Here is a 57,671-nt window from a genome sequence, read left to right on the forward strand (position 1 = left end):
CTGCTATATGATAAGGAGATTATACAGACCCCTGAGCTCACGCTTCCTCATCCCCTTATGCTCCAACGTGAATTTGTGATGAAGCCTTTGCTGGAGATAGCAAGAGAAATCGAACATCCTGGGATTGGGAAAACATTTGGAGAACTGTACGAAGAAATGTGCGGGAAAATATGTTAAATACATCTTCACTTCATCGTTATTCCAAGGAATATGCGTATCTTTGCGCCCGAACTAAAAAGTGGAAAGATTTGAGTAGCTTGCAACCACGGAAAAAAATGCTAAAACACATTTCATCAGATTCTCCCGCATCTTGCGATTCCTACTCTTGTCCGTACACGGCATTTATTAATCCTTTTAATTTATAAAACAGAAATGGGATATTTATTCACATCCGAATCGGTGTCAGAAGGACACCCCGACAAAGTGGCGGATCAGATTTCCGACGCTGTGCTTGACAAACTGTTGGCTTATGACCCCAGTTCGAAAGTAGCTTGCGAAACATTGGTTACTACCGGACAGGTAGTGCTGGCAGGAGAAGTGAAAACCAAGGCTTACATCGACCTTCAACGGGTGGCGCGCGAAGTGATTAACCGCATCGGTTATACCAAGAGCGAATACATGTTCGAAGGCAATTCGTGCGGAGTGTTTTCCGCTATTCACGAGCAAAGTCCGGATATTAACCGCGGTGTAGAGCGCGAAGACCCGATGAACCAAGGTGCGGGCGACCAAGGCATGATGTTCGGTTATGCTACAAACGAGACCGAGAACTATATGCCGCTATCGCTTGATTTGGCACATAAGTTATTGATGGTATTGGCAGAAATCCGCCGGGAAGGCAAGGTGATGACCTATCTGCGCCCGGATGCCAAAAGTCAGGTAACTATTGAATATGATGACAACCGGCGTCCGGTTCGCATTGACACGATTGTGATTTCTACCCAACACGATGAATTCATTTTGCCCGAAGACGACTCGAAAGAGGCTCAGTTGAAGGCAGATGAAGCGATGGTTAAACAGATTTACGAGGATGTAATTCATATTTTGATGCCTCGTGTAATTGCCGGAATCCATAACCCGGATGTTTTGAAACTGTTCAATGATAAAATCCACTATCATGTCAATCCGACCGGCAAGTTCGTTATCGGAGGTCCTCATGGAGATACCGGTCTGACGGGACGTAAGATTATTGTAGATACGTATGGAGGCGCAGGCGCTCATGGCGGAGGTGCATTTTCGGGGAAAGACCCCAGCAAGGTAGACCGTAGTGCCGCATACGCCGCACGCCATATTGCCAAGAATCTGGTAGCAGCCGGTGTGGCTGATGAGATATTGGTACAGGTATCGTATGCGATAGGTGTGGCACGTCCGATTAATATATATGTCAATACGTACGGAAAAAGCCATGTAACCATGAGCGATGGGGAAATCGCCAAGAAAATTGATGAAATTTTCGACATGCGTCCGCGTGCCATTGAAGAACGGTTGAAGCTTCGTTATCCGATTTATAGTGAAACGGCTGCCTATGGACACATGGGGCGTGAACCGAAGGTTGTGACCAAGCATTTCGAATCGCTTTACGAAGGCAACAAAGATGTGGAAGTGGAGCTTTTCACATGGGAAAAACTGGACTATGTGGATAAAGTGAAAGCGGCTTTCGGGTTGAAGTAAAATAATTATAATGGAAACGCAGATTTTCGCAGATTAACGCAGAAAGAATTTTTTAATTTATCTGTGAAAATCTGTGTTAATCTGCGTTTCATGAATCACTTGACATTATGAGTGAAATAAAGAATATCTGTGTATATTGCGCATCCAGCCCGCAAATTGCTCCGGTTTATTTTGAAGCTGCCGAAAGGCTGGGATATCTTTTGGCGGAAAAAGGGATAAACTTGATTGACGGGGCAGGTAAGGTAGGGTTGATGGGGTGCCTTAACAATACAGTCCTTGCCGCAGGCGGTACGGTAACGGGCGTTATTCCCCGGTTTATGGTAGAGCGGGGCTGGCATCATTCCGGTTTGACACAGTTGATGGAGACTGAAACGATGCACGAGCGCAAGGAGTTGATGGCAAAGATGTCGGATGCAGTCATTGCGCTTCCGGGTGGATGCGGCACCATGGAAGAATTGCTGGAAATCATTACCTGGAAGCAATTGGGAATTTACGATAAACCGATTGTGATATTGAATACATGCGGTTTTTATAATCCCTTGATTGAGATGCTGGAAAAAGCGATTGGCCAACATTTCATGCGTCGGGAACACGAAGCTTTGTGGGAAATAGCTTTTACTCCCGATGAGGCCGTAAATTTGTGCTGTACAATTCCGCTTTGGAACAAAGAAATCCGTAAATTTGCAGAAGTGTAACAGTTCTTTTTATTCACCACGGAGGACACAGAGTTTTTTATTCTTCTGTTTCTTCGGGGGGAGACATTATTAATTTATACAGACTTATGAACGAGACTTGTCCCGTCGGATTCGAATACATCGTAGAAAAGGTATACGAGCAGGAGTTGCTGCTCGACAGTGCTTTGGCAAGAAGCATGCAGACGGCTTCCGGTGCCGGTATGCGGGGCGAGCCTTTGCCCTATCAGTTTCGTTCCGAATGGTCGGTCACATGTTTGCTTTTACTCTGTTTCCTTCTTTTCTCATACGCGTTGAAAAACGGAAGGAAATATATCTTTCAACACCTCAAAAGCCTGTTCCAACATAAAGAACGCAACAGCTTGTTTGACGATACTTCCGGTTCGAGCAATGGAGCTGTGATTATATTGCCCTTGCTTTCCTGTATTTTTTATGGGCTTTTTTTCTATTGCTATTCGGTGGAGAAGTTTCCTGCATTGTTTTATGTTACCCCTCATGAAGCGATGATAGGCATCTATATATTGATTGCTTTTTTTTATTTGTTGCTGAAGTGGGGAAGCTATACTTTCGTCAATTGGATATTCTTCGAAAAAGAAGGAAGCCGTGCGTGGATTCAGGCTTATTTTGATACGTTAAGCGGTCAATGCTTTTTACTTTTCCCGGTTATTTTGCTTATTATCTATTACAATCTTTGGTTTCATATTGGCAGTATTTTTATACTATTTATTCTGATTTTCGCTAAAATATTGTTATATTATAAGGGCTTTCTAAACTTTTTCAGTCAAAGTTATGGTTTTCTTCATTTTATTCTGTACTTTTGTGCCCTCGAAATGGTACCCCTTCTGCTATTGGCAAAAGGAATCCTCTATATAAACCAGATTGTGATTTTAAATTTTTAGTGCCTTGAAGATTAAAAAAAGTCCTCGTTTCTCAGCCTAAACCTACATCAGAAAAGTCACCTTATTTTGACATTGCTGAGAAGTATGGAGTGAAAATAGATTTTCGCCCCTTTATAAAAGTTGAGAGTTTGTCGGCAAAGGAATTTAGACAACAGAAGATTTCTATTCTGGATCATACTGCCGTTGTGTTTACTTCGCGCCACGCTATTGATCACTTCTTTAATTTGTGTACAGAGCTTCGCGTAACGGTTCCGGAAACCATGAAATATTTCTGTACGTCGGAAACCATTGCTTTGTATATTCAGAAATATGTGCAATATCGTAAGCGGAAAGTATTCTTCGGCGCTACAGGCAAGTTTGTGGATTTGTTGCCTGCCATCATTAAGCACGGTACGGAAAAGTATTTGATACCGATGTCGGATGTACATAATGATGAAGTGAAGGATTTGTTGGACAAGCATCACATCCAGCATACCGAAGCGGTGATGTACCGTACGGTGAGCAATGATTTCACGCCGGAAGAGAAGTTCGATTACGATATGCTGATTTTCTTCAGCCCGGCGGGAATCCAATCATTGATGAAGAACTTCCCCAAGTTCGAACAGAAGGATATCGCCATCGGAAGTTTCGGTCCGACTACGGCAAAGGCGGTAAAAGATGCAGGATTGCGTCTGGATTTGGAAGCTCCTACGGTAGCCGCTCCTTCGATGCCTGCCGCATTGGATATGTTTATCCGCGAACATAATAAATAAGATTCATCGGTATAATCGGTATATATTGAAACGCAGATTAACGCAGGTTGGCGCGGATAATATAAGTCTGTGAAAAACTGCATTAATCTGCGTTTCTTTACTATTCAAACTATGGAAGAACCGGTAAAAAACACTTTCCCGAAAAAGGAACATTTAAGCAGTTTGCTATTGATTGGCAAATTGTTTGCAGGAGGCAGCAAGTCATTGGCTGTTTTCCCTTTGCGTGCTGTTTATATGCCGGTGGAAAATGCAGGCCTTCCTGCGGTCTCTGTCTTGATTAGTGTCTCTAAAAAGCGTTTCAAGCGTGCGGTAAAGCGCAATCGGGTGAAACGGCAAATCAGGGAAGCCTACCGTAAAAACAAGTCTCTGCTGACAGATGCTTTAGAAGCAAAAGGCAAGAAACTTGCGATCGCTTTCATTTGGCTCGATGATGAGCTTCATGCTTCTCCGGAAGTAGAGGAAAAAGTGAAAAAATTGCTCCAGCTGATAGCGGAGCGTGTCGGATGAAGCATGAAAAAGATACTTTCGTTTTTGCTTTTACTTCCCATTTATTTTTATCGGAACTGCATTTCTCCCTTTACGCCTCCATCGTGCCGGTTTACACCCACATGTTCGGAATATGCCGTTCAGGCAATAAAGAAACACGGTCCGTTCAAAGGGCTTTACCTTGCCATACGCCGCCTGTTGCGGTGCCATCCGTGGGGAGGTTCGGGATACGATCCTGTTCCTTAGTTATTCACCACAGAGGATTCTTCATTTATTATGATGTGTTTTGATGTCCATACTCATCACTTATCTGCATCTCCTTCCGAAGCTATATTCAATGCCGATAGCAAGTATATTCCCTTACCCGATGAAGCTATGTGGCTTTCGGTGGGGATACATCCGTGGCATCTTACTTCCGAGAATTATCCGATGCAGCTCCGGTGGATAGAATCTGTGTTGGGAAAAGACAAGCGGGTGATTGCTTTGGGAGAAGCGGGGCTTGATAAGTGTTGCCATGCGCCTTTTTCCTTGCAAGAGGAAGCTTTCCGCATGATAGTTTCTCTTTCCGAACACTACCGCCTGCCTCTGGTTATCCATGCCGTAAAGGTTTATAATGAATTGATTGCCTTGAAAAAAGAAATTCATCCTTCCCAGCCTTGGATTGTCCACGGCTTTCGGGGGAAAAAGGAACTGGCGCAGAGTCTCGTAAGGCAAGGGTTTTACCTCTCTTTCGGCGAACATTATCACGCGGATGCATTGCGGTATATGCCTGAAGGAACCTTCTTGCTGGAAACCGATGAGAGCCGTGTGCCTATCTGTACCTTATACCATAGGGCGGCAGAGATACGTGGAATCCATCCGGATTTATTGGCGGATAATGTCAGCCGGACGGTTAACTCGCTCTTTTTTAACCGGTAAAAATTGGTTATTCAGATAAAGTGTCGTACTTTTGCCGTTGACTTTAATATAATGTTAAACTAAGAATCTCATTCGATGAATTTTGTAGAAGAATTAAAATGGCGCGGAATGGTGCATAACATGATGCCGGGCACAGAAGAATTGTTGGAAAAAGAAATGGTAACGGCTTACTTGGGTATCGACCCTACTGCCGACTCCTTGCATATCGGACACTTGTGTGGTGTAATGATGTTGCGGCATTTCCAGCGTTGCGGACACAAGCCTTTGGCTTTGGTGGGCGGAGCTACAGGTATGATTGGCGACCCTTCCGGCAAATCGCAGGAGCGGAATCTGCTGGATGAAGAAACCTTGCGCCATAACCAAGAGTGCATCAAGAAGCAGTTGGGCAAATTTCTCGACTTCGAGTCGGATGCCCCGAACCGTGCAGAACTGGTGAACAATTACGATTGGATGAAAGACTTTACTTTCCTTGACTTCGCCCGTACCGTAGGCAAGCACATCACCGTCAACTATATGATGGCGAAAGATTCTGTACAGAAACGCTTGAACGGCGAAGCACGCGACGGACTTTCATTTACCGAGTTCACCTATCAGTTGCTCCAGGGATATGACTTTTTGCATTTATATGAAACCCGCGGATGCAAGCTCCAATTAGGCGGAAGCGATCAGTGGGGGAACATCACTACGGGTGCCGAATTGATTCGCCGTACCAATGGGGGAGAAGTGTTCGCCCTTACCTGTCCGCTGGTGACGAAAGCCGACGGCACGAAGTTCGGCAAGACCGAAAGCGGAAACGTATGGTTGGATGCACGTTATACCTCTCCTTATAAATTCTACCAGTTCTGGCTGAACGTGAGCGATGAAGATGCCGAACGCTACATCAAGATATTCACTTCGCTTACGAAAGAAGAAATCGATGCGTTGATTGCCGAACACAAGGAAGCTCCACACTTGCGTGTGCTCCAGAAACGTTTGGCACGAGAAGTTACCGTCATGGTACACTCTGAGGAAGATTATAATGCAGCGGTAGAAGCATCGGGCATTCTTTTCGGAAACGCCACTTCTGATGCCTTGAAGCGTCTGGACGAAGACACGTTGCTTTCCGTATTCGAAGGTGTGCCTCAGTTTGAGGTGGCTAAGAGCGAAATAGAAGCCGGCATCAAGGCTGTAGACTTGTTTGTGGAGAAAGCCGCTATTTTCCCCTCGAAAGGCGAGATGCGTAAGATGACGCAAGGCGGAGGCGTATCGCTGAACAAGGAAAAGCTTACCGCATTCGACCAAGTGATTACCGCCGATGATTTGCTGGATGAGAAATACTTGCTCGTTCAGCGCGGCAAGAAGAATTATTATTTGATTATCGCGAAGTAAGTATAAAGCTATTCACCACAGATTACACGGATTTTAAAGTTATAGTCAATCAGAAATGAGCGAAAAATCCGTTAATCTTTTATATTGAACACAGAGACGCAGAGACACGGAGAAATTGACAATAAAAAAAACTCTGTGCCTTTGTGTCTCCGTGTTCAATTCTATTCATAATCAGTTGGGTTTGGCTATTATTTTTACAAAGATAGCGTATTTTGATTTCCTTTTCTTGAAAAATTCCGTAATTTAGCGCACGAAATGAAAAATAAAGGAATTATGAAGATAAATGTTTGTAAAAGACTGATGTTTGCCGTATGCTTTGCTGCAGGCGTGGCGGTTTACGGACAAGACGCAACGGGACATGTCAATCCGTTCCTGAGCGAGTTCAACACGCCTTACGGGGTTCCGCCGTTCGAACAGATTACGGTTGCGGATTACCGTGAAGGGTTCCTGAAAGGGATGGAAGAGCAGAAACAGGAAATCGATGCCATAGTAAACCAGCGCTCGATGCCCGATTTCGAAAATACCATTGTGGCGCTCGACCGTAGCGGAGTGATGCTGAACCGGGTAGCCTATGTATTCTTTGGGCAGAGCGGATGCAATACGAACGCCGAGATGCAGGCGTTGGAGCAGGAAATGGCTCCGTTGCTTTCGGCTCATAGCGATGACATTTCGCTGAACAAACGCTTGTTCCAGCGGGTGAAGGAAGTATATGAGAACCGTACGAAATTCAATCTCGATAAGGAACAGGCTAAGTTATTAGAGGAAACGTATAAAAGCTTTGTACGGAGCGGAGCCAACCTGAGCGATGCCGACCAGCAGAAGCTTCGGGCGTTGAACGAGAAGATTTCGACGCTTCAGATTACGTTCGAGCAAAACATGCTGAAAGAAACCAACGCTTTCAAGCTGGTCATTACAGACGAGAAAGACTTGAGCGGGCTGCCAGCCAGCCTGATAGCACAGGCCGCCGAGACCGCTAAGGGCATGGGTGAAGAAGGCAAATGGGTGTTTACCTTGCATAACCCCAGCATCATGCCTTTCTTGCAATATGCCGATAACCGTGCGTTGCGCGAGCGTATTTATAAGGCTTATATCAATCGGGGAAATAACGGGAACGATGCCGACAACAAGCAAGTGGTGCGCGACCTGATTACGGCACGTCTGGAAAAAGCCAAGCTGATGGGCTATGAAGACTATGCCTCGATGGTGTTGGAAGACCGTATGGCGAAGAACGAAAAGAACGTGTACGACCTGCTTAACCAGCTTTGGACACCTGCTCTTGCCAAGGCGAAGGAAGAGTTGGCTGATATCAAGGCGGAAATCAAGCGCGAGGGCAACGATTTTGAGCCGGAAGGCTGGGACTGGCGTTATTACTTCGAAAAAGCGAAAAAGCATAAATACGACATGGACGAGAACGAAATCCGTCCGTATCTGGAACTGAACAACGTGCGCGACGGTGCTTTCTATATGGCAAAACGCTTGTATGGCATTACGTTCCGTCCCTTGGAATACATGCCGAAGCCGCATCCCGAAGCGCAGGTGTTCGAGTGTATCGACAAGGACGGAAAGCCCTTGGGCATCCTTTATTTCGATTTCTTCCCACGTGCCAGCAAGAGCGGAGGCGCATGGTGCGGCGAATACCGTCCCCAGTCGTATGATGAGAACGGCAACAAGGTGGTGCCTGTAGTTACGATTGTATGCAATTTCACCAAGCCGTCGGCAGGTGAGCCTGCCCTTTTGAGCCCGGATGAAGCGACTACGCTTTTCCATGAGTTCGGACACGGGCTGCATTCGCTCTTTTGCGATGTGCACTATACAGGCGTGAGCGGTGTGCCCCGCGATTTCGTGGAGCTTCCTTCTCAAATCGATGAGCATTTCACCTTCGAGCCGGAAATGTTGCAGGTGTATGCGAAACATTACAAGACAGGCGAGGTCATGCCGACCGAACTGGTAGAGAAATACGACAAGAGCAGTAAGTACGGACAAGGTTTCGCTACGGTGGAATACCTTGCTGCATCGCTTCTGGATATGGATTTCCATACGCTGAAGTCGGTGCCTGCCGATATGGACGTGATGGAGTTCGAAGCCAAGACCTTGGGCGACCGTGGTTTGCTGAAGCAGATACCGTCGCGTTACCGCACTACCTATTTCGCGCATACCATGGGCGGGGGTTATACCGCCGGATATTATAGCTACATCTGGGCGGAAGTGCTCGATTGTGATGCGTTCGGAGCATACGTAGAGAGCGGAAACCTGTTCGACCCCGAAGTGGCAAGCAAGTTCCGCAAGTATGTCCTCACGCCGGGCGGCATTGATGACGCGATGGATATGTACGTCAATTTCCGCGGAAAAGGTCCCGATATCAAGTGGTTGCTCGAGAAACGTGGCTTGGATACTCCTGCGCCTTTGAAACAAGATAAGGAATAAACATAGTTAATTAACAATTAAAAGTGAATAGTTAATAACGGCAATCAGAGACATCCACCGTTATTAACTATTCATTGTTCATTATTAATTATTCATTATTCACTCTTAATTATCTTCGACATGCCGGACATTTCGTTTTCGTTTATCTACACCTCTTACTATAAAAAGGCGTTCAGCTTTGCCAAGTCGTACGTCCACGATGAGGCGGTAGCAGAGGATATTGCTTCCGAGGCGCTGATAGCCTTGTGGGAGAAAATGGAGATAACGTCCGTTGAGGAGATTGCTCCCCTTTTATTTACTATTTTGAAGCACAAGGCGCTCGACTGGCTGAAGCACGAGCAGGTGAGGATGACAGCTTTCGAGACGTTTGCCGATTGGCAGAGCCGCGAGCTTTCCCTTCGCATCTCGAGCCTCGAAGCGTGTTCGCCCGACGGTATTTTTTCGAATGAAATCGGGCGTATCGTGCGTCAGACGCTCTATCAACTTCCCGAACAGACCCGCCAGGCATTTGTCTTGAGCCGCTTTAAGGACAAGTCGAACCGTGAGATAGCCGAAGCGTTGGGCATCTCGGTCAAGGGCGTGGAGTATCACATCTCGAAAGCATTGAAAACGCTTCGCGTAGCGTTGAAGGATTACCTTCCCTTGCTTTGCTTTTTCTACCCGCATTTGCGATTCTGACAATAGGGCAGGAACGGGCATGCAACCGCTTTCTTTCTCATCCTTATATAAGTTTCAAGGTAGTTTCAGCATGCTGAAACTATAGTTTTCCCTTGCTGAAACTAAAGTTTTAACAGAGGAAAACCGTTCATGAAGCAGGTTGCCTTGCCTTATGCAGCCTGTATGTAATAGAATAAGGTTGGTTAGCGAAAGACAATGCATCTTGTAGAGACGTCACATTGTGGCGTCTCCCTGCAGATGTCACGCTGGATTTGCAATCCAGCGTAATCAGTTTTGCGGATTTGTAATCCGCATTATCTGCAACGGTTTCGGATTGCAAATCCGATTCTTCGATTACGCCGGATTACAAATCCGGCATGACAGGAAAGTAAAAATCTGTGTCTGTCTGTGTCCTTTTATTCTGCTGCAAACTAAAAAAAACGATTTTTCTTGCCTTTCCGTTTAGGGTAATGCCTCGCTCGGTCGTTATACCTACAAAAGCCGATACTAAAAGATGAATACCGATTTATTACAACGATACATAGCCGGAGACGTAACGGAAGCCGAACGAAAGCAAGTGCTGGAGTGGATTGAAGAAAGTCCCGAACACTTGCAGGCGTACAGGGCGCAACGCAAGCTGTACGATATCACTTTGTGGCGTACGGACATTTCTCTGGACGAACCTGCTCCCGCAAAACGTTTCTCATGGAAGAAGCCGGTCGTGGAAATGCTGAAGATAGCGGCAATCTTTGCCTTGGTTTTCGTGGGCAGCTATTATGTGTGGAATAAGCCGGAGAAGCCCGATGCGCTCCAGTCTGTCTATGTGCCCGCAGGACAACGGGCTGAACTGGTGCTGGCGGACGGTACGAAAGTATGGCTCAATTCGCGGAGCCGCCTGACGTTCCCCGGTTCGTTCGGCGAGGATACCCGCAAGGTGAAACTGGACGGTGAAGGTTATTTTGCGGTCAAGTCGGATGCGGAACATCCGTTTATCGTAGAGACGAACCGTTACGATGTGCGTGCGTTGGGTACCGAGTTTAATGTGATAGCCTATCCGAACGACAGCATTTGGGAAACCTCGCTCTTGAAAGGCAAAATCGATGTACTGGCGCAAGGCGTTCATGTCGGATTGGAACCTGATACCCGGTTGAGCCTGCAAGGCGATAAGCTGGTGAAGGGAAGCATCAGGGAAATGGACTATTTCCGCTGGAGGGAAGGGCTGATTTGCTTTCACGACATTTCCCTGAAGGATATGATGGAGAAACTGGAATTGTATTACGGAGTAAACATCGAGGTGAACAACCGCAACATCCTCCGCAATCATTATACCGGCAAGTTCCGCACCGGAGACGGAATCGAGCACGTGCTTCGTGTCTTGAGGCTGAGCAACCGCTTCACGTATACGAAGGACGACGAGACCAATACGATTACAATCAATTAACCAGAATAAAAACCTTTAATGAAGAACGCCTATGGAATAATGCAGACCTGAAGAAAAAGGGACAGTGCTGCCACACCGTCCCTCGCCAAAAAAGAGAACATAAACTTTAAGTAGAAACCTAAAATTTAATGCGCAAATTTATGAAAAATAATTTGTATCAGGAATTTATTGTACCATTTAAACATTCATTCCGAGTTATGAGAAACGCTTTTTTAGCCTTATTTCTATTCGTGGGCACAACGTATGCCACCGAATCTTATTCCCAGAACATGCGGGTGACGGTAGTGTCATCCGGTATCTCTACGGCTCAAGTGCTGAGTGAGATAGAAGAACAGACTGATTACCTGTTTGTGTACGATGTCAATGAGGTCGACCTCGACCGCAACGTGAATGTCCGTGCCGAGAACCGTCCGGTATCGGAAGTTCTTGACGAAGTGTTCGAAGGCACAGATGTCGATTATGCCATGGAAGGCAAGAACATCATGCTGATGAAACGGAGCAAGAAGGAAGCCCTTGTTTCCGTGCAACAAACGTCCGGAAACACCATCAAAGGTGTGGTAACGGACGCGAACGGTGAGCCTATCATCGGTGCCAACATCATGGTAAAAGGCACTACAACCGGTACCATTACCGACTTCGACGGACGCTTTACCCTCGATGTCCCCGAAAATGCAACGCTTCAAGTCTCCTATATCGGTTTTGTGAGTCAGAATGTGAAGGTGGGTGCGAAAAAGGAAATAATGATTCGGCTGGAAGAAGATGCACAAGCATTGGACGAAGTGGTGGTGATTGGATATGGAACGGTAAAACGTAGGGATTTAACAGGAGCTGTTGCATCTGTAAAGGGTACTGAAATACAGAAAAATCCGGTATCAAATGTTGCTCAAGCTTTACAAGGTAAATTGCCAGGGGTAAATGTTGTTTCTCAAGATGGTCGTCCTGGTGCTACAATTTCTGTTCGCGTACGTGGAGGTGGTTCAATTACTCAGTCTAATGAACCGCTTTATGTAGTAGACGGATTTCCAGTAAGTGATATTAGCGATATTCCAGCATCTGATATTGAATCGATAGATGTATTGAAAGATGCGGCTTCAACAGCAATTTACGGAGCTCGCGGTGCAAATGGTGTTATTCTTGTAACGACTAAAGGTACAAAAGAAGGACGTATATCGGTTTCTTATGAGGGTTACGTGCAAATGAAACAAGTATCTAAAACATTAGAGACCCTTTCAGCTCAAGATTATATTTTGCATAACTGGAGTTATGCGGCTTCCAGAGGTACTGCCAATCAAGATGCTGTGGAAAAATATTTTGGATTAGGCTCGAAATATGGTAATCATTATGCGGATTATGCGAATGTGAAAGCTCATGATTATACAGATGACGTTTTGCGTACGGCTGTTTCACATAGTCATAATGTAAACATTTCTGGAGGTTCCAAAAATACGAAAGTAATTTTTTCATTAGGTTATATTGATGATGAAGGTATAAAAATAAATTCAGATTACAATCGTTTCAATACGTCATTGAAATTTCAACAAAAGCTGGCTAAAACATTGACTTTTGATTTTGATTTACGTTATTCGGAAACTAATCTGAATGGCCGTGAAGATGTGACGAATGGTAAAGGTTCGAATGTTTCTAGTGCTTATCGTTATCGTCCGATTGATAATCCGTTGGGTGGAGTTGATTTTTCAGAAGTTGCGTCTGGTTTTAGTTTTGGTATTGCGAATATTGATGATAAGCATAATCCAGTTGAACTTATTAATGATATTACTAATCGTTCGTATTCTCGTTCATTGAGAGGGTCGGCGGCTTTGTCGTGGGAAATCATTAAAGGTTTAACGGCTCGTACGGAATTGTCTTTGACGCGGGGATCTTCGAAAGATTCTTATTATGAAAATGGTTATACTAATGGAGATAAACGTGCCAATTTGACCCGTGGTGTGAGTGACGGGTTACGTTCTGTGACAACTTTGAATTATGCTTTCAATGTGAACAAGCAACATGATTTTTCTATTTTATTAGGTAATGAAATTACTAAATCTGCTTCTGAATCATCAAAGATGGAGGGGCGAGGATATCCTGAGCGTTTTGATTATGAAACTACAATGGCTTTGATTCATACAGCTACTTCTTCTTTTTCTGCAATAAATACGGTAAATAATCCAGAACGTACTGTGTCTTTCTTTGGGCGTGCATCGTATACGTTGAAAGACCGTTATTTGTTTACGGCAACATTCCGTGCGGATGGTTCATCTAAGTTTGCGCCTAACAATCGTTGGGGATATTTCCCTGCCGGTGCTTTTGCTTGGCGTTTGTCCGAAGAACCGTTTATGGAAGACACTAAGGAATGGTTGTCTAATTTGAAGTTGCGCTTGTCGTATGGTACTTCTGGTAGTGATAATATAGATTCTAATTTATGGCGTGAAACTTGGTCTAGCCTGGGAGCCAGCAATAATCATACTCCGATTAATGGAGAGTTGGGTTCTTTCTATCGTCCAGATGGTTTGTTGGCTAATCCTGATTTGAAATGGGAAACAACCATATCTCGAAACATTGGGCTTGATTTTGGTCTTTTCAACAACCGTTTGAATGGTAGTCTTGAAGTTTATTGGAATACAACAAAAGATTTGTTGATGGCTGTGCCTGTAGATAATACAACAGGATATACTTATCAGTTCCAGAATTTTGGAAAAACATCTAATAAAGGTGTGGAGTTGTCTGTAAATTTTGATGTTGTGAATAATGGAGACTTCCGTTTCAATATAGGTGCCATTTATAATTATAATCGGAATAAGCTTGATAAATTGCCTAATGCGGAACAATACATTTACTCTTCCAATTGGGGCTCTTCTTCATTAGTTCCAAAACAAGATTTTATGTTTATTGAAGGCAAAGCAATTGGTTTGGTACGTGGATTCATTAGTGATGGTTTTTATGATGTAGATGATTTTATTTATGAAAACGGTCAATATATATTGAAAGAAGGTATTCCTGATATTTCTTCAGCTTTGACCGCAGCTTATAAGCATCCTTTTTCTTTGCCAGAAGGACAAACCGCTTTTCCAGGAGCTTCAAAATTCCGCGACGTAGATAATAATGGGATAGTTGATTTGGATGATGCGACATGTTTAGGTGAAGTAGTACCTCGTCATACAGGAAGTTTTCAGTTGAACTTCAATTATAAGAATTGGGATCTTTCATCCAATTTCAATTGGAGTGCCGGCGGAAAGATTTATAATGTTGCTGCCATGATTAATGCTTCTGGACAAGAATATGATGGCATAGGGGCACAGCGTATGCAGTGGGTATCGGAAGCCTACAAAATTTATAATGTAAATGCTTCAGGAGACTTGTATCCTGTTACAGATCCAGATGAATTGCGGACTTTGAATGCAAATGCGAAATATCATTTGCCTTATCATCAAAGTGGTATAACAGCTTCTGAATGGTTGGAAAATGGCTCTTATTTACGTTTATCGACCTTGACTTTAGGTTATTCAATGCCTAAAAAGTGGCTGGATAAGCTACACATAGAAAAATTACGTATTTATTTAACTGGTACTAATCTGTTTACTATAACAGGATATTCAGGAATCGATCCGGAAGTGAATGCAACTCCGCAAGGAGCGGGAACGTTTGGCAATTTGAGAATATTCCCGACTCTGAATATGGATTTTGGTACTTATCCTCGAGCACGGACATATACTTTAGGTATGAATTTGACTTTCTAATTATGTGACTTATAAAAATAAAACTATGAAACGAAATATATTGAATATTATTTGGGCATCTATGTTGACGATGTCTTTGACAAATTGTAATGATTTTCTAGATGCTACATCTCCAGGTACGGTAGATAGAGAATTTGTATTTTCAGATGAAGAATCAGCGCGTGACGCATTATATTATGGTTATGAAACACTTCGTGCAAACAGAAGTCTTCATTCAGTCGGCTTTTTTTGGCATCCGGTATGGGGATCTGATATTGAAGATTCGCAAGATTTGTATGATCCTGGAACAGCTGGAATAAGTGAAAAATGGTTTTATCCTAATGGAACTAGTAATTATAACATAGATTCTGGTGAGGGGACAGAAGTCTTTACTGAATTATATAAAACAATTGCAGTTGCTAATTCGTTGATAACCAGTTTTGAAGCACTTGATAATTTCCAAGAAATAATGGAAGGTGAACCTAATACAATGTCTGATCTTTATGGTCAAGCTATGGCTTTGCGCGCTACTTGCTATTGGGAATTGTGTCGTTGGTATGGTGATGTACCTCATGTTTTGGAAGCTGGACAGAAAGTAGAAGGATTGGTTTCACGTTATGCTATCTATGATTATCATATTCGAAAGTTGATTGAAGTAGAGCCGCATATGTTTCGTCCGGGTGAAGGAAGTACGCGTGCTGATGTTATGAATCGTTCATATGTGCAAGGTTTGATTGGACGTTTGTGTTTGTATGATGGGGGATATGCGACTCGTCGTACAGATTTAGGAGCTGACTTTCATGTTGATGGGGAAGGTAATGTGCTTTCTTTTGATGATTGGAGTATTGAAAAAGATGGCGCGGTTTATGGTAGAAGAACAGATTGGAAGGATTTGTATGAAATAGCTAAGGTCTATCTTCAAGCTTGTGTAGATAATCCAGGTTCTGTTGTTCTGCATACGACTGATCCACGTACGAAAGATCAAAATGGTCGTGAATATGGAAATCCTTATCAATATACATTCCAACAGATGCATGCCGGAGATAATGTGACGCTGGCAGATGAATCGGTTTATGAAATACCTCAGGAATATAATTACAGTTCCGATCGTCCTGCTTATATTGGTAGACCTTCTACCGGAGGAAATGGACAAGCTCCTTGTGTGGCATGTGGACAAGATCGTATTCAGGCTCATTTTTATTATGGTTGGTTTGACAATAATGATATGCGTCGTGATGTTTCGGTTACAGTTACTGGCAGCAATGGACAAGGACAAGAATTAATCCAGTCGTTTGATCGGAGTGCATGGGGAAAAGGATGTGGACCTGGTACTAATAAATATGATTGGAACAGATTACCTTCTCCTAATACTCAAAGTTATGGAACTTCAGGAATCAATGTCTCTTATATGCGTATTTCCGATGTTTATTTGATGTTGGCGGAGGTATATGCTGCTTTAGGAGAGGAAGGAAATGCTAAACAATATTTGCAAATAGTGCATAATCGAGCATTCCCTGACAATAATGACCCGAATTTTGAAAAGTATATATCTGATTGTGGTTCGGTATATAATGCTGTAATTAAAGAACGTGCTTTGGAATTCAGTGGAGAAGGTGTTCGTCGGTTTGATATTATTCGTACAGGAATTTTGCCTGAAGTAGCAGTTGCTGATCGTAGAATTATGAAAGCCATTATTGATGGTGTTCGTGATAAAGGATATTATGAATTTGAGAATGGAAATCAGATACCAGCTTATATATGGACAAAGATGGTGGATGCTAAAACTGAATATGGTTATCGTTTGACAACACAGACTCCTGTCGGTAAACAAGATGACCCTGTATTGTTTCCAGGTTGGAGAGGACAACATGATGATTGGGGAAGTATAGTTCCTGCGTTTGCTGATCAGAATATGACAAATGTTGCGATCAAAGGATTATTTAAATATATAGCTCCTGGTAGTGAAGAAGCCAAATCTCTTGAAGCAGAAGGATATGTGCAAACCAATTGGGCTATTGATATGTTGAAATATGAAGAAGATTATGCTACAAAATTGTTTGCAGGTTATACTGATGAAGATTATGCAGCGAAAAATCCTCCGATACACTTGATTCCTAATACATATCAGGTATTATTGAATTCAGGAATTACGAATGGTTATGGATTTAGGCAACAATAAGCATAGTGGATAATTGTTGGGAATATGTCTTTGGAAATTATTGATTTGTCTTGCTATACTGGCATACTTTATTAAATATTCAGTATGGCAAGACAAACAATATGGATTTATTCCATTACCTTATAAAAGTATGGAAGTATAATGAAAAGCATATATAACCTGTCTATGTTTTTAAGAGTATGATTTTATTTTTATACAAAGAAGTATAAATGTTTATGAGAACAATATGTTGGGGAGTGTTTATTGTACTCCTGTTTTTTACTTTTCCGTGTCGTGCGGATATTACTAAAGTCGTGGCACAAGACGGTTCGGGTGATTATCTGACTATCCAAGCTGCTTTTGATGATGTTCCTGAGAATTTTCAAGATGGAAAGTGGATTATTCGTGTCAAACCGGGGCGTTATTACGAAAAGATAATATTAGAAAAAGGGAAAGATCATGTTGTTTTGATTGGCGATGATGTACAAAATACAATTCTAACCTATGATGATTATGCAGGTAAACCTGGTCTTAAAGGAGGTTCATTCAGTACGCGAATCAATGCGGATGATTTTACGGCTTATCGTATTACGTTTGAAAATACTCACCTCAATATTCGTGAAAAACCGGGAGAAAACAAACATTCACAGGGTACAGCTTTGGAAGTGAGAGGAGACCGCTGTGCATTATATGATTGTAGGTTAGTAGGCAATCAAGATACTTTTTGGGGAGCAGGAAATGGACGGATTTATGTAAAAGATTGTTATGTAGAGGGTAATGTGGATTTTATTTATGGCTCTTCCGTAATGGTTCTTCAGAATTGTATAATCTATGTCAATCAGCATGAAAGTTATATTGTAGCTCCCAGTACACGAGAGGGAATGCGTTTTGGTTTGGTCTTTTTAGATTGCAAGATTGATGCTAAGCCGATAGGGGCTCTTGATCGTGATGGAGTAGTTTTCAAATCATTCTATTTAGGGCGCCCATGGCACAACAAACCTCAAGCTGCATTTATTCGTTGCTATGAACCGGAATCGGTGCATCCTGATGCTTGGACAGTAATGAATGTTGACGCTTATGTTTTTGCGGAATATAAATGTACTGGTCCGGGTGCTGCTCCCGATCGTCTTGCTCAGCGTAAAATGGGAGGTCGCCAACTGACTGATGAAGAAGCAAGCGCATATACCGTTAAAAATATCTTTTCAAAAAACACATGGAAAGAGTATACGGAAGATTGGTTGCCATTGCCACAATTTCAATTATAAATTATGAATGAGATATGAAAAAACAACTTTTCACCTGTTTGTTAGGGCTGGCCGTGTCTGCGACCGCCCTTTCACAGACTAAACCGTATGAACTGGAGCGGGAGATGCCGGTATTCTTAGACCAACTGAAAAAGGAACTGACTTATCCGTTGGCATGGGGAAATAGTGACATTACAAATTTTGCGCAATGGAGACAAACGGCTCGTGAAGCTGTATTGGACGCTATGCTGGCTCCTCCTCCTTATACAACTGATTATCAGATGGAAGTGATAGGGGAGGAAAAGCGTGACGGATATACGGCTAAGAAAATCCGGTTCAATCTGACCGGTTACTCACGGGTAACGGCATATATGTTGGTTCCGGATGGAAAAGGCCCTTTCCCGGGTATTGTACTTTTACATGACCATGGAGGGCATTATACCATCGGAAAAGAAAAGATGATTCGGCCGTTCGGGGTGTCTGATGAAGTAATGGCTGATGCGGATGCTTGGGCAAAGCAATGCTATGGCGGGCAGTATGCGGGTGACTATTTAGCTAAAAACGGCTATGTAGTCATTTCGACAGATGCTCTTTTCTGGGGAGACCGTGGACGGAAAGAAGGTGCGGATGGAAGCAAATATGCCGATGTAGCCGGAAACTTTATGATGTTGGGGCGAGATCTGAGCGCGTTTATGAATTACGAAGACATGTACACCGTAGATTTTTTCGCGACTTTGCCCGAAGTTGATGTGAATCGTATCGGTTGCATGGGATTTTCGATGGGTTCTTATCGTGCATGGATGCTTTCGGCATTATCCGACAAAGTGCGTGTAGGGGCGGCTGTCTGTTGGATGGTTACTACCGATTGCCAGCTTTCTTGGGAATATGGAAAGGAACATGGTGGTTTTGCCAATTGTTTGCCCGGCATTCGTCGTTATTTGGATTATCCGCACATCGCTTCTATCGCTTGTCCGAAACCGATGTTTTTTCTGAATGGAAGATATGATAAATTATTTCCTGTACCGGGCGTAGAAGAGGCTTTCAATACCATGCGGAAAGTATGGGAAAGCCAGTCGGCAGGCGAGAAACTCCGTACGGAAATATGGGACATGCCTCACGACTGCGGTCCCAAGGTGCAGAAAGCTGTGTTAGATTTTTTCAATAGGTGGCTTTAAGATAGATGAGTTCACATTGTTTTCGGGGAGCGGGCATTCGGACCTGCTCCCTGATTTTTTAGCGGCGTGTATTTGCGGATGGTCCGTAATAATCTCTACTTTTGCTTTTCTCATTTTATCTACTTTAATTGAAGATATCTTCTCCGGCAGTTTCAGTGCACTGAAACTGCAGATGGAGATATATTACTTTTCCATGTCTGTATATTGGTAGAATTCGGGGAATAATATCTGGACAACAGAGGATGAACTGCAAAAAGAAAGGGAGGCGTTCTGCAAATGATTGCGAACGTCTCCCTTATCTTAGTAAGCAATGTTAATAAATAAGTCTTGTCTGTCTAAAAAACAGGCTTCGTGAGAAGCCTGCTTTCAGATGAAGATTTTATTTTGCTTCTTTCTTGAAGTTCAATACATCTTGAGTATAAACACCCATTACATCAACGAACTGGAACATGATAGAACCAGTAGAACCATTTTCGATAATACCCGTTACCCCGGTTGCCGGAATAACTTTCAGACCAGTGCCATTTGTCTTATCAATATCTGCACCTGTCAAGCTGGTAGCTTGTGCGGTGTACTTATTGATATAGATGGTGTAAGCATCAGACGGTTTATTCGTATCGTCATAACTAATCTTGAAGGTATTGCCATTGTTGTCAGCAGTTAATGTCTGAACATTTGTTCCGCCAGCCAATATTAAGCCGCTAACTTCTCCTTTATAGCCATTGAATTCAATAGCTACACCATTCTTAGCCTCTGTATCATCTGTAGAAACGGTTGCCATCTTAATAACATCGTCAGCACCCATTACAGCATCTGCTTTTGCACCCTTATCAGTGTAGTAAGTCAAGTCAGCACCTTCGAAGATAGACATCAAGTATACGGTGAAGTCTTCTTCAATCTTGAAGTCTTTTACGCCGCCAATTGTGTACGATACTTTAGCTGACAGATTTCTGAATGCATCCGGCATAACGTGGTTGTTAGCTTCGATAGCATCAGTCAGCGTATCCCAAGACAACTGAGCGTTACTTACACCTACATTATCTACTGATGTTACACCAGAAGCTAAGATAGTCGCTTCGCGTCCGGTAGCATTTTCATAAGTCAGTTCTTCCAATTTGATGTTATCATTAAGCTTGCCACCCCAATCATTCTTAACATCTTCGAATGCATCCATAGAAGCATAAACTTCCTTAGTACTTTCATCAACGCCTGTCAGACGAGTCTTGAATACGCCATCGCTCCACATCGAAGTAGTCTTGAATAAGTCTTCCCATGCTGGAACTACTACGTGTACAGGAATGTTAACCTTCTTAACCAGTCTTGTAGCATCGTCATCATCAGATGCACTGATTACACGGTTAATTGTAATGCTGATCAAGTGTTCGCCATCTTGTGCTTCTTTGTTAGCATAGTTATCACCGTTCCAAACAAGCTTAGCGTATCTAATCTTCTTGATATTTTCATCTATCTTATCATCGCTGACATCGATACCCTTCATGTTTTCATCGAAGTACAGGATCTTAGCTGCATCACCGTTCAAGCTGCTAAAGCTATTAGTACCATCTAATGGCCACAAGAAGTGCGTATCATCATTTTCGATAGCCCAAGTGATATTTTCAATGCTGTTAACAGCGATAGCGTCGCTTGCGCTCAGGCTGCTGAATACATCGCCCAAGTCAACCAATACACTCTTGTCGGCAGCCGGAGTAACATCGTGAGTAACCGGTGACAAGGTAACTTCTTGCTTGTCAGCTTCAGCAAATTTGATTTCGATAGTTTTGGTAGTCGAAACGTTTCCGTTTACGTCAATCAAGGTTACGTCCAATGCAAATTTACGTCCTACAGCATTCTGGCCAGCCTTGATAGAAGTGCCGTCTTCGCTGATTTCTACGCCGTAAACTTCAGCATCGTTCACGTCTTTTGCGTTGATAGCGACTTTCATGTCATAAATGCGACCGTCCAAATAAGTCATGCGGTGGAACAAATCGTTTGCAGGAACGTTTGTCAAGACTTCGTTTGTGCTATCCCATTCACCTTCTCCGCCGATAACAAGCTTGCTTCCGTCCGGAGTTTCGCAAGAAGACTGGGCGTCAGCCTTCAATTGTGTATCAATAATAAAGTTATAGTCTGTAGCTACTACGCCGTCTACAGCCAAAGCATATTTGATGTTGCCGGTCTGAGTAGCGTTGGCAAACTTAGAAATGATTTCTTCAGCTTCTTTGCCTGCTGTGAATTTGTCGAACACAAGGCTCAATACATAGTCACCCTGATCTACGCCGCTATAGTTAACGTCAGCCGAACGTGTACCGTTAGACAACGGACCTTCTTTCTGTCCTTTGGTAGGGATTACCGTAACAGGAGCCACTTCGCCCTTAGAAGAAACCAAAGTCAGTTTAGCGGTAGTCAAATCGTAGTTGATCGGACGAACACTCACTTCGGCAGCAGTTACCTGACCTACAACCAATCCGGCTTTGAGGTCACCCTTCGGACCATCCCATTTAACATCTTGGCTCAAGATAGTCCAGTGAATACCGTTTTCTTGTTTGCCTGAAGGAGTACCATTCTGACTAACAGCAGTTTTGTTTTCGTTAGCAAATTTAGCATCAGTAAAATAGAAGTCGCTTCCGTTATTCTTAGTAATCAAAGAGATTCTTACATCAGCGAAAGCTTTAGCGAAAGTCACTTCTTCGCCGTTCACCATAACGGTATAAGTTTCGTTACCCGGAATCGTGCTTTCGATAACAGTTACGTTGCTTTCAACATCAACTTTCAAAGTCTGAGGTTCTCCGTTAATGTAAAGAACGCCGTCCTTCACTTCAATTTCAGGGATTTCAACCTCACCGGTTTCGCCAGCAGGCAGAGCGATAGTCTGCGCTTCGCCGTCAACGGTCAATACCAGATTGTTTCCGTCCAAAGCCAAAGTCACTTCGTTAACGCCAGTCTTATCAGGAATGTTGTAGGTTACGGTGTTTCCGCCGGTAGTTACGCTCAACACACCGTCAGCGAAAGACACGTTTTCTACATATCCGCCCAATGCGTCAACCTTTGTCTTCAGGTCGTTCAAGTCGCTAGCAACTTGATCGATTCTCTGACTCAGATTGTCGATGTCGTCATCATAGTCTTTACATGAAGTAAAAGTTCCAGCCGAAGCGAACAGAAGCGCTCCGAACAGCAGTGCACTTAAATACTTTTTTCTCATAACAAAATAAATTTAATTTATAAATTAAAAAACTCAAATCGTTCTAACTCAAGTCGTTATAAACAATTCCAATAGCCTGCTTTTCTTCTCGAAACCCCTCTGGTCAGTATTCGCGCCGATAACTGAACCGGCTTCTTTAATGTGTTGATAATGAATGATATGCAATTCGTGATTTAAGGTTTTATAACAGAACGGCGCAAATCTGTGCCGGTTTCGTAATCTGAAAATGCGTAAAGAATTGTGAAACAGAGGGTTGAAATCGGCTATTTTATGCGAGGAAATATAGTTAAAAATGTACAAAACGACTATTCTGAAACATGTTGTAGAACAGGAATGTCTCCTGATTTTAGAGAAAGATAAATAGAATCTTTTCCAGGTATTTTTTAATTTCTACCTTTGAATCGTTTTATCTATTATGTATTGATGATGAAAAGATTTTTAATAGGCTTGTTATTTTTGCCTTTGGTAATTTTTGCTCATGATATAAAGGATATAAAATACGGATTTATTCATCCGCAGGATTCCGCACGGACAAAAATGTGGTGGTTTCATGGGAAATACCCTTCTTCGAAAGAAGCGATGACAAAGGATTTGGAAGCATTTAAAGAAGCCGGTATCGGAGGAATCGTATTCTACGATCAAGTTCATGGCGACCAGCTTCCTGATGCGGAACGGACTATGAGCCAAGCATGGTGGGAAAATGTGTATCATGTAGCTCGCGAGACCAAACGTTTGGGATTGGATTTTGAGTTTCATGTATCCAATGGATTTGTGGCTGGCGGCCCTTGGATTCAACCCAAAGATGCAATGAAGCGGTTGGAATGCATCGAAACCTTAGTGACAGGCGGTGAATATGTTGAAAGGAAATTGGAAGTTCCTCAGAACAGCTATCGTTTTTATCAAGATGTAAAGGTGTTGGCTCTGCCTACATCGGATGTGGCAGATTCGTTGATGCACGTTTCTTGCAACCGTACCGATATGGATGCCAAATCGCTTTTTGATACAGATGCCTTGCAAGCCATTCCGGTCCCCCAAGATGAAAAACCAGTATATATTGACATTGATTATCAAGTTCCCCGCATTTTACGGAGCATTTCATACCTGATAGGTCCTTCGGGAAAAGCGACAACCAGTTCTACTAATGTCCCTGCCGAGCCGCAAGAATCGTTTACGGGAACGGGGTATTATCAGTTGCCGCCTATCGGTGAACTGCAATATAGTGAGGATGGGGAGGTATATCATCGGGTATGCTTATTAAAACCCTTGTATCGGGCGCACGAAAGTTATAAACGGAAGACGTTGTCGTTCGATGCGGTAAAAGCCCGTTTTTATCGCATCAAGCTTTCGGGCTGGAATGAGTCGGAAAAAGGCAAGGCGTTGCGTTTGGGAGGAATTGTTTTAAGTGGGGATGCTAAAATCAATGAGTATGAATATAAAGCAGGATTGATATCCGAATACATTGAGCGGGATATGGAATCTCCTGATTATACTTGTTCAGAATCAGTTCCTGTGCAGAATATTATAGACATTACCGGCAAATTAGGGAAAGACGGCATATTGCGTTGGCATGCTCCTGCAGGTAAATGGAAGGTTTTGCGATTCTGCATGGTGCCTACCGGCAAGAAGACCAAACACGGACGTCCGGACGGCATGGGATTGGAATGTGATAAAATGTCGGTTGCGGCAACAACTCTTCAGTTTAACTCCTATTTCAACGTAATTTTAGATTCGCTTGACTCTCACCGTATCAATAACTTGAAAGGAATGGCAATGGATAGCCATGAGGCAGGAGCACAAAATTGGACAGACGATTTCCTTTCTGCGTTTGATAAATTAAGAGGATACAAGTTGGACCCGTATTTGCCGGTTATGGCAGGATATGTGGTTGGTGACGTCGGACATGACTTTGGCAGAAGCATTGGATAAAGCGGGCATCCGTCCGGATGTAAGCGGTCCCAAATTGTATTTTGCACACCGGAAAACAAAAGACAGTGATGTCTATTTCTTGAACAACCACTCGGATCAAGCGATTAGAGCCGATTATCAGTTTAAGACATCGTATCAACATGCCCAGCTTTGGGATGCTGTTACCGGGAAGCAATATCAATTGCTTGTGAAAAATGGCACTGTTTCCTTGGCATTCGCTCCGCGTGAATCTTATTTCGTAGTCTTTTCTGACGCATTGCCTGAGACAGAAGAGGTTTATTGGAACGGATTGTTACAAAAAGAAACGATAGACTCTGAATGGAATGTGTATTTTGATTCTGCTTGTGGAGGTGTCGGTCCGATGAAAACACAACGTTTGTCTTATTGGAATCAGAGTGAAAATCCTGCTATTCGATTTTATTCCGGAACGGCGGTTTATCATACTTCATTCGATTGGAACCATACAGATGCAGCCGCGGTCCGGTTACAACTTGAAAAGAACAACAATTGGGTAATTGTATATGTGAATGGCAAGAAAGCCGGCTCCATTTGGGCGTCTCCCTGGAATCTGGATATAACCCCTTACCTGAAGCAAGGCAAAAACGAGCTGAAATTGGAAGTCACCAATTCATGGAACAATCGGGCGATCGGTGATTTGCTGCATGCTTTGGATGAACGGTTGACAGTCGATCCGCAATTGTTTGTAACACCTGACAGTCCGTTGCAAGATGCCGGACTATCAGGTGAGGTATCGTTGATATACAAATGAAGTCCGGCTATTCTGGATAATTCAGGTTGGCGTCCGTCAGCTTCTCCAGCACCTCGTCAAGGAACTTTTGGGCTTCCCATCGTGCCATCGGAAGATTCATCATCAGGTAGTTGCCGCAATCTTTGGGACTGGCTCCCGGCACGTCACCTTCGAAAGTGGCGATAAAGCGGAAAGTCTCTTTCATCAGTCCGACGATATCGGCGGACTGAAGGTCGCCTTTCACAACCAGATAGTTGCCCGTAAGGCATCCCATCGGTCCCCAATAGATAATCTTGTCTGCCCATGTGGGATGATTGCGCAGGAACGTGGCGGCAAGATGTTCTATCGTGTGAATAGCCGAAGGGCTGAGGCACGGCTCGCGGTTGGGTTCTTTCATGCGGATATCGAATGTAGTGACGGTTTCGTCTCCCACCGCGTCTTTGCGTGATACGTAGATTCCACGCAGCAGGCGGATATGGTCTACGGTAAAGCTGGGTATCTTTTTCATATCTGTTGGGTTTTAAAGTTTGTTCGGTAATGCTTTCAGGAAGGTTTCGGTCACACGGAACGAGTTATCGGCTATTTCGCCCCAGAAGTTCTTGTATTGTTCCAAGTGTTTGTCCGCTCCCGGCGTATCGCTGATGATACGGAAACTGATGAAAGGCACGCGGTAGAGATGGCATACTTGGGCAATGGCAGCCGATTCCATATCGACCGCAAGTCCTTCGGGGAAGTTCTGCTTGATGGCATTCAGTTCCGTGCGGTCGGTGATGAACTTATCGCCCGTGCAAATCAGTCCGCCGTGAATCGGCGTTTCGGTATCGAGCGAGAGCGCGCAATTATATAAGGTGTCGTCACCCCGGAAGAAAGTGGGGAAACCCTGTACTTGTCCGTAGGCATTTCCTTCGCCGCACCACACGTCGTGGTACACGATTTGGCGGCTTACCACTACATCCATTACATTCAGTTCGCTGTCAATGCCTCCCGCCACTCCGGTGCTGATAATGCAGTCGGGTTGGAAATTGCGGATGAGCTCTACCGTTCCGGCGGCTGCATTTACTTTTCCGATGCCACATTGCATCAGGATGTGCGTGTTGTTCTTTACCGTTCCTTCGATGTAAGAGAAAGGTCCCTCACGATGTTCCGTTTTATTGTCCAGTTGGTTTGCCAGTTGCTTCTGCTCGGAAGACATGGCGGTGATGATTCCTATTTTCATAAATGATTTTATTTTACGCCGCAAAGTTAGCATTTTCAAGGAGTATTGTGTTATCTTTGCCCCCATTAAAACTCAAAAACTTATATCGTATGAATGAATTAAAGAAACTTCTTCCGGATGTGGCGGCGGTTGTGCTTTTCATAGCGATTTCGTTTGCTTACTTCTATCCGGCGGTGTTCGAGGGGCGCATCTTGGCGCAACACGATGCGGTAGCGGGTATCGGAGCCGGACGCGAACATCAGGAATATCATCAGAAACACGGAAAGGTGACCCGTTGGACGAACTCGCTGTTCAGCGGAATGCCTACATATCAGCTGGCTCCGGGATATGATTCGAGCCGTACGCTGAACACGGTGCAAGACCTGTATCATTTGTATTTGCCCACGTATGTATGGTACGTGTTTGTGATGTTGTTGGGATTTTACATCCTGCTTCGTGCATTTAATTTCAAAGTCTGGATGGCGGCATTGGGAGCGGTTATATGGGCGTTCTCCTCGTATTTCTTCATTATCATAGCCGCCGGGCATATCTGGAAATTCGTCACGCTTGCCTACATACCGCCTACCATTGCGGGAATGGTGCTGGCGTATCGCGGCAAGTATTGGGCAGGAGGTATCGTCACCGCGCTTTTCGCCGCACTTCAGATAGTGTCGAACCACTTGCAGATGACGTATTACTTCCTCTTCGTAATGCTCTTTATGGCAATCGCGTTCGGCGTGAAGGCATGGAAGGAAAAGGCTTTCCCCCGCTTCCTGAAGGCAACGGGCGTGCTGGCGTTGGCGGGCGTGCTGGCGGTATGCATTAACCTGTCGAACCTTTATCACACCTACCAATACAGTAAGGAGAGTATGCGTGGCAAGAGCGAGCTGGTGAAGCCGCAGTCTGCCGACCAGACCGGAAGCGGGCTGGAGCGCAGTTACATTACGCAATGGAGCTATGGCATCGGCGAAACCTTCTCGCTGCTCGTGCCGAACGTGAAAGGCGGAGCCTCCGTACCCTTGGCACAGAACGAGCGGGCGATGAGCAAAGCCAATCCGGTGTATTCAGGCCTGTACAGCCAGTTGGGGCAATATTGGGGCGAACAGCCGGGCACGTCGGGACCGGTCTATGTAGGCGCTTTTGTGATGTTTCTTTTTATATTGGGCTGCTTCATTGTAAAGGGCCCGATGAAGTGGGCGTTGCTGGGCGGAACCGTATTCTCTATCCTGCTTTCGTGGGGAAAGAACTTTATGGGGCTGACCGATTTCTTCATCGACTATGTGCCGATGTACAATAAGTTCCGTGCCGTTTCGTCTATCCTCGTCATAGCCGAATTCACCATACCTTTATTGGCGATGCTGACGCTGAAACAGATAGTGGAGCGCCCTGAATTGCTGCGCGAGAAGGCAAAAGCGTTCTTCGTCAGTCTGGGGCTTACGGGGGGCTTGTCGCTATTGTTTGCCATCGCGCCCCGCGTATTCTTCCCTTCGTATGTATCGACGATGGAAATGAACGCGTTGCAGAACGCGCTTCCCGCCGAACATCTGGCGCCTGTCCTGATGAACCTCGAAGAAATGCGTGTCAGCATCTTCACCGCTGACGCCTGGCGCAGCTTCTGTGTCATTCTGGCGGGTGTGGCACTGCTGTTGATGTATGTGCGCGGAAAACTGAAATCCACCGCCCTCATCCTTTCGCTGGCGGCTCTCTGCCTGCTCGATATGTGGACGGTGAACAAGCGTTATCTGTACGATGCGCAGTTTGTGGCGAAAGGCACCGAGATGAAACCTTTCGCGCAGCCTTCGGAAACCGACAAGGCGATTCTGAAGGATACCACGTATTATCGGGTGCTGAACCTATCAACCAATACCTTCAATGAAAACGAGACTTCTTATTGGCACAAAAGCATCGGGGGATATCACGCCGCCAAGCTCCGCCGCTATCAGGAGCTTATTGAAGCGTACATCCAGGGCGAAATGGGTAATCTCTTTTCTGAACTTCCTCAGACGGGAGGCGACATGTCGGCGCTCGACCCCGATCGCATACGTATCTTGAATATGCTGAACGCGAAATATTTCATCTTCCCCTTGCAGGGCGGAGGCACGATGCCTGTGCAGAACCCATACGCAATGGGCAACGCCTGGTTTGTAGACGATGTGCGTTATGTGGGCAATGCCAATGAAGAGCTGGACAGCCTTGCAGCAGTTGACTTACGCAAGACAGCCGTAGTTAATCTTCAGTTTGCCGAGCAAGTAAAAGCTCCTTCACAAGCATCGGTTGCCGATTCGACACGCAGCATTACGTTCAAGCATTACGAACCGAACGAACTGACGTACGAAATCAGTTCACAAGCCGGAGGTACGGTGGTGTTCTCCGAGATTTATTATCCCGAATGGCAGGCCTTTGTCGATGGCGAGGAAGTCCCCGTAGGCAGAGCCGACTACGTGCTTCGTGCCATCAACGTCCCTGCCGGGAAGCATACCGTCCGTTTGCTTTTCGAGCCGAAATCGGTTGCCATTACCGAGACCATCGCTTATTGTGCCTTGGGCATCCTGCTCGCAGGTGCCATTGTGCTGGTTGTGCTCCGCCTGCGGAGGCGCGGGTGATTTTTCAACTCGTCACAGAAGCCACGGAGGCATACGGAGGATAGAGGAAGGAAACGCAGATTAGCGCAGATTCACGCAGATTATTTTCCGTGCTGCCGCCGGCAGGAAGCTTTCGCACGCTGCGATTTCGTGCTGCCGCTGGCAGGAAGCTTTCGCACGCTGCGATTTCGTGCTGCCGCTGGCAGGAAGCTTTCGCACGCTGCGATTTCGTGCTGCCGCCGGCAGGAAGCTTTCGCACGCTGCGATTTCGTGCTGCCGCCGGCAGGAAGCTTTCGCACGCTGCGATTTCGTGCTGCCGCTGGCAGGAAGCTTTCGCACGCTGCGATTTCGTGCTGCACGTTGCAGGAAGCTTTCGCACGTTGCAATTCACCCCGCTCTTCTTTTGGCAAAAATTTGGCGTAAACGGCAGGATTTTTATCTGATTTTTGCCCGAAACTAAAATCTCTGCGCGTTTAGTTTTCTGAGTTCAGATAAAAAGTCGTATCTTTACGCCCTGAAATACATACTATAACGAACAAATGGCCATTATCATTAAGAAAGTAAGCTCGAAGAAGGAGCTGAAGACCTTTATCCGCTTTAATTACGAGTTATACAGAGGGAATCCTTATTCCGTGCCCGACTTGTATGACGATATGTTGGGTACCTTTAGTCCGAAAAGAAACGCGGCTTTTGAATTTTGCGAGGCGGATTATTTCCTTGCTTACAGAAACAGCCATGTAGTAGGGCGTGTAGCCGCTATTATCAACAGGCGCGCCAACGAAACATGGAACAAGAAAGAAGTCCGCTTCGGATGGATTGACTTTATTGATGACTTCGAGGTGTCGGAGGCTTTGCTCGACACCGTGGCGCAATGGGGGAAAGAACGGGGCATGGAAGCAATGGTAGGCCCGTTAGGCTTTACCGACATGGATGCCGAAGGCATGCTGATTGAAGGGTTCGACCAGTTGAGCACGATGTCGACGATTTATAATTTCCCGTATTATCCGCAGCACATGGAGAAGCTGGGCTTTGAGAAAGAAACCGACTGGGTAGAGTTCAAGCTTACAGTCCCCGACAAGCTGCCTGAAAAGTTTGTACGCATTTCTGAGATTATCCTTCAAAAGTACAAGCTGAAGATAAAGAAACTGAAGCGGAAGGAAATAAAGGAAAAGAATTATGGCCAGAAAATTTTCGACTTGATTAACGAAGCGTATGCTCCGCTTTACGGCTATTCGAAGATGACGCAGGGGCAGATCAATCAATATATTAAGATGTATTTGCCGCTTATCGACATGCGCATGGTGTCGCTGGTGGAAGACGAGAACGGCGAACTGGTGGCAGTAGGCATTTCGATGCCTTCGCTTTCCGAAGCTTTACAGAAAGCCAAGGGAAAGATGCTGCCTTTCGGCTGGTATCATTTGATGAAGGCGCTTTTCTTCAAGAAGCCCCAAGTGCTTGACTTGTTGCTGGTCGGGGTGAAGCCCGAATACCAGAGCAAGGGAGTGAACGCTTTGTTGTTTTACGACTTGGTACCTGTTTACCAGCAGATGGGCTTTAAATACGGCGAAAGCAATCCGGAACTGGAAGTAAACAAGAAAGTGCAGTCGCAATGGAACGCGTTCGAATCGGTGTTGCACAAACGCCGCCGGGCATATAAGAAAATGCTGTAAATATATAAGCTTTGTGAGCTTTAACCCGAAAGACCAAGACCTATGGAAGAAGAAAACGAACTGATGCAACCGACCGCTTCTTACACAGAAGAAAATATCCGCCATTTGAGCGATATGGAACATGTGCGTACCCGTCCGGGCATGTATATCGGACGTTTGGGAGACGGTTCTCAGGCTGAAGACGGAATTTATGTCCTGATGAAAGAGGTGATAGACAATAGTATCGATGAGTTCAAAATGGGAGCAGGCAAACGTATCGACATCCAGCTGGAAGAGGGTTTGCGTGTTTCTGTCCGCGACTATGGGCGAGGCATTCCATTGGGAAGCCTGGTTGATGCGGTTTCCATGCTGAATACCGGAGGAAAATATGATACGAAGGCTTTCAAGAAAAGTGTCGGCTTGAACGGCGTCGGTGCCAAGGCGGTCAACGCGTTAAGTTCCCGCTTTGTTGCACGAAGCGTGCGCGACGGACAAATGCGTGAAGCCATATTCGAGCGGGGAAACCTGATAAGCGACACCACGGGCCCTACGCAGGAAGAAAACGGTACATTCATCTTTTTCGAGCCGGACAACACGCTGTTCTTGAATTACCATTTCCGCCCGGAGTTCATCGAGACCATGCTCCGCAACTATACGTATCTCAATACGGGGCTATCCATTTATTATAACGGGAAGCGGATTGTGAGCCGGAACGGGCTGGAAGATTTGCTGAATGACAACATGACCGCTCCGGGGCTGTATCCGATTGTGCACCTGAAAGGAGAGGATATCGAAATCGCCTTTACCCATACGGCGCAATACGGAGAGGAATATTATTCGTTCGTCAACGGGCAGCATACCACACAGGGCGGTACGCATCAAAGTGCGTTCAAGGAACACCTCGCCCGTACGATTAAAGAGTTCTATGGGAAAAACCTGGAATATCAGGATATCCGTAACGGACTGGTGGCGGCCATCGCCATTAATGTCATTGAACCGACATTCGAAAGCCAGACGAAAATCAAGCTGGGCTCGTTGGTCATGGCTCCCGAAAAGGATTCCGACGGCAATCCTTATCCGTTATCAGGCATCAGTGTCAATAAGTTTGTAGGCGACTTCATCAAAGAGAACGTTGACAACTATTTGCACAAGCATCCCGATGTGGCGGATGTGGTGCTGCAGAAGATTCAAGAGTCGGAAAAGGAACGCAAGGCGATAGCCGGCGTGACCAAGATTGCACGGGAAAGAGCCAAGAAAGCCAATTTGCATAACCGCAAGTTGCGTGATTGCCGCATTCATCTGAACGACCAGAAGGCATCGAAGAAAGACGAAGAGAACGATCCGCGTCTGGAGAGTTCCATCTTTATCACCGAGGGAGATTCGGCGAGCGGCTCCATTACCAAAAGCCGGGATGTCAATACGCAAGCGGTGTTCAGCCTGCGCGGAAAACCGCTCAACTCGTTCGGGCTGACGAAGAAGGTGGTTTACGAGAACGAAGAGTTCAACCTTCTCCAGGCGGCATTGAATATTGAAGACGGGCTGGACGGACTCCGGTATAATAAGGTGATTGTAGCCACCGATGCGGATGTAGACGGAATGCATATCCGCTTGCTGATGATTACCTTCTTCCTTCAGTTCTTTCCGGACTTAATCAAAAAAGGCCATGTATACATCTTGCAGACGCCGCTCTTCCGCGTGCGCAACCGCAAGAAGGGAGTGTACGAAACGATTTACTGCTACTCGGAAGAAGAACGTCTGGCGGCTATTGAGAAGCTGAGCCCGAATCCCGAAATCACCCGGTTCAAAGGATTGGGAGAAATATCCCCCGATGAATTCCGCAATTTTATCGGCAAAGACATGCGGCTGGAACAGGTTTCCCTGCGCAAGACCGATGCCGTAGGCGAATTGTTGGAGTTCTATATGGGAAAAAATACAATGGAGCGTCAGAACTTTATCATCAATAATCTGGTAGTAGAAGAAGATTTAATTGGCAACGCATGAAAAGAGCGATATTCCCTGGCACGTTCGACCCCTTTACCATAGGGCATTATTCTGTAGTGGAGCGTGCTTTGACCTTTATGGACGAAATTATCATCGGCATCGGCGTGAACGAGAAAAAACATACGTGGTTTCCTACCGAAAAGCGTGTGCGGATGATTGAAAAGCTTTATGCCGGCAATCCTCGGATACGGGTAGAAGCGTACAATGGGTTAACGGTGGACTTTGCGTGTATGCGGGACGCCCGGTTCATTATCCGCGGCATCCGTACGGTGCACGATTTTGAATACGAAGAAACGATAGCCGACATTAACCGGAAGCTGGCGGGCATTGAAACCATTTTGCTTTTTACCGAGCCGGAACTGACCGCTATCAGCTCTACCATTGTCCGTGAATTGTTGTCGTATGGCAAGGATGTAAGTTCCTTCCTGCCAGCCGACTTAGACATTAATATATAATAACTGGTATGAAATATTTCTTGATGACATGCTGTTGTGTGCTTTTCACGCTTTCGTCGGGGGCACAAAACAACAAGCTTTTAAATTCCCCCTCCCGCAAGTTGCAATTGGCGGAATTTGCCATTGCCAATCTTTATGTGGATGAAGTAAACGAGGACAAATTGGTAGAAGATGCGATTGTCAGCATGTTGAAAGAGCTTGACCCGCATTCCCTGTATTCTAACCCTGAAGAGGTAAAAGCGTTGAACGAGCCTTTGCAAGGTAATTTCGATGGCATTGGCATCCAGTTCAATATGGCGACAGATACCTTATTCGTTATCCAGCCTGTATCAGGAGGACCGTCCGAGAAAGTGGGAATCTTGGCTGGAGACCGCATTATTGAAGTGAACGACACCGTAATAGCCGGCGTAAAGATGAGTACAGAGAATATCATGCGGCGTTTGCGGGGCAAGCGGGGTACGAAAGTAAACGTAAAAGTGCAGCGCAGAGGGGTGTCCGGACTGCTTCCGTTTACCATCACACGGGATAAAATCCCGGTGTACAGCCTCGACGCTTCGTACATGGTGAACAAGCATATTGGCTACATCCGTGTCAACCGTTTTGCCGCTACAACGGGAAAAGAATTTGAGGAAGCCTTGCACCGCTTGCAGAAAGCCGGGATGAAAGACTTAATCCTTGACCTGCAAGGAAACGGAGGAGGCTATTTGAATGCAGCCATCGAACTGGCGAACCAATTCTTGGGGAAGAACGAATTAATCGTATATACCGAAGGGCGCCGCAATCCGCGTGCGGAATTTGAAGCCGAAGGAAGCGGGGATTTCTTGAAAGGACGTTTGATTGTATTGGTGGACGAGTATTCGGCTTCAGCCAGTGAAATTGTGACCGGAGCCATTCAGGATTGGGACAGAGGCTTGGTCGTAGGAAGGCGTTCATTTGGAAAAGGTTTGGTGCAACGCCCGGTTGACTTGCCGGACGGTTCTATGATTCGGTTGACCGTAGCCCGCTATTACACGCCTTCGGGACGGTGCATCCAAAAGCCGTATGAGAATATCGAGGAATACAACCGTGACCTGATAGACCGTTATAACCGGGGCGAGATGTTAAGTGCGGACAGCATTCATTTTCCTGATTCCCTGAAGTATAAGACCTTACGCCTGGGGCGTACCATTTACGGAGGCGGAGGCATTATGCCCGACTATTTTGTTCCGGTGGATACGACCATGTATACCGATTATTACCTTGCTTTGCGTGACAAGGGGGCTATCGTGCAGCAGAACCTGAAGCTGGTGGATGCGCACCGGACAGAATGGCTGAAGCAATACAAAGATTTCCGGCACTTTGAAAAAGAGTTTGAAATTACTCCTGCCATGCTGGATGACCTGAAGGCATTGGGCAAGTCATTAGGGGCTGTTTATAAGGAAGACGAGTATCAACTGGCTCTGCCTTTGATTAAAGCCCAGCTGAAAGCGCTCATCGCACGTGACCTTTGGGATATGGACGAGTATTTCCAAATCATCAACCGCATGAGTGATACGGTGAATAAGGCGGTCGAACTCTTGGAACAGCCCGGGCTTAATTTCCCGGAACGCGATTAAAGCCCCAGTTCGGCACGGATGCGGCTATACGGCGCGTCTTTTAGCAAGACACGCTTTTCTCCGTCTAAAAGATAGAGCGAAGGCATTGCCTTCAGGTCGTAAAGCGCTCCGAGCTTGATGGCTTCCCGGTCGGTGCCCGCCAGCCAGCCGGAAGGAATGGAAGAAAGGTCGTTTTCCCATGCTTCCGGATTGCCTTCTGTATAGATAGCCAATACGGTAAGTTGCCCTGTACCGACCGCATCTGCCAGTGCCGTATCGTGTATCATCTCTTGCATGATTTCGTGACATCCGGGGCATTCAGGGTCATAGAAAACCAACAAGAGGCGGTTGTTTTTTACGTTCGTCTCTTGTAACGTTCGTGCTTGCCCGTTGGGAAGATAATAGGTGAAATCAGAGGCTTTGGCTCCGGGCAGATTGCGGCTGGCTAATTTCAGCTTGAAGTCGAGGCTGCTCTTCCGGGATTCATCGAGTGCAGGGCTTTGCAGCATGCGCTTCAGATAAATGATGTATAACGGTTCGTTATAAAGAGGCGAATTGGGATTATACAAATAATCATCGAACAATTGCATGAATACCTTACGCGCAGGCTCTTGCTTTTCCATGTGTGTACACAGGTTCCCGATGCTTTCTTCTATTTTATCTTCCGGCGTTTGGCCATCCGCCAAGAGAGATATATGATTGACAAATCCCTGTTCGGTTATATTCCGGTTCTGAAGCAAGGTGGTATCCGAGAAGTTGAAGTTATCCCAGTAATGGGCAATCAGGAAATCCTTCCGTTCATCCGGTTCGGTCAGTACCGTAGGGATATCGGGAAAAGGGAATTGCGCCTCTGCCGGAGCCGGTGAAGCTTCTTTATTCGTTCCGGCATCCGCAGATGGCTTGCCTCCGCTTTTGCAGGAAGCCAGGCATCCGATACCGGCAATCATCAGCGCATATAAAAGAATCTTTTTCATGGCGTATGTCCTTACGTAAGTTTGTAAGGCAAAGATACAATTTTATAAATGAAGAATGAAGAACGAAGAATGAAGAATTTGCTTCGTCCGCATGAAATTCTTTATTTTTAGAGTTTTTTGCGGCGGGATATGCACCTATCTGCATCGGGCTGCGCATGTATATCCGAAGGGGAATGCACATAGATGCGTGGGCCGTTTAAAACGATGCATCCTCACTGGGTCATCGGAATACCCCCAAAGCGTTACAATTGTTACAATTACAGTTATTACAAATGAAAATTGCTGAAACCGGCAAAGAAAACTTATAGTTATAAATTATATTATATATAAATATATATTTATATATAATATAATTTATTCGTAGTAAGGATTACTCATTTGTGAACCGCCTTGCTGGAATACGATTTTACTGATTGTCATTTGGAATTTGGAATAACTGTAATTGTAACAATTGTAACGCTGTAACGGAAATCCGCCTTTTCTTCGTCTGATATGTTTTATTTCAAATATCAGATTCTCATCAAATTAATCGGTACATGCCTCCTGCAAGGCTCTTGACCACTCCTTTCAGTTCCAGTTCGAAAAGAATACCGGTCATGCCGGTGATAGCGATGTTGCTCTCTACCACAAGGCTGTTCACCTGAATGCCTTCGGGGTATTTCCGCATGATTTGGACGATGCGTGCCTCTTCGGGATTCAGTTCGGGGAAGAGTTGGCGTTGGATGGCGGACGGGAGTTCTTTGGGGCAATCCCAATTCATGGCTTTTACCAACTCTTCCGCGCTTTGCAAAAGAACGGCGCGATTGGCGCTAATCAGGTAGTTGCATCCCTCCGAAAAGACATCTCCTACCCTGCCGGGAAAAGCAAAACAATCCCGGTGGTAGCTTTCCGCTATCTCTGCCGTAATAAGCGAACCTCCTTTTTTTGCCGATTCCACTACAATGGTGGCATCGCTTATCCCTGCTACGATACGGTTGCGCTTGACGAAGTTCTGCTTGTCCGGATTCGTCCCGCTCATGAATTCGGTTAATAACCCGCCGTGTAAGGTCATTTCCGAAGCGGTATTCCGGTGTACGAACGGGTAAATCCGGTCCAGTCCGTGAGCCAGTACGCCAATGGTATCCAGCCCGTATTGCAGGGCAGCGCGATGTGCGTGGATGTCGATGCCATACGCCAGCCCGCTCACGATGATTGCATCGGGAAGCCGCTCTTTCAGTTCGCGCACGAAACGGAGACATAAATCCTTGCCATAATCGGTGGCATTGCGTGTTCCTACCATGCTGATGACATGCCGCCGGTTCAGGTCGGCCGTTCCTTTATAAAAGAGGACGAGCGGCGCATCGTTGCATTCTCTTAGGCGGGAAGGATATGCCTCGTCTTCTTCCGTGAGGCAGGCTATCCGGTTCTTTTCGGCAAAGGAAAGTTCAGCCTCGCACCGTCTGAGCACTTCCGGATGGTCGAATGCCTGGATAAGCCGCACAGGGATGTCCGGCAAAATGTCCGGAAGTTCTTTCCGATGTTCGAAGAGTACCGTAGCGTTTCCTGCGGCTTGCAGAAGGTTATGGGCATGGCCGACTCCGATGCCGGGCAATTGAGTCAAAGCCAACCGGTAAAGCGTTTCATTTGTGTTCATTCTGATAGGTAAGGGGCGAAAAGTTGGTTGAAAAGCTCGCTATCGCTCAATCGTCCGTTGATGAGGCAGACCGTTTCTACTGTAGATTTGATAACAACCTTCATATCGGGCAACCGGAAAATGTCCTGATAGAAAACATACTTGATTCCTTCTTTCTTCAGATAGAGCTTCGATACAAACTCATCCCCGCTCTTCAGAGGAGTCTTGAACGCCATGGTAAGCCGTGCCACTACGGGGTCGATGCCCTCCGCATGAAGCCGGGCGAAGCTGATGCCGGTAGAGAGCAGGAACTCATGCCGGGTATGTTCGATATAATGTTGGTAATTCGCATTGTTGACAATTCCTTGCAGGTCGCATTCATAATCGCGCACCTTCATTTTCAACTCGTAAATGTAGTCCATAAGTTTTTTTAGGTTTGTTATTCGTTCTTTCTTTTCAGATATTCATATCCGATGCGGCAATATAAGCATTTTTTCAAATCACAATAGTTTTTTTTAAGTTGAATTAAGGCTTGAGCGTCTCCTGCGTGCAGTGCTTTTACGCCACACTCCTGCCACATACGGATGATATTGTTGTTTTCCGGCTTTAATTCTTCCAGAAACTTTCCGGCACGTTGGCATAGTGTTTCGTTTGCCTTATGCTTTCCGTATGCATACAGGAAAGGGATTACCGTATTGATAATCAGCAGGTCGATGGAGGTGTTGCTTAATGTTTTCGGATGCGAAGGAGAGGTCTCGCCGAACGTATAATGGGTCAGCCAGTATTCGGAAGTCCCTCCCCGCAAAAGGTCGCGCACTTGTTTCAGGGTTTCCGTTTCCATGAGCCGGGAGAGCAGCCCCTGCGACCGATAGTACAGGCATGCCAGCTGGGCGATGCGGATGTGCGGGAAGTTTCCCGGCCGCATCCGGAGGAAACGCCAATGGCATTCGGAAGAAGGCGTAAGTTCGAATTTGTGTTTCAGGTATTGGTATTCTTTTATCATGTTTTCGGTATAGGCATCGACGGGAAGTTCCTGCAAGAGCCCGGCTTGCCCGAAAAAGAAAGCTTCTATCTGGAACAGGTTGTCCCTGTGTTTGTTGACCGCTCCCAAAGGTACCGATTTTGCCCATAACTCGAATGTATCGGCATTGACCCCGAATCCGAAATTACGCGCCAGAGTGATAAAGAAAGCATGCTCCCAATCCCGGTTGCATGCCTCCAGGCGCTTTTGGATTTGTCCGGTTTTTGCTTCGAACCGTTCGATTTGGAGGTTGGAAAGCCAGCTGTGCAGGAAGAAAGCCGACAATCGGGGAATCAGTTCATGGCATGCCGGATACCGGTCTTCTTTCAGAAGCTGTTCGTAATTGGAGGCGAGGTAAGAGGGATAGTGCAGCTCCATTTGGGGGATAAGCTCTCCGTTGGTACGGGTGGGAACTGCATCAATCTGGGAAGCTACGTGGAGGATGACCGAATCGTATGCCGGGTCTTGGTGATGACGATGCCTGAACCAGTCGGAAGCTTGTTGGTGTATCTCTACATTCCCTACCCACAACACGCCGCCTATCTTGATTTTGGCATTGAAAAAGTCGGGTCCTGCATGGGTGTTTTGCAGTCCCGGGTCGATGATTTCAATCGTTTTCCCATCGGTGGTTTGCTGAGGTTTCAGGGCAAAAAGCCTGTGTTTCCACACGTAATGCAAGAATTGTTCCATGTTAATGAGGTGTAAATGTTCGATAAATGTCCATTAGTAATAACGAAAATTCCTATCTTTGTGCAGAAAATAAATAGGTTTATTATGAAAATAGCATTGATTGGATATGGAAAGATGGGCAAAGAGATTGAAAAGATTGCTCTTTCCCGCGGACATGAGATTGTAAGCATTATCGATGTTGATAATCATCAGGATATGGATTCGGATGCATTCCGCTCGGCGGATGTCGCCATTGAGTTTACGGCTCCTTCGGTGGCGTATGGCAATTGCCTGGATGCATTCCGCCAAGGCGTAAAGGTCGTATCGGGCAGTACAGGCTGGATGGGCGAGCATGGCGAAGAGATGCGCCGCTTGTGCAAGGAAGAAGGAAAGACGTTGTTCTGGGCTTCCAACTTCAGCCTGGGCGTAGCGATATTCTCGGCGGTCAATAAGTATTTGGCAAAGATTATGAACAAGTTCCCTAATTACGATGTTTCGATGGTGGAAACCCATCACATCCATAAGCTGGACGCGCCCAGCGGAACGGCTATCACACTGGCTGAAGGCATCCTCGAAAACCTGGACCGGAAGGACAAATGGGTAATGGGCACACTGACCGCACCCGACGGTACGGTGAGCGGCACTACGGAATGCGCGCCCGATGAGCTGCCCGTAAGCGCTATCCGAAAGGATGAGGTGCCGGGCATCCATACCGTCCGGTACGAATCGGAGGCGGATTCGATTATCATCACACACGATGCCAAGAACCGGAAAGGGTTCGCTTTGGGAGCCGTGCTGGCGGCTGAGTACACGGCTACGCACGAAGGCTTTTTAGGTATGAACGATTTATTTCAATTTTAGCACACAGTTATGATACAAGCGTCACGCAGGCAATGGATTAAGTTCGGCATTGTCCTCCTTTTATATATTGTGTTCCTCGTCTGGTTGAGGAGCTGGCTGGGCATTGTCGTCATCCCGTTTATATTTGATGCCTATATCACGAAAAAGATTCCATGGACCTGGTGGAAGAAATCGAAGAACAAGGCGGTGCTGACCGTTATGGGATGGGTGGATGCCATCGTATTCGCCTTGGTGGCGGTTTATTTTGTCAACCTCTACTTCTTCCAGAACTATGTGATTCCCTCTTCGTCCTTAGAGAAGTCATTGCTGGTAGGCGATTATCTGTTCGTGAGCAAGATGAGCTACGGGGCGCGCATTCCGCAAACCCCTTTGCACATGCCGCTTACCCAGCATACGCTTCCGGTGTTCAATTGCAAATCTTACTTGGAGTGGATTCAGTGGGACTACAAGCGAGTAGGCGGACTGGGGACCGTACAGCTCAATGACATCGTGGTGTTCAACTTTCCGGCGGGGGACAGTGTGGCCACGGCTATACCTGCTGACGACCTGTACCGCCTGAGCTACGATGCGGGCAGGCAATTGTCCCAGCCGGTCGATATGTCACGCCTGACACTGGAGCAGCAAAGGCAAGTCTTCGCATACTATTACACCGCCGGACGCAAGTATATTGACGAGAATCCGCAACTATATGGAAAGGTCATCGCACGCCCGGTGGACCGGCGGGAGAATTATGTAAAGCGTTGCGTAGGGCTGCCCGGGCAGACGCTGGAAATCAAGGACCGCATCATTTACCTGGACGGGAAGCCGAACAAGGAGCCGGACAACGTGCAATACCGGTATATCGTGCGGACCAAAGGCAGGATTCCCGAGGATTTGTGCCACGAGTTAGGCATCAGCCAGGAAGACCTGATGATGTATTATCCGGAAGAATCGGTGTACAACCTTCCCCTGACCGCGCAGGCGAAGGCGGCTTTGTCGGCACGGAAAGACGTGGTGCTCTCTATCGAAAACATGCCCGACGAGCCGATAGACGGACTGTATCCGGTGAACAAGATAACCGGTTGGACATTGGATAATTACGGTCCCGTCTGGATTCCGAAGAAAGGCGAGACCATCGACCTGACACTCGATAACCTGCCGGTATACGAACGCCCGATTCATGCCTACGAAGGCAATCGCATCGAGGTAAAAGACGGAAAGATTTACATCAACGGACAGGAAACCACCCGTTACACGTTCAAGATGGATTATTATTGGATGATGGGCGATAACCGGCACAATTCCGCCGACTCCCGTTTCTGGGGTTTCGTGCCCGAAGACCATATCGTAGGAAAACCGATATTTATCTGGCTGTCCTTAGACCAAGACCGCGGATGGCTGGACGGAAAGGTCCGTTGGAACCGCTTGTTTAAGTTTGTGGATACGATAAAGTAAATGCATGCAAACTGGAAAACCGTACTGAAAGGGGCTGCCGGATGCATTCTGGCGGTTATCCTGGTGAAAGCTTTTCTTGTGACGTCTTGTTTTATCCCTTCTTCCGGGATGGAGAACACGCTTTATCAGGGCGAAGGGGTATTGATAAGCAAGTGGAGCTACGGTTTGCGTATGCCTTTTCCGTCGGTTTTCGGATATCACCGCATCGGCTCTTGCGAGGTGGAAGAAGGCGATATCGTCTTGTTCAACGACCCCAATCCTGCCAATCCCGACAAGCGGATAGAAGGGAGGGAAGTGTTTATCAGCCGGTGCATCGGCACGGCGGGCGACACCTTGTTGCTGAATAAGGAACTGATAGATACCGAAAACGAGGTATGGAGCCCCGACAACAAGGCTTTGTACGTGTATCCTGCCGCTCAGGAAGACGCGGTGCAGGCGATTTTAGAGGCGGTGGAGATTCACGACAATCCGCTGGTGGGCTATACCGAAGACGGCGGCTTTATCCGGAGCTTCAGCCGGTACGAATGGTATCTGGTTTCGCAAAAGGCGGGCAAGGGCATTACGTTTACCCCCTTGAACGCCAAGCTTGCCGATGAAGTGCATCCGTATGTGGTGCCCCGGAAAAATATGTCCGTAACGGTTTATCCGTGGAACGTGGTGCTGCTGTGCAATACGATTGTGTCGCATGAAGGAAAGCAGGCGATGGTGAAAGGCGATACCCTGTGGGTAGAAGGAAAGCCGGTGCGTTCGTACACCTTCACGAAGAACTATTATTGGATGGCGTCGAATGACCCGGTGAATTTGTCCGACTCCCGCCTGTTCGGCTTCGTGCCCGAGGAATACATCATCGGCAAGGCATGGCGCATCTGGTTTACGGTCCGTAAGGGACGCTTTATGCAACGTGTAGAATAGATTTATGGAGAAAGAAATAATACTGAGTTCAGCCTATCTGGCGCCGGTGGAGTATTATACGAAGCTGTACGCGTATGATAGAATCTATGTGGAGCGCTTCGACCATTATGTGAAGCAGACCTACCGGAACCGGTGCGTGATTGCTTCGGCTTCCGGACCGCTGGCGCTGACCATACCCACCGGGAAGAGCGACGAGCTGAAATGCCGGATGAAAGACGTGCGCATCTCCGATCATGGGAACTGGCGGCATGTGCATTGGAACGCCTTTGTGGCAAGCTATAAGCACAGTCCCTTTTTCGACTACTATGCCGATGAGTTTCACGTCTTTTTCGAACGGAAATACGAGTTTCTGTACGACTTCAACTGGGAATTGTGCCAATGGGTGTGCGGACAAATCGACTTGCAGCCCTGCATGATGCCTACCGGCGCATACGAGGCGGAGCCGGAAAACAGGGAAGATTTCCGCGAGCTTATCCACCCGAAAAAGCCGTATGCGGACTGCGATGCCCGCTTCGTGCCCAAGCCCTATTATCAGGTGTTTGACGCGCAGACCGGCTTCTTGCCGAACCTGAGCATCGTTGATTTGCTGTTCAACATGGGACCGGAAAGCCTCATCGTGCTCCGGGAAAGCCTGAGGAATGAAGAATTTACAAACTTATAAACTCACAAACTTATAAACTCACAAACTTAAAAAAACATGCCTACAGTAACAAAGAACTTATTAATCATCAACGTGCTTTGCTTTTTGGGCGCCATGGTTGCCCGGCGGTATGGAGTCGACCTGAACGACATGCTGGGCTTGCATTTCTTCCTTGCGTCCGATTTCAATCCCGCACAATTGATTACGTACATGTTCATGCACGCCAACTTCCAGCATATTTTCTTTAATATGTTTGCCGTATGGATGTTCGGACGCACCCTGGAAATGGTATGGGGACCGAAGCGGTTCCTTTTCTACTACATCCTGTGCGGCATCGGCGCGGGACTGATACAGGAAGCCGTTTACTATTTTGAATATGCCGACATATACAAATACAGCGGAGTAGATATTGGCACCGGAATCACGCTTTCGGTAGGCGAATTCCTGAATATGCAAACCACGGTGGGAGCCTCGGGAGCGGTATATGCCATCCTGCTGGCTTTCGGCATGCTGTTCCCCAACAGCGAGATGTTCATCTTCCCGATTCCCATGCCCATCAAAGCCAAATACTTCGTCATTGGCTATGCCGTGCTCGAGCTGGTATTGGGCATTAGCGGAGGCGACGGCATCGCCCATTTCGCCCACCTCGGCGGAATGCTGTTCGGATTGGTATTAATCATTTATTGGAGGAAGAAAAATGGCGGCGGACAACAGATTTATTACTAACCTGCGCGAAGGCTTTAAGCGGGGAGACATCGTTACCCAACTGATTTACATCAATGTCGGGGTGTTTATAGCGGTGTCGTTGGCCAACCTTTTCCTTGTCCTGTTCAAGGCAGGGGGAGGGCATTGGATGAACTACCTGATGTTTCCGGCTTCGGTGACGCGGTTCATCACCCAGCCGTGGACGCTGCTGACCTACATGTTCATGCACGCCGGCATCCTTCACATCCTCTTCAACATGCTGTGGCTCTATTGGTTCGGGCGCCTGTTCCTGGGCTTCTTCTCCGCCCGTCACTTGCGCGGGCTGTACGTGCTGGGAGGCATTGCCGGGGCGGCGCTCTACATGCTGGCGTACAACCTCTTCCCGTATTTCGAGGATGCGGTGTATTCTTCGTACCTGCTGGGCGCGTCGGCTTCGGTGCTGGCGATTGTGGTGGCTACCGCCGTCCGCGAGCCCGATTATCCCGTGCAGTTCATGTTCATCGGCACGGTGCGGCTCAAGTACGTAGCTGTTTTCATGGTTGCGCTCGACCTGCTGTTTATGACGGCAGACAATGCCGGAGGGCATCTGGCGCACTTAGGAGGCGCGCTGGCGGGCTGGTGGTTTGCTTCGGGGCTGGCGAAAGGGCGCGATGTGACCAAGTGGCTCAATGCGGCTTTGGACTTCTGCTCGGGCAGGTGGCACCGTGCGCCCAAGAAGCCGAAAATGAAGGTGCACTACGGCGACAAGCAAAAGGATTACGAGTTTAACGCCCGCAAGAAGCAGCGGTCGGACGAGATAGACCGCATCCTGGACAAGCTCCGCAAGTCGGGATACGGAAGCCTGACCGAAGAGGAGAAAAAGAGCCTGTTCGACGCAAGCAAGCAATGAAACGGATGAAGCATTTCATACAGACACTGGCGTTCTTGCTGAACGGTGTAGTGGCTGCGGGGTTTCTGATATGCGCCTACAGCCCTTACCTCTCTCCGGTAGAGCATCCGGTAGGAGCGTGCGCGGGGCTGTTCATCCCCGTCTTTATCGCGCTGAACCTCGCTTTCTGCCTGGTCTGGCTTTGCCTGAAGCCGTGGGGGGCGTTGTTTCCGCTGGCGGTATTCGCCTTGGGCTGGAACAGCCTGAACGCCTATTTCCCCGTCGGCTCGATAAAGGAGCCGGGCGAAGGAAGCCCCACGCTCAAGTTCCTCACCTATAATACGCAGGGGATTTCGCCGGGCGAAGGAAACGGCGGAGAAAACGCCGTCCTCTCCTACCTGCGCCGATGCGGAGCCGACATCGTCTGTCTGCAGGAGTTCATACCGGGCGTCCATGCCTCCGCCGAGGAAATCAGCCAAGCCCTGGAAGACATCTATCCGCATCACGCCTCCACGCGGATAAAAGGGGGCGACGTGCTGGCGTGCTATTCACGCTATCCTATTCTGGAAACCGAGGAAATCGCCTATCCCAGCCTCTACAACGGAAGCGTCCTCTACCGGATAAAGGTAGGCGAAGACACGCTGGCGGTAATCAACAACCATTTGGAATCGAACAAGCTGGACGCCTACGACAAGAAGGTGTACAACGAAATCCTGAAGTCCCCGCGCGAGGCGAACGTGAAGGCGGAAGGGAAACACCTGCTGCGCAAGCTGGCAGATGCGGTGGCGCTCCGTGCCCCGCAGGCAGACTCCGTGGCACGCGCCATCCGCGAGAACCGGGCAGACTACATGCTGGTGTGCGGCGACTTCAACGATTCGCCCGTGTCGTATGCCTACCGGGTGATTGGCGAGGGGCTGGACGATGCTTTCGTGGCAGCGGGCGCAGGACCGGGCTTCACCTACAACCAGAACCACCTGTATTTCCGTATCGACCACATCTTCGTCAGCCCGGCGTTCCGTGTCCTCGAGTGCAAGGTAGACCGCAGCATCCGTGCTTCCGACCATTATCCCGTATGGTGCATCGTAGAACGATGATGTTTATTTACGATTTACGATTTTGATTGCGGTGGATTCGTAATTTTGAACCGCAGATTGGCGCAGATTTCCGCGGATTAAAATATTTAATATCCGCATTCCACCCAATTGCCTTGTAGGGGCGTATCGCATACGCCCCGAAGACACCCGCATGGGTTAGTTGATGCATTCGGGCGTATGCGATACGCCCCTACATGGGATGTTTGCGGATATTCAACTTAAAATATAAAAAATAATCCGCGGAAATCCGCGCCAATCTGCGTTTCCGTCACGCCGTGACATAATTATTTTTGAACCGCAGATTAGCGCAGATTTTCACAGATTAAAATATAAAAATAATCTGCGAGAATCCGCGCCAATCTGCGGTTCAAAAGAAAATAGCTTAAAAAATCTGTGTAATCTGTGGTGAAAACATCATTCCGCAGGCTCCGGCTCTTCTTCCGCTGCCGATGCCCGGCTGATGGTCTTGCGGAAGCGCACCACTACGGCGTTCACGTCGTCGATGACCTTTTCCAGCGCGGTGCGCTTCGCCTCTTCCTTCGTCACCAGCTCGTTGACGGCGTAGAGGGCGTTTATCGCCTTCGCCAGTTCCTCGAACGCGGCGTCGCTCACGGGGCGCAGTTCTTTCATCGTGGTGCCCAAGGCACGGTCGCGCTCCTGGGCGCTGCGCTCCAGGTAGATGGCGTTGAAGGCATCGTTCGCCTCCATAATCTCCGTGGCGGCGTTTCCCATCCCGATTACTTCGAGCGGCTGGGCGTAGGTCACGTCCGTCAATTTCCCGGCAAGGTCGGCAAGGACGGCGGTCTCGCTGGCGTAGTCGAGTTTGGTGGCTTTCCCTGCTTCGTGGAAGGCGAAGGCTACCGTCTTGCCTGCCTTCCGTTGCTCCTCGTCGGGGCAATAGTCGGCGTATGCCTGCGCTATCTGCTTATAGAAAAGGAAGATGTTGTCGCGCTTCCGGTCGGCTTCCTCTATGTCGGGGGTGTCCAGGTAGCCCTTGTCGGGGCGGAAGCAGTCCACTTCGGCGGTTGCTGCTTCGACGAACGCCGTGTATTGCGTGGCGAACCCTTGTTCGGTAGCGGTGGTTTCGGATACGGATGCCATTACATCGGCAACAAACTGCAGGTGTTGTGCGTTGCGTGCTTTCGATTTCGAAAATTCGTAAATAATTTCTTTCATTGTGTGTTGTTTTTATGAGGTTAATAAATTAATCTGTTCTTAGGCTTGCGATTTCGTGCTGCCGCCGGCAGGAAGCTTTCGCAAGCTGCGATTTCATGCTGCCGCCGGCAGGAAGCTTTCGCAAGCTGCGATTTCATGCTGCCGCCGGCAGGAAGCTTTCGCAAGCTGCGATTTCGTGCTGCCGCCGGCAGGAAGCTTTCGCAAGCTGCGATTTCATGCTGCCGCCGGCAGGAAGCTTTCGCAAGCTGCGATTTCGTGCTGCCGCCGGCAGGAAGCTTTCGCAAGCTGCGATTTCGTGCTGCCGCCGGCAGGAAGCTTTCGCAAGCTGCGATTTCGTGCTGCCACCGGCAGGAAGCTTTCGCACGTTGCGATTTCGTGCTGCCGCCGGCAGGAAGCTTCCGCAGGCTTTCGTTACTGATTTTTCTTTAATACGGGCAGATTGTTCTCACCGAGTTTCCATTGATAGCCGTTGCCGGTAAGGGCAGCGTTCATGCCATCAACAGCGGTCTGCCAAGTGATCGTGCCCTCCACCTTCGTGGCTTCTACCGTTCCTCCTTCGTTAGAACGATACCCATTCGTGGTATTTCCGTCCCAGAAGCAGGCGGTGATGGTGCCATAGTTGAAAGCGACGATACCATAGCCCTCATTCTCCTTCAATGTTCCGCTGAACCAGCAAGCGACGATTGTACCCAAATTAAAATTGGCAATACCACTCGTATAACTATAAGCAGAAATTTCCCCAGTCATGGAGCAGGCCATGATAGTACCATAGTTATTTACCACTATCCCGGCTGTAGCTCCGCCTGATTCGTTTAATTTCACATCCACGAGTTGCAGATTCTTTACCGTTGCACTTTCTCCTATTCCTCCAAAAAGCGATGAAGCATTTAATCCCGTGATGGTATGCCCCTGCCCGTCGAAAGTGCCGTTGTATGTTTGACCGCTATTACCTACCGGTGTCCACTCTTTGCCCGTCAGGTCGATGTCGGCAGTCAGGGTGCAGTTCAGCGTGTAGTCGCTTTGCGCAGCCTCGTTCCATGCCAGCAGGCCTGCGGCGTTGGAGACGATGTAGTCGCCTGTTGTCTCATCTATCGAATATCCATTGCGCAGGCTGAGGGTGTAGCTGACGGACTGGCCCGCATTGTCGGTGGCGGTCACCAGCAGGTCGCACTCACTGGCAGCCCCCGTCTCTACCGTCACGGTGATAGCCTTATCCGATACCGTTGCGCTCCAGCCCTCGGCGGAGGGGATGGCGGAGAGTTTGGGGGACGTGATGCCGGTTACGGAATAGGATATTTCCTGTGTGCTGCCGGTTACGGTTATAGGCTTATTCGGGTCGAGGGTTGTCCCGCCGGAGGTAAAGGTGATGGTGATACCTTGGTAGAGGGGGACGGTGAAAGATTCGGTTGCCGAGAGGTAGAAGGTGACTGTGCCTGCATCCTTGTCTACTTCCGGTGCTTTGGAGAACATCGGGTCGCCGTCCTCGCCGCTGACGCGGTACCACGTCTTGCCTTCGTCTACGCTGAGATACCAAGCATCCTCTATTTTATCACCATTATCGGTTTTAATCGTTGCATTGCTATCCAGCAAATTGCCCAGCTTGATTTCCGGCGTGGGGGCATCTGCGCCTGCGGGACCTTCATCGCCGTCGGTTCCGTCTTCACCGTCCTCGCCGTTGGCTCGGATGGGGTTGCCTTCGGCATCGCTCATCAGTCCGCCGTTCAGCGTCCAGTACCAGTTGCCGTCTTCGCCCTGCGTCAGGCCTATCTGTGGCGTGTCGCCCGCCTCGCCCTTTTCGCCCTGCGTGCCGTTGTAGATGGTGACAGGGTCGGAGTGGAGGAACGAGAGGGTATATCCCACCGTTTCGCCGCCCATCGTGACGGGCGTGACGGCGGTAATCATATCGTTGGTGTTGAGCAGCTGCTGCAAGGCAGCAATGTTGCTGTTCACCTGCTCTTGCCACGTTTCGAGTGCCTCGATGCGCTGGGTGTTGCCGTTCACCGCGTCCCACAACGCCGAGTCGTCGTAGTCGTCGCTGCATGCGGCGAATGCAAGCGCAAGCGCCATTGCCGGTAAATAATGTTTCATTTTCATAGGCGTACCGTTTTAGTGATTATTGCTTCAAGTTAAGTTCCGTTTATGAATTGCAACAAATATAGCGATATTAGCCACATAACAAAACGTTTTACCGGATTATTTTCGTTTTGCTGAAACATTTTTTTTGAAACGCAGATTGGCGCAGATTCACGCGGATAAAAAATAAAATTATCTGCGTCAATCTGCGCCAATCTGCGTTTCAAAAGAAATAAATCTGTGTAATCTGTGGTGAACCCGCCTTTCACTTCTTATACAGCAGGCGCAGGGCGAACTTGAGGTGGAGCAGGGCGGTCTGCACGTAGCCGTAGTGGCGGCACATGATGCGGAAGCGCTCGGCGAGGGAGGCGCGGTGGTTGCGCGTGGTCATGCCTTCGTTGAGGTAGTCGATGAGTGTGAGGCGGGTGTTGTGCAGCGTCTGGCTTTGCTTCATCACGCGGATGCACCAGTCGAAGTCGGCGGAGAAGCGGTAGCGGAGGTCGTAGGGCACGGCACGGTCGCGGCGGGCGAAGAAAGCCTGGTGGCAGACGAGCATCCCCTGGCGGAAGCTGCGCCACGTAAGGTTTTCGGGCGGTTCGAGGCGGCGCATCCGCAGGAAGTGGCCCTCGCGGTCGACGATGGCGGTACGCCCGTAAATGACATCGGGCAGTCCGGCCAATCCCGTAAGGCTGTGGACGATGAGCTGGAGGGTGTCGTCTTCGTGCAGCTCGTCGCCGGCATTGAGGAAACACACGTAGTCGCCCGTGGCGAGGCGGATGCCCTTGTTCATGGCGTCGTACAGCCCGCGGTCGGGCTCGCTCACCACGGTGTGGATGTGCTCGCGGTAGCGGCTGACGATTTCCATCGTGCGGTCGGCAGAGGCTCCGTCGACGATGATGTATTCGATGTTCTTGTACGTCTGGGTGATGACGCTCTGCAGGGTGTCTTCGATGACGGCGGCGGCGTTGTAGGTCACCGTGATGATGGAGAACTTGGGGTGAAAGTGTGTCAGCATAGGCGTGTTTCAGTCGTTTTGTCCGGTGATGCGGTTGTAGATTCCGATGTATTTCATTGCCACCACGTGTTCGGCGTAGGTGCTGAGCACTTTGCGCCGGGCTTCGGTGCTGAGGCTTTGGTAATCGCCTTCGGTGAGTGACCAGCAGATGCCGTTTGCCAGGTCTTCGGCAGAGCGGTAGCGGGCTACGTATCCGTTGTGCAGGTGGTCTATCATTTCGGGGATGCCTCCGATGCAGAAGCCCACGCAGGGCACGCCGCACGACATGGCTTCCATGATGGTGTTGGGCAGGTTTTCCTGAAGCGAGGGGGTGACGTAGAGGTCGGCGGCGTTGTAGACGGCGGCGATTTCCTTTTCGTTGCCCGTGTAGCCGATGCAGTGTACGGGGAAGGGGAAGAGCGAGGCGTATTGCTGCGATTCGCGCCCTGCCACCACTACGGCGAGGTTGCGGCTCAGTTCGGGCTGGCGCTCGCTGAGGATGCGGCATGCCTCGACAAGGTAGTCGATGCCCTTCTTCTTGTCGGTGATTTTCATCGAGCTGAAGAGCAGCAGGCGCTTGTCGGCGGGCAGGTTCAGCTTGCGGCGTGCGGCGGCTTTGTCGGTGGGGTGGAACAGGTTGGTGTTTATCGGGTTGGGGATGTTGGTCACGGTGTGTCCGGCGGTCAGGGCGCTTTGCCGTGCCAGTCCTTCCAGCCACTGGCTGCACGCCACGAAGGTGATGCCGGCATCGCGGTAGAGGCGGCGTTTCTGTTCGAACACCTTGTATGAGAGGTCGTGCCAGTGTCCGTGGGCGAGCAGGGGGCAGTCGTGGCACTGGTCCTGATAGCGGGTGCACTCGGCGGCGTGGTGGCAGATGCCGGTGACGGGCCACATGTCGTGCATTGTCCATACGACAGGTTTCCCCGAGCGGACGATTTTCTGGATGTTCTTCAGCGAGAGCATTCCCTGGTTGACCCAGTGGAGGTGGATGACGTCTGCCTGTCGGAATTCGGGCAGCGAGGTGATGTCGGTGCCTGCGTTGGCGATGTCGACGGCAAAGAGGTTCTGCTTCTTGAAGCGGTTTGCCGTCCATATCACGATGCGTTCCCATACGAAGTTCCAGATTTGCCGCCACGACTTGCGCAGCTGCACCACGGTCACTTGGTCGGTCTGTTTGTCGCGCACCAGCATCTTGGCTTTGATGCCGCTGCCTTTCAGCGCTTCCATCAGCCGGCGCGCCGCTATCGCCGCTCCGCCGATGCGTTCGGATGTATTTATGATTAGTACCCTCATTCTCGTCAAAGTTTTTGCAAAGTTAGTATTTTCTCCAAGATAAATTCGTTACTTTTGCCCGATATGAAAAGAAAAATGATATTTGTTCCTGCCGGAGGTTTGGCAAACCGCATCCGTGCCACGCTTTCCGCCATCGCATTGGCGGGGCAGACCGGCATTGAATTGAAAGTAATCTGGTTTCGCGACTGGGCATTGCATGCCGCTTTCCGTGATTTGTTCGTGCCCCGGCGCTTGCCCGGGAAAGTGCGTATCGTCGAGGCTTCAGCTTCCGACTTGTTGGTGTTCGACCGTCCGCGGCAGAAGAACTTCCACGTCCCTGCCCTGTTTCAGAAACTGTTGTTCCGCTCGTGCCTATACGAGCATCAGATAGACGCGCTCCGCACGCAAGGTTTCGACTTTGAGGGCTGGGCAAAACGGGGAAATGTGTATATGGCGTCCTATCTGCCTTTTTATGCTTATCCCGATGCGCTGCTGCACGAGGTGTTCCGTCCCGTTCCGCAGATAGAGGAGGTCATCGGGAAACGCATTTCCGCCTTTTCGGCTTATACCGTAGGCGTGCATATCCGCCGTACTGATAATGCTTTGTCTATCGAGCACAGTCCGCTGGAGGCGTTTTTCGGTTGTTTGGATAAGGAGCAAGCGGCGCATTCCGACCTTTGTATCTACCTTGCCACCGATTCGGAAGAAGTGAAACAAGCGATGCGCACCCGTTACGGCGAAAGAATTGTCTGTGCCGAAAGCAAAGCCGACCGCAGTACCACGGAAGGCATCCGTGAAGGCATCGCCGACCTGTGGACGCTGGCACACACCCGGAAGATATACGGCTCGTTCCACAGCTCGTTCTCTGAACTGGCGGCAGAGCTGGGAAGAATCCCGTTGGTGGTGGTGAAGCGATAGATTAATGCTGTTATAAGGAAACGCGGATTATCGCAGATTAACGCAGAAATTATTATCTGTGTAAATCTGCGTGAATCTGCGTTTCAAAATCGATACAGGTTATAAACTAATACAATATGCTGAAAGAAAACAATCAAGACCGGAAATGGACGGTGCTGGAGAGCGAATACCTCATCCGGCGTCCGTGGCTCACGGCACGAAAAGACCACGTGCTGTTGCCTACAGGAGCAGAAAACAAAGAGTATTATGTGCTGGAATATCCCGACTGGATAAACGTGCTGGCGATTACCCGCGACGGTAAGTTCCTGATGGAGCGCCAGTACCGCCACGGACTGGGGATGACTTGTTATGAAATCTGTGCAGGCGTATGCGAGAAGGGAGAATCGCCCCTCGAATCGGCTCGGCGTGAATTGTACGAGGAAACAGGATTCGGCGGGGGCGAATGGCAACACTGGATGGACATTTCCGCCAATCCCAGCACGAACACGAACCTCTGCCATTGCTTCCTTGCCACCGGTGTGGAGCGTGTCTCTACCCAGCATCTGGAAGAAACCGAGGACATCAGCGTCGAATTGCTTACAGCGGATGAAGTGCGCACGTTGCTCTTGAACGACCAAATCAAGCAAGCCCTGATGGCAGCCCCGCTTTGGAAATATTTTGCCGTGAACGGGCTGCTGTAGGTTTTTCACCACAGATTACACAGATAAAAAAATAAGTAACTGCCTATATTCATCACAGGGGACACAGAGGCGCACAGAGGAAAAATTTAAAACCTCTGTGCGCCTCTGTGTCCCCTGTGGTGAAATAATAATTTATAAATCTGTGTAATCTGTGGTGAAAAACGAATCACGCTCCGAAGTCTCCCCGCAACGTCCGTTTGATGCGCCGGATGGCTTTCGCCCAAAAGCCGTTGGTGCGGTGATAATAGCGGGCGAAGGCACGGCGGGCTTCTTGGTTCTCCGCGATGGGGGAAATAGGGACGACGGGGAGCGGATGCATCCACAGATCGGAAGCATAGAGGCCTCCGCCTCCGCAATTCGTGCCCGTGCCGTCGAATCCGGTGTTCTGCACCAGCGATTTGCCCACGTTCAGCGAAAGGATACCGGCAAGGAACAGGCTGGCGTTCCAGCGTATTGCCCACGAATTGTTCTTGCCGGCTATCTGGCGGCGCAGCATGCGGGTGAAGGGATAATTCCCGTTGAAATCGAAGGTGCGGGTCAGGCGGCGTTCTTCCAGCTGGGCGAGCAAGGCTTTCCCGTCGGGATTGAAATGCCGCCAGGCACGTGCCCACGTTGCCCAGCCCCAGCTTCCGGTCCACTTGATAAGGAAGGTTTCGGGCAGCGAAGGGTCTTTCGTGAAGTCGCACGCCTGGATATGTCCTACCCGCTCTTCGTCCTTGTACGTCTCCAGCGCATCGTTCATAAAGCGCAGGAAGTAGGGCGACACCACCAGGTCGTCTTCCAGCACAATTACACGCCCGTAGGCATTGACCTGCGTTGTGACTCCATCGATGATGTTACGGGCAAGACCCCAGTTCTCGGAGCGCTCGATAAGTGTAACCTGCTTAAATCCATTGACGCTCCGGATGTACCGGCGCACTTTGTCCACATTCGGACGGTCTGCCTCGTTTCGGGCTTGGTCGGCATAGATAAAGAGGCGGCTCTCTATTGCCTCAGCATTGGTTTGCAAAGATTCGATAACCCGGCGTGTATGTTCGGGGCGGTTGTAGACGAAAAGGAGAATCGGAGCGTACATGCTTTAATGAATAATTAATAGTTAATAATTAATAGCGGGCTGTTTCATTCAAGTAAGAAGTGCGGCGCTTTCTTGCGGGTTCGCCGGCGGATGCATATAACTTCGTGCGTCTTTCCACTTAGCTTCAAGGCAAGATGCAGATAGGTGCATCCGTCTTTCCACTTATGATGCATGAAGGCGAGCAGGCTTTTCTTCACGCAGGCAAGGACGCTATAGGCGAAAGCGTTTCCGAAAGTGCGGTTCAGGTTGGTGTACTCGGAGAGCAGATACACATATTCGGTGCGGAAAAACACCTCACGGGTCATGGGACGCGACTGGCGGTCATGGCAACCGAATGCCGTAGGTACGTAGCCCACTTTCAACCCATGGCGGTGCAGGCGGTTCACGTAGTCCTTGTCTTCGCCATAATGGTAGAAGAGGGGCGAAAATCCGCCCAGTCTCTTCAGCGTGCGGACGGGGATGAACCAGAATGCCGCGTTGATGAAAGGGGCTTCTATCACGTCCCGGTCGTGCGGAATGCGTGCAGGGTCGGTCTGATGCACATAGCTGGCGAATCCATGGTCCAGTCGGTTGCCCGTTCCGTTCAAGTGTACAGGCGAGAGGATGCCGTATTCGGGGTGTTTCTCTGCCTGGGCAGCCAGGAATCCGATGCTGTCCGGTGCCACCCATGCGTCTTGGTTCAGCAGGAATACGGCATCATAGCTTTCTTCCAGCGCAAGGCGCATGCCGATGTTGTTCGCCTGTCCGAAACCTAAGTTCTCTCCGTTGGCGATGAGGCGCACATGCGGGTAAGCGTCCCGGATGGTTTGCACGGTATCGTCTTGCGACCTGTTGTCGATAACCAGCACATCGGTGGGATAATCCGAGCAGGACAGGCTCTCCAGACAAGGTTTTATCCATCGGGTGAAGTTATAAGATACAATGATAGTCAGTATTTTCATGGTTTTATTTTTATATTTTACAATTTACGATTTACTATTTCTCCATGCGGCATTGTAAATAGTAAATTGTAAAATCGTAAATCAATCGAATCGCATCCGCAAGGTTGTCCACCGGTCGCGCAGACGCTTGACGAGGCTCACGGCAGGCACGCCCGTCCACGCTTTTGCCTTTTCCCAAAAGCGGGCCTCATCGCCCAGGCCTTTTTGCTTTTCGAGGAGCCGGAAGAGGCGGTACAGCCCCCGCTTTTTCTCGTAAGGCAGATGCCATACGGCAAGATGCTCGTCTCCGGGACGGACGTTGTTGAATTGCGGAGAAGTCCACATCCGCTTTACATAACGGTTTGCTATGGCATTGCGTAAGTCCAGCCGCTCGGCAAGCATGCTGAGCACGTGCGCTTCTTCGTTCAGTTTGGGAGCTTGGAGGCCGGCTCGGGCAAGGTTGAACGCCCAAAGTTCAGGATATGCCTCATTGATACGGCGTACGTTGTCGCCTCTCAGCCCGATGAATTCCCCTCCGTAGTAAGCAAGTGGCAAACGGGGAGGTTTGCTGTAGCAGGCTTCGTAGAACCTTTCCATCTGCGGCAGGGTGATGCCGTTAATAGTAGCGGAACGGTCGGTGATAAACTCATAGAGTGCACTCCCATTGTTGCGGATTTCATCGAAAAGTGGGTCAAGCGGCATACGGCACAAACAATCAGCATCGCACACCAGCAACGTATCATCCGCCTGCATCCGTCCGTCCATCCCGCTAAGAATATCATATAGATAGAATTGGTTCTGCCATGCTTCGTACCATCCCTTCGGCGGACGCCGTGTATAAGGAAGTGTGACGGTCTCCACGCTTAATTCATCGAACAATTCCAGCAGGAAACGGGGCAATCCTTCACGCTTCAGATTCGTGAAGAACAGCAGCCGTGCCGCAGGGTTATAGTGCCGGAAGGTGCGGAAGAAAGGCACCTGTATCTGCATATACACCGAGTGCACCAGTGCTGAGTCGCCCTTCTGCCCCATCTGCGGGTAGAAGCTCGCCTCGTCCGCCGATTCGCGGTAGAACCAAGTAGCTATATAATCGGTCATAATTGAGTTGTTTCGGTTTCGCGGTAAAGATAAGGATTTTCCGGCACATTATGCCTTGGAAGGCGATAATTCTCGTCCTTTGGACAGATGCCGTTTCCAAACTTTGCCGCTACGACTTTCGATTTCGACATGGATCAGAGCAGGGTCGCGCATAATTGAGGCGTACGATAGAAGACACTTTCCTGTAGGGGCGGCGGCTCCGCCCCTGTGTTTTGTATTATAACTGCACTTGTATGTTCAGCTTTCCACCTAGTCCTTTGGTCACGATGTCATACAGGGTGGAGAGGGTCAGATTCTTGCCATCGCTTTCCACCTTAGATATGAACGAACGTTCCTTGCCAATCTTTTCGGCAAGCTGGCTTTGGGTCATTTTTCTTGCCTCGCGGGCGTTTCGTATCTGAATCCCCACGCGAAGACTGGCAAGTTCGGCTTCTATCTTGTCACGGCGCGGAGTTCCGATTTCTCCGTAAACTTCTTTCTTGATGTCGTCTAACGTGTAAGTTTCCATCTTTATTTCCTTTCTTTTTCCTTAAAATATTCTTGCATAAGTTTCATTGCCCGCTCTATCTCTTTCTTGGGTGTCTTTTGAGTTTTCTTTTGGAATCCACTTAAAAGGATGACAAGTTTCTCGCCATCGAAAAAGCAGAATACACGGACTATATCGCTCGAGAATTTAGCTCTGATTTCATAAAGCCCTTTTGCTCCTTCGATATGTTTGAGGTATTTTTCGGGAACCATCTGCAGCGTTTCCACATATTGGATAGTTTTGATTATCTTGTCTTGCATCTTTTCAGGCAATGATTTCACGAAGTCAATGAAGTAATGCTTGTATGCTATGACGCTTCTGATTTTCATTTCGCAAAAGTAATTTATAAATCACACAACTGCAAATTTTTTCTGCTTTTGTTATTAGAAACTGGCAGGTAATGCCTTATCCACTCGTTTACGTCGTAGGCGGCGCGGACGGATTCGGGCACTTCGGCAAGGGGGCTTTCGATGAAGGCGCGGAGCTGTTCTTCCGGGTCCTTGCCAAGGATAAAGACGTTTTGCGGACGGTAGAAATCGTAGCGCACTATCTCCGGATTATCGGTCAAGAGCTTTTTGCCGTAGAAGAGGGCTTCGAGGGGGCGGCGCGTCAGGCCGGTCTGTCCCTTCTGGCTGATGTCAATAACGCAACGCGTGCGGGCAAGGCGGTCGAGGTACTGGGGATAGGTGAGCTTCTCCGCCGGCGTGCGGGGGATAACGAAATCGCACGTGAGGCCTTCGGCTTCAAGGCGTGTGCGGAGGCGTTGCAGCGTGCCAGCGCGGTCTTTGGGCAGGCCGCAGAAGAAGCAATCGGAGTCGATGTTGTCGGGCTGGTGTTCGGGATAGCGGAAGTATTGTCCTGTACATGCCATTCCGTAGCGTTCCGCCTCGCAGGGGTCGAAGCTCGTCAGGCGGTATCCGAGGGCGCGGATGGCTTGCAGTTCTTCGGCAGGACGGCGGAAGGTGGTGCCGACGGGGTTGCAATAGTAAATGTAGCAGGGCACTCCCTCGGGCAGGTAAGGGCGGATGGCGCGAAGCACCCGCACGTTGCACGCTTCGTAAATCAGGATGGCATCGCCCGCCTCGGCATGGATAATCCGGTCGAAGTATTTTTTCGGAAACCAATAATATAAGATTCGTTTGGGCAAGGGGATGCGTCCGGCGAGCAGGCTTCGGGTGATTCCTTTGAACCGTCCGGAGGGATAGCGCAGGAAGTCGGGCAG

Annotated in this window: 49 protein-coding genes (2 of these 49 only partly in view); 32 read left to right on the plus strand and 17 right to left on the minus strand. The window is 48.2% G+C overall.

What is annotated here, in order from left to right; translation table 11 throughout:
* From folK to BACSA_RS11650, 16 genes are all read left to right on the plus strand, one after another.
* A protein-coding gene (gene folK, locus BACSA_RS11575) for a 2-amino-4-hydroxy-6-hydroxymethyldihydropteridine diphosphokinase (RefSeq protein ID WP_013618283.1) crosses the window boundary here: on the plus strand, window positions 1–177 show its 3' portion. The gene continues 300 nt to the left of window position 1, outside the view; only the last 177 of its 477 coding nucleotides appear in the window; its start codon lies off the left edge, out of view; it ends in the stop codon at window positions 175–177.
* A 195-nt stretch (window positions 178–372) separates the two neighbouring features.
* The gene (gene metK, locus BACSA_RS11580; RefSeq protein ID WP_013618284.1) at window positions 373–1,668 is read left to right on the plus strand and encodes a methionine adenosyltransferase; all 1,296 of its coding nucleotides are present in this window, start codon (window positions 373–375) and stop codon (window positions 1,666–1,668) included.
* Window positions 1,669–1,775: 107 nt separating this feature from the next.
* Window positions 1,776–2,363 (plus strand): LOG family protein, encoded by a 588-nt coding sequence (locus BACSA_RS11585; RefSeq protein ID WP_013618285.1) that lies wholly within the window; start codon window positions 1,776–1,778, stop codon window positions 2,361–2,363.
* 86 nt (window positions 2,364–2,449) lie between these two features.
* Window positions 2,450–3,259, plus strand: coding sequence for a DUF4271 domain-containing protein (locus BACSA_RS11590; protein ID WP_013618286.1), 810 nt, complete (start codon window positions 2,450–2,452; stop codon window positions 3,257–3,259).
* Between the two features lie 71 nt (window positions 3,260–3,330).
* Complete coding sequence (locus tag BACSA_RS11595; protein WP_052305988.1) at window positions 3,331–4,011, plus strand: uroporphyrinogen-III synthase; 681 nt, start codon at window positions 3,331–3,333, stop codon at window positions 4,009–4,011.
* A 111-nt stretch (window positions 4,012–4,122) separates the two neighbouring features.
* Window positions 4,123–4,518, plus strand: coding sequence for a ribonuclease P protein component (gene rnpA, locus BACSA_RS11600; protein ID WP_013618287.1), 396 nt, complete (start codon window positions 4,123–4,125; stop codon window positions 4,516–4,518).
* A 3-nt stretch (window positions 4,519–4,521) separates the two neighbouring features.
* Window positions 4,522–4,743, plus strand: a complete 222-nt coding sequence (gene yidD / locus BACSA_RS11605) for a membrane protein insertion efficiency factor YidD (protein WP_013618288.1) — start codon at window positions 4,522–4,524, stop codon at window positions 4,741–4,743.
* Between the two features lie 30 nt (window positions 4,744–4,773).
* The gene (locus BACSA_RS11610; RefSeq protein WP_013618289.1) at window positions 4,774–5,415 is read left to right on the plus strand and encodes a TatD family hydrolase; all 642 of its coding nucleotides are present in this window, start codon (window positions 4,774–4,776) and stop codon (window positions 5,413–5,415) included.
* 75 nt (window positions 5,416–5,490) lie between these two features.
* A complete protein-coding gene (gene tyrS, locus BACSA_RS11615; protein WP_013618290.1) occupies window positions 5,491–6,783 on the plus strand; it encodes a tyrosine--tRNA ligase in 1,293 nt (430 codons plus the stop codon).
* Window positions 6,784–7,056: 273 nt separating this feature from the next.
* Window positions 7,057–9,207 (plus strand): M3 family metallopeptidase, encoded by a 2,151-nt coding sequence (locus BACSA_RS11620; protein WP_013618291.1) that lies wholly within the window; start codon window positions 7,057–7,059, stop codon window positions 9,205–9,207.
* Window positions 9,208–9,327: 120 nt separating this feature from the next.
* Window positions 9,328–9,885 carry an RNA polymerase sigma-70 factor gene (locus BACSA_RS11625; protein WP_013618292.1) on the plus strand — a complete coding sequence of 186 codons (558 nt, stop codon included), beginning with the start codon at window positions 9,328–9,330 and terminating at the stop codon, window positions 9,883–9,885.
* A 493-nt stretch (window positions 9,886–10,378) separates the two neighbouring features.
* Window positions 10,379–11,305 carry a FecR domain-containing protein gene (locus tag BACSA_RS11630; RefSeq protein WP_013618293.1) on the plus strand — a complete coding sequence of 309 codons (927 nt, stop codon included), beginning with the start codon at window positions 10,379–10,381 and terminating at the stop codon, window positions 11,303–11,305.
* Window positions 11,306–11,445: 140 nt separating this feature from the next.
* On the plus strand, window positions 11,446–15,042 hold the full coding sequence (locus tag BACSA_RS11635; RefSeq protein ID WP_013618294.1) for a TonB-dependent receptor: 3,597 nt from the start codon (window positions 11,446–11,448) through the stop codon (window positions 15,040–15,042).
* 25 nt (window positions 15,043–15,067) lie between these two features.
* A complete protein-coding gene (locus tag BACSA_RS11640) occupies window positions 15,068–17,200 on the plus strand; it encodes a RagB/SusD family nutrient uptake outer membrane protein (protein ID WP_013618295.1) in 2,133 nt (710 codons plus the stop codon).
* A gap of 215 nt (window positions 17,201–17,415) precedes the next feature.
* Entirely contained in the window at window positions 17,416–18,444 is a 1,029-nt protein-coding gene (locus BACSA_RS11645) for a pectinesterase family protein (RefSeq protein ID WP_013618296.1), read from the plus strand.
* Window positions 18,445–18,458: 14 nt separating this feature from the next.
* On the plus strand, window positions 18,459–19,598 hold the full coding sequence (locus BACSA_RS11650) for a dienelactone hydrolase family protein (RefSeq protein WP_013618297.1): 1,140 nt from the start codon (window positions 18,459–18,461) through the stop codon (window positions 19,596–19,598).
* Between the two features lie 379 nt (window positions 19,599–19,977).
* Here the strand turns inward: BACSA_RS11650 and BACSA_RS11655 are convergent, their stop codons facing one another.
* Window positions 19,978–22,797 carry a hypothetical protein gene (locus tag BACSA_RS11655; protein WP_013618298.1) on the minus strand — a complete coding sequence of 940 codons (2,820 nt, stop codon included), beginning with the start codon at window positions 22,795–22,797 and terminating at the stop codon, window positions 19,978–19,980.
* A 537-nt stretch (window positions 22,798–23,334) separates the two neighbouring features.
* Here BACSA_RS11655 and BACSA_RS11660 point away from each other — a divergent pair.
* Together BACSA_RS11660 and BACSA_RS11665 are read left to right on the plus strand one after the other, a co-directional pair.
* Complete coding sequence (locus BACSA_RS11660; protein WP_169311455.1) at window positions 23,335–24,723, plus strand: glycosyl hydrolase; 1,389 nt, start codon at window positions 23,335–23,337, stop codon at window positions 24,721–24,723.
* Window positions 24,677–25,492, plus strand: coding sequence for a glycosylhydrolase-like jelly roll fold domain-containing protein (locus tag BACSA_RS11665; protein ID WP_013618300.1), 816 nt, complete (start codon window positions 24,677–24,679; stop codon window positions 25,490–25,492). The genes BACSA_RS11660 and BACSA_RS11665 overlap by 47 nt, the downstream gene beginning before the upstream one ends.
* A 7-nt stretch (window positions 25,493–25,499) precedes the next feature.
* Here BACSA_RS11665 and BACSA_RS11670 read toward each other — a convergent pair whose 3' ends face one another.
* Window positions 25,500–25,979: an S-ribosylhomocysteine lyase gene (locus BACSA_RS11670; protein WP_013618301.1), complete on the minus strand. Its 480-nt coding sequence runs from the start codon at window positions 25,977–25,979 to the stop codon at window positions 25,500–25,502.
* Window positions 25,980–25,991: 12 nt separating this feature from the next.
* The gene (locus BACSA_RS11675) at window positions 25,992–26,687 is read right to left on the minus strand and encodes a 5'-methylthioadenosine/adenosylhomocysteine nucleosidase (protein WP_013618302.1); all 696 of its coding nucleotides are present in this window, start codon (window positions 26,685–26,687) and stop codon (window positions 25,992–25,994) included.
* An 89-nt stretch (window positions 26,688–26,776) separates the two neighbouring features.
* Between BACSA_RS11675 and BACSA_RS11680 the strand changes: the two genes are divergently transcribed.
* The 5 genes from BACSA_RS11680 (at window position 26,777) to BACSA_RS11705 (ending at window position 34,948) form a co-directional block, all read left to right on the plus strand.
* Window positions 26,777–29,269, plus strand: coding sequence for a YfhO family protein (locus tag BACSA_RS11680; protein ID WP_013618303.1), 2,493 nt, complete (start codon window positions 26,777–26,779; stop codon window positions 29,267–29,269).
* A gap of 518 nt (window positions 29,270–29,787) precedes the next feature.
* Complete coding sequence (locus BACSA_RS11690; RefSeq protein ID WP_013618304.1) at window positions 29,788–30,918, plus strand: hypothetical protein; 1,131 nt, start codon at window positions 29,788–29,790, stop codon at window positions 30,916–30,918.
* Between the two features lie 42 nt (window positions 30,919–30,960).
* A complete protein-coding gene (locus BACSA_RS11695; RefSeq protein WP_013618305.1) occupies window positions 30,961–32,898 on the plus strand; it encodes a DNA topoisomerase IV subunit B in 1,938 nt (645 codons plus the stop codon).
* Window positions 32,895–33,353 carry a pantetheine-phosphate adenylyltransferase gene (coaD, locus tag BACSA_RS11700; protein ID WP_013618306.1) on the plus strand — a complete coding sequence of 153 codons (459 nt, stop codon included), beginning with the start codon at window positions 32,895–32,897 and terminating at the stop codon, window positions 33,351–33,353. The genes BACSA_RS11695 and coaD overlap by 4 nt, the downstream gene beginning before the upstream one ends.
* A gap of 8 nt (window positions 33,354–33,361) precedes the next feature.
* Window positions 33,362–34,948, plus strand: a complete 1,587-nt coding sequence (locus tag BACSA_RS11705; RefSeq protein ID WP_013618307.1) for a S41 family peptidase — start codon at window positions 33,362–33,364, stop codon at window positions 34,946–34,948.
* Here BACSA_RS11705 and BACSA_RS11710 read toward each other — a convergent pair.
* From BACSA_RS11710 to BACSA_RS11725, 4 genes are all read right to left on the minus strand, one after another.
* Window positions 34,945–35,901, minus strand: coding sequence for a DUF5106 domain-containing protein (locus BACSA_RS11710; protein WP_013618308.1), 957 nt, complete (start codon window positions 35,899–35,901; stop codon window positions 34,945–34,947). The genes BACSA_RS11705 and BACSA_RS11710 overlap by 4 nt on opposite strands.
* A gap of 520 nt (window positions 35,902–36,421) precedes the next feature.
* The gene (gene dprA / locus BACSA_RS11715; protein ID WP_013618309.1) at window positions 36,422–37,534 is read right to left on the minus strand and encodes a DNA-processing protein DprA; all 1,113 of its coding nucleotides are present in this window, start codon (window positions 37,532–37,534) and stop codon (window positions 36,422–36,424) included.
* Window positions 37,531–37,935 carry an acyl-CoA thioesterase gene (locus tag BACSA_RS11720; RefSeq protein WP_013618310.1) on the minus strand — a complete coding sequence of 135 codons (405 nt, stop codon included), beginning with the start codon at window positions 37,933–37,935 and terminating at the stop codon, window positions 37,531–37,533. Before BACSA_RS11720 ends, dprA begins: the two co-directional genes overlap by 4 nt.
* Window positions 37,936–37,952: 17 nt before the next feature.
* Window positions 37,953–39,224: a DUF2851 family protein gene (locus BACSA_RS11725; RefSeq protein ID WP_013618311.1), complete on the minus strand. Its 1,272-nt coding sequence runs from the start codon at window positions 39,222–39,224 to the stop codon at window positions 37,953–37,955.
* An 84-nt stretch (window positions 39,225–39,308) separates the two neighbouring features.
* Between BACSA_RS11725 and dapB the strand changes: the two genes are divergently transcribed.
* Genes dapB through BACSA_RS11760 form a run of 7 tightly spaced genes read left to right on the plus strand, consistent with a single transcriptional unit; the run spans window position 39,309 to window position 45,717 of the window.
* On the plus strand, window positions 39,309–40,064 hold the full coding sequence (dapB, locus tag BACSA_RS11730) for a 4-hydroxy-tetrahydrodipicolinate reductase (RefSeq protein WP_013618312.1): 756 nt from the start codon (window positions 39,309–39,311) through the stop codon (window positions 40,062–40,064).
* A gap of 9 nt (window positions 40,065–40,073) precedes the next feature.
* Window positions 40,074–41,498, plus strand: a complete 1,425-nt coding sequence (gene lepB, locus BACSA_RS11735; RefSeq protein WP_013618313.1) for a signal peptidase I — start codon at window positions 40,074–40,076, stop codon at window positions 41,496–41,498.
* The gene (gene lepB / locus BACSA_RS11740; protein WP_013618314.1) at window positions 41,499–42,410 is read left to right on the plus strand and encodes a signal peptidase I; all 912 of its coding nucleotides are present in this window, start codon (window positions 41,499–41,501) and stop codon (window positions 42,408–42,410) included.
* Between the two features lie 4 nt (window positions 42,411–42,414).
* Window positions 42,415–43,071, plus strand: a complete 657-nt coding sequence (locus BACSA_RS11745; protein ID WP_013618315.1) for a WbqC family protein — start codon at window positions 42,415–42,417, stop codon at window positions 43,069–43,071.
* 36 nt (window positions 43,072–43,107) lie between these two features.
* Complete coding sequence (locus tag BACSA_RS11750; RefSeq protein WP_013618316.1) at window positions 43,108–43,776, plus strand: rhomboid family intramembrane serine protease; 669 nt, start codon at window positions 43,108–43,110, stop codon at window positions 43,774–43,776.
* Window positions 43,748–44,644 carry a rhomboid family intramembrane serine protease gene (locus BACSA_RS11755; protein WP_013618317.1) on the plus strand — a complete coding sequence of 299 codons (897 nt, stop codon included), beginning with the start codon at window positions 43,748–43,750 and terminating at the stop codon, window positions 44,642–44,644. Before BACSA_RS11750 ends, BACSA_RS11755 begins: the two co-directional genes overlap by 29 nt.
* On the plus strand, window positions 44,641–45,717 hold the full coding sequence (locus tag BACSA_RS11760; RefSeq protein ID WP_013618318.1) for an endonuclease/exonuclease/phosphatase family protein: 1,077 nt from the start codon (window positions 44,641–44,643) through the stop codon (window positions 45,715–45,717). The genes BACSA_RS11755 and BACSA_RS11760 overlap by 4 nt, the downstream gene beginning before the upstream one ends.
* A gap of 414 nt (window positions 45,718–46,131) precedes the next feature.
* On the opposite strand, the gene BACSA_RS11765 is transcribed toward BACSA_RS11760, so the two are convergent.
* The 4 genes from BACSA_RS11765 to BACSA_RS11785 form a co-directional block, all read right to left on the minus strand.
* Window positions 46,132–46,893 carry a DUF6261 family protein gene (locus BACSA_RS11765; RefSeq protein WP_013618319.1) on the minus strand — a complete coding sequence of 254 codons (762 nt, stop codon included), beginning with the start codon at window positions 46,891–46,893 and terminating at the stop codon, window positions 46,132–46,134.
* A 411-nt stretch (window positions 46,894–47,304) separates the two neighbouring features.
* On the minus strand, window positions 47,305–48,987 hold the full coding sequence (locus BACSA_RS18930; RefSeq protein WP_013618320.1) for a PL29 family lyase N-terminal domain-containing protein: 1,683 nt from the start codon (window positions 48,985–48,987) through the stop codon (window positions 47,305–47,307).
* A gap of 244 nt (window positions 48,988–49,231) precedes the next feature.
* Window positions 49,232–49,981 carry a glycosyltransferase family 2 protein gene (locus tag BACSA_RS11780; RefSeq protein ID WP_013618321.1) on the minus strand — a complete coding sequence of 250 codons (750 nt, stop codon included), beginning with the start codon at window positions 49,979–49,981 and terminating at the stop codon, window positions 49,232–49,234.
* 9 nt (window positions 49,982–49,990) lie between these two features.
* Entirely contained in the window at window positions 49,991–51,253 is a 1,263-nt protein-coding gene (locus tag BACSA_RS11785) for a glycosyltransferase family 4 protein (RefSeq protein ID WP_013618322.1), read from the minus strand.
* Between the two features lie 63 nt (window positions 51,254–51,316).
* Here BACSA_RS11785 and BACSA_RS11790 point away from each other — a divergent pair, with 63 nt between their 5' ends.
* A complete protein-coding gene (locus BACSA_RS11790) occupies window positions 51,317–52,150 on the plus strand; it encodes an O-fucosyltransferase family protein (protein ID WP_041584389.1) in 834 nt (277 codons plus the stop codon).
* A gap of 116 nt (window positions 52,151–52,266) precedes the next feature.
* Window positions 52,267–52,830, plus strand: a complete 564-nt coding sequence (locus tag BACSA_RS11795; RefSeq protein ID WP_013618324.1) for an NUDIX hydrolase — start codon at window positions 52,267–52,269, stop codon at window positions 52,828–52,830.
* A gap of 166 nt (window positions 52,831–52,996) precedes the next feature.
* Here BACSA_RS11795 and BACSA_RS11800 read toward each other — a convergent pair whose 3' ends face one another.
* From BACSA_RS11800 to BACSA_RS11825, 6 genes are all read right to left on the minus strand, one after another.
* On the minus strand, window positions 52,997–53,905 hold the full coding sequence (locus tag BACSA_RS11800; protein ID WP_013618325.1) for a glycosyltransferase: 909 nt from the start codon (window positions 53,903–53,905) through the stop codon (window positions 52,997–52,999).
* 44 nt (window positions 53,906–53,949) lie between these two features.
* Entirely contained in the window at window positions 53,950–54,846 is an 897-nt protein-coding gene (locus BACSA_RS11805) for a glycosyltransferase family 2 protein (protein ID WP_013618326.1), read from the minus strand.
* 81 nt (window positions 54,847–54,927) lie between these two features.
* Window positions 54,928–55,923: a hypothetical protein gene (locus BACSA_RS11810; RefSeq protein WP_013618327.1), complete on the minus strand. Its 996-nt coding sequence runs from the start codon at window positions 55,921–55,923 to the stop codon at window positions 54,928–54,930.
* A gap of 217 nt (window positions 55,924–56,140) precedes the next feature.
* The gene (locus BACSA_RS11815; RefSeq protein WP_013618328.1) at window positions 56,141–56,431 is read right to left on the minus strand and encodes a helix-turn-helix domain-containing protein; all 291 of its coding nucleotides are present in this window, start codon (window positions 56,429–56,431) and stop codon (window positions 56,141–56,143) included.
* 2 nt (window positions 56,432–56,433) lie between these two features.
* Window positions 56,434–56,778, minus strand: a complete 345-nt coding sequence (locus BACSA_RS11820; RefSeq protein ID WP_013618329.1) for a type II toxin-antitoxin system RelE/ParE family toxin — start codon at window positions 56,776–56,778, stop codon at window positions 56,434–56,436.
* Window positions 56,779–56,792: 14 nt separating this feature from the next.
* Window positions 56,793–57,671 carry the 3' portion of a hypothetical protein gene (locus BACSA_RS11825; protein WP_013618330.1) on the minus strand. 81 nt of this gene lie beyond the right edge of the window, so the window shows 879 of its 960 coding nt (coding positions 82–960); the start codon falls outside the window, past its right edge — the gene reads right to left on this strand; it ends in the stop codon at window positions 56,793–56,795.

It is taken from the genome of Phocaeicola salanitronis DSM 18170 (assembly GCF_000190575.1).
GTDB classification, from domain to species: Bacteria; Bacteroidota; Bacteroidia; order Bacteroidales; family Bacteroidaceae; genus Phocaeicola; species Phocaeicola salanitronis.

Coding starts and splice junctions, on each gene's coding strand:
- metK (WP_013618284.1), top strand. CDS start 373: ATGGGATATTTATTCACATCCGAATCGGTGTCAGAAGGACACCCCGAC.
- BACSA_RS11585 (WP_013618285.1), top strand. CDS start 1,776: ATGAGTGAAATAAAGAATATCTGTGTATATTGCGCATCCAGCCCGCAA.
- BACSA_RS11590 (WP_013618286.1), top strand. CDS start 2,450: ATGAACGAGACTTGTCCCGTCGGATTCGAATACATCGTAGAAAAGGTA.
- rnpA (WP_013618287.1), top strand. CDS start 4,123: ATGGAAGAACCGGTAAAAAACACTTTCCCGAAAAAGGAACATTTAAGC.
- yidD (WP_013618288.1), top strand. CDS start 4,522: ATGAAAAAGATACTTTCGTTTTTGCTTTTACTTCCCATTTATTTTTAT.
- BACSA_RS11610 (WP_013618289.1), top strand. CDS start 4,774: ATGATGTGTTTTGATGTCCATACTCATCACTTATCTGCATCTCCTTCC.
- tyrS (WP_013618290.1), top strand. CDS start 5,491: ATGAATTTTGTAGAAGAATTAAAATGGCGCGGAATGGTGCATAACATG.
- BACSA_RS11620 (WP_013618291.1), top strand. CDS start 7,057: ATGAAGATAAATGTTTGTAAAAGACTGATGTTTGCCGTATGCTTTGCT.
- BACSA_RS11625 (WP_013618292.1), top strand. CDS start 9,328: ATGCCGGACATTTCGTTTTCGTTTATCTACACCTCTTACTATAAAAAG.
- BACSA_RS11630 (WP_013618293.1), top strand. CDS start 10,379: ATGAATACCGATTTATTACAACGATACATAGCCGGAGACGTAACGGAA.
- BACSA_RS11635 (WP_013618294.1), top strand. CDS start 11,446: ATGAAAAATAATTTGTATCAGGAATTTATTGTACCATTTAAACATTCA.
- BACSA_RS11640 (WP_013618295.1), top strand. CDS start 15,068: ATGAAACGAAATATATTGAATATTATTTGGGCATCTATGTTGACGATG.
- BACSA_RS11645 (WP_013618296.1), top strand. CDS start 17,416: ATGAGAACAATATGTTGGGGAGTGTTTATTGTACTCCTGTTTTTTACT.
- BACSA_RS11650 (WP_013618297.1), top strand. CDS start 18,459: ATGAAAAAACAACTTTTCACCTGTTTGTTAGGGCTGGCCGTGTCTGCG.
- BACSA_RS11655 (WP_013618298.1), bottom strand. CDS start 22,797: ATGAGAAAAAAGTATTTAAGTGCACTGCTGTTCGGAGCGCTTCTGTTC.
- BACSA_RS11660 (WP_169311455.1), top strand. CDS start 23,335: ATGTGGTGGTTTCATGGGAAATACCCTTCTTCGAAAGAAGCGATGACA.
- BACSA_RS11665 (WP_013618300.1), top strand. CDS start 24,677: ATGTGGTTGGTGACGTCGGACATGACTTTGGCAGAAGCATTGGATAAA.
- BACSA_RS11670 (WP_013618301.1), bottom strand. CDS start 25,979: ATGAAAAAGATACCCAGCTTTACCGTAGACCATATCCGCCTGCTGCGT.
- BACSA_RS11675 (WP_013618302.1), bottom strand. CDS start 26,687: ATGAAAATAGGAATCATCACCGCCATGTCTTCCGAGCAGAAGCAACTG.
- BACSA_RS11680 (WP_013618303.1), top strand. CDS start 26,777: ATGAATGAATTAAAGAAACTTCTTCCGGATGTGGCGGCGGTTGTGCTT.
- BACSA_RS11690 (WP_013618304.1), top strand. CDS start 29,788: ATGGCCATTATCATTAAGAAAGTAAGCTCGAAGAAGGAGCTGAAGACC.
- BACSA_RS11695 (WP_013618305.1), top strand. CDS start 30,961: ATGGAAGAAGAAAACGAACTGATGCAACCGACCGCTTCTTACACAGAA.
- coaD (WP_013618306.1), top strand. CDS start 32,895: ATGAAAAGAGCGATATTCCCTGGCACGTTCGACCCCTTTACCATAGGG.
- BACSA_RS11705 (WP_013618307.1), top strand. CDS start 33,362: ATGAAATATTTCTTGATGACATGCTGTTGTGTGCTTTTCACGCTTTCG.
- BACSA_RS11710 (WP_013618308.1), bottom strand. CDS start 35,901: ATGAAAAAGATTCTTTTATATGCGCTGATGATTGCCGGTATCGGATGC.
- dprA (WP_013618309.1), bottom strand. CDS start 37,534: ATGAACACAAATGAAACGCTTTACCGGTTGGCTTTGACTCAATTGCCC.
- BACSA_RS11720 (WP_013618310.1), bottom strand. CDS start 37,935: ATGGACTACATTTACGAGTTGAAAATGAAGGTGCGCGATTATGAATGC.
- BACSA_RS11725 (WP_013618311.1), bottom strand. CDS start 39,224: ATGGAACAATTCTTGCATTACGTGTGGAAACACAGGCTTTTTGCCCTG.
- dapB (WP_013618312.1), top strand. CDS start 39,309: ATGAAAATAGCATTGATTGGATATGGAAAGATGGGCAAAGAGATTGAA.
- lepB (WP_013618313.1), top strand. CDS start 40,074: ATGATACAAGCGTCACGCAGGCAATGGATTAAGTTCGGCATTGTCCTC.
- lepB (WP_013618314.1), top strand. CDS start 41,499: ATGCATGCAAACTGGAAAACCGTACTGAAAGGGGCTGCCGGATGCATT.
- BACSA_RS11745 (WP_013618315.1), top strand. CDS start 42,415: ATGGAGAAAGAAATAATACTGAGTTCAGCCTATCTGGCGCCGGTGGAG.
- BACSA_RS11750 (WP_013618316.1), top strand. CDS start 43,108: ATGCCTACAGTAACAAAGAACTTATTAATCATCAACGTGCTTTGCTTT.
- BACSA_RS11755 (WP_013618317.1), top strand. CDS start 43,748: ATGGCGGCGGACAACAGATTTATTACTAACCTGCGCGAAGGCTTTAAG.
- BACSA_RS11760 (WP_013618318.1), top strand. CDS start 44,641: ATGAAACGGATGAAGCATTTCATACAGACACTGGCGTTCTTGCTGAAC.
- BACSA_RS11765 (WP_013618319.1), bottom strand. CDS start 46,893: ATGAAAGAAATTATTTACGAATTTTCGAAATCGAAAGCACGCAACGCA.
- BACSA_RS18930 (WP_013618320.1), bottom strand. CDS start 48,987: ATGAAAATGAAACATTATTTACCGGCAATGGCGCTTGCGCTTGCATTC.
- BACSA_RS11780 (WP_013618321.1), bottom strand. CDS start 49,981: ATGCTGACACACTTTCACCCCAAGTTCTCCATCATCACGGTGACCTAC.
- BACSA_RS11785 (WP_013618322.1), bottom strand. CDS start 51,253: ATGAGGGTACTAATCATAAATACATCCGAACGCATCGGCGGAGCGGCG.
- BACSA_RS11790 (WP_041584389.1), top strand. CDS start 51,317: ATGAAAAGAAAAATGATATTTGTTCCTGCCGGAGGTTTGGCAAACCGC.
- BACSA_RS11795 (WP_013618324.1), top strand. CDS start 52,267: ATGCTGAAAGAAAACAATCAAGACCGGAAATGGACGGTGCTGGAGAGC.
- BACSA_RS11800 (WP_013618325.1), bottom strand. CDS start 53,905: ATGTACGCTCCGATTCTCCTTTTCGTCTACAACCGCCCCGAACATACA.
- BACSA_RS11805 (WP_013618326.1), bottom strand. CDS start 54,846: ATGAAAATACTGACTATCATTGTATCTTATAACTTCACCCGATGGATA.
- BACSA_RS11810 (WP_013618327.1), bottom strand. CDS start 55,923: ATGACCGATTATATAGCTACTTGGTTCTACCGCGAATCGGCGGACGAG.
- BACSA_RS11815 (WP_013618328.1), bottom strand. CDS start 56,431: ATGGAAACTTACACGTTAGACGACATCAAGAAAGAAGTTTACGGAGAA.
- BACSA_RS11820 (WP_013618329.1), bottom strand. CDS start 56,778: ATGAAAATCAGAAGCGTCATAGCATACAAGCATTACTTCATTGACTTC.